Here is a 57,671-nt window from a genome sequence, read left to right as displayed (position 1 = left end):
GGCCAGCGCCAGCGCCCGCCGCAATTCGGCTTCCGCCTCGCTCGATCGGCCGGCCAGCAGGAGCACGTCGCCCCATTCCGCGCGGGCCCACAACGTGTCCGGGTGCGACTCGCCCAGCACGCGCGCCCGCGCGGCCGTCAGGCGGCGGAACCGCAGCTCGGCGGCCGCGTGTTCGCCCTGGCGTTTCTCGATGCTCGCGAGCGCGAACATCGCGCTCAGCGTGAACGGATGCTCCGGCCCGGAAACCTCCTCGCGGGTCGCCACCAATTCGCGCGCGCTCGCCGCCGCCTCGTCCAGCCGGCCTTGATCGCGCAGGATGATCGCGAGGTTCGTGAGCACCACGAGCGTGTCGGAGTGTTTCTCCCCGAACACCCGTCGCCGGATCTCCAGCACGCGCCCCAGGTAGGCCGCCGCCTCGTCGAGCCGACCGCGATCGCGCGCGATCGACGCCAGGCTGTTCAGGATCAACAGCACGCCCGGATGCTCCGGCCCGAGCACCCGCACGTCGGCCGCCAGCGCCTGCTGTCCCAGCGCTTCCGCCTCCGTCAGCTTGCCCTCGCGCGACAGCACGATCGTGAGGTCGTTCATCACTCGCAGCGTCTCGGGAAAATCCTCGCCGAGGTGCCGGCGATGCAGCTCCAGGCTCTCCTTGAACAAACGCTCTGCCGCCGCCAGCTCGCCGGTCTCCGTCAGCGCGCTGGCATAGTTGTTCATCGTGAGCAGCGCTTCGCGGTCGAGCGGGCGACCCAGTCGCCGCCGCGTTTCGAGCGCTTGCCGCAGCGTTTCCTTGGCTTCCGGCCACCGCCCGGCATTGCGCAACGCGTCGCCGTAGAGGCTCCACGTGTTCAACGTCGCCGGCGCCTCGGGGCCGAGCACCCGGCTCTGCCGCTCCCACGTCACGCGCGCCAACGCCGCGGCCTCCGGATAACGCCCGAGCCCGACCAGCACGGGAACCAGCTTCGCGTCGAGCGCGAGCACCGCCTCCGGCGCGCCGGCCGGGGCCGCCGCCCGCAACCGGCGCGCACGCAGCAACTCGCGCCGCGCCGTCTCGAAATCGCCGAGGGAGGAATACGTCTCGCCGAGCGTCGTGCGCAACGCCGCCTCGATCTCCGGCTCCGCCGCAAAGCGGCCCTCGATGGCGCGCCCCGCGCGATCGAGCACCGTGCGGAGTTTCAGATCGCGATCGGGTTGCCGCGCGGGCGACGCCTGGGCCAGCAGGTCGTTTTGCAGAAACTCGCTCACCGCGCGCGCCGTGGCCGCCGCCTCGCTCGCCGCATGCCGCTCCCGCTCGATCCGCACCGCCACCAGCGGACCGCCGATCGCGAGCGTCAGCAGCAACGTCGCCGCCAGCCCCGCGGAGATCGCCACCGCCGGCCGGCGCCGGCACCAGCGCGCGCCGCGCGCGAGCGGCCCCAGCGGACGCGCCGCGATGGTCTCGCCGCGCAGAAAACGCCGCAGGTCGTCGCGCAGCTCCGCCGCGCCCGCGTAGCGTTCCGCCGGCCGCTTGCTCAGGCATTTCAGGCAGATCGTCTCCAGATCGCGCGGCGCGCCCGGCTGCAACACGCGCGGCGACACGGGCTCCGCCGTGGCCACGAGGTGCAGCACGGCCGCCGTCGATTCCGCCACGAACGGCGCGCGCCCGGTCAGACACACATAGAGCAACGCGCCCAAACCGTAGACGTCCGCGAGCGGGGTCGCCGCGGCGTCGCTCAGGAGCTCCGGCGCGAGGAAGGCCGGCGTGCCCGCCACCTGCAACGTGCGGGTGAGATCGCCGCGCCCCTGCGACGGGCCCGCCAGCCCGAAGTCCGCGAGCTTCGGCTCGCCGGTCGGAGTGAGGAGGACGTTCGAAGGCTTCAGGTCGCGATGCAGGACGCCGGCGGCGTGCGCGTGCGCGACGGCGTCCGCGAGCTGGACCACGAGCATCGCCGCCGCGCGGGGCGCGAGCGGTTGCCGGGCGAGTTTTTCCGCGAGATTTCCGCCGGCCACGAAATCCATCGCGAGGAACGTCGTCGCGCCTTCGCCGCCGAGCGCGTGCACCGCGACGATGTGCGGATGCTGCAAGCTCGCGGCGACCTTGCCTTCGCGGAGCAGCCGCTCCGCCGCCAGCGGATCGCCGGAGAGCGAAATCACCTTGAGCGCGACGAGGCGGTCCAGCGCGCGCTCGCGCGCCAGCCACACGACGCCCATCGCCCCGCGCCCGAGTTCCCGCAGGCGTTCGTAGCCGGCGAGCGCATCGCGCGGCTCCTCGGTCGTTGGGCTCAGCGCCCGAGTCAGCGCGCAGGCCGCGCAAACCTCATCCGCCGAGGCCGTGGAGAATTCGCCGCCGCACAACACGCATCTCATCGGCGCAGGACGTCGACCAGTTGCCGCAGCTCCGTGTCCACGTCGGCGGGGTTCGCCAGCGTGCTCCGGACTTCCGCGCGGATCAGCTCCGTGTAGCGGCGCGACAGCCGGTGGAGCGCCACGGAGAGTTGGTTGCGCGTCTGTCCGAGCTCGGCCGCGAGCCGGTCGTAGTCCTCGGACGCCGGCGCGCGCACGAGGAACGGACGCAGCGCGGCGAACCGGCGCGCGTGCGCCGCGTCGGATTGCTCCGCGCCGAGCCGCTCCAGCGCCAGCCGGCGCACCGACAGCGCCCACATGCGGTCGTAGGCGAGCGCCGGATCGAGATCGGTGGCGGCGACTTGCTCCAGCTCGTCGCGATCGGCCGCGAGCTCGGCGAGGCGCACGGGGCCGCCGCCGCGTTTCGCCGCCGCCGCGACCCGGCGGCGATTGGCGAGGAAATGCCGGAGCAATGTGCGCAGGAAACCGCGGAAGCTGCCGCGCGCGACATCCGCGCGATCCAGCCACGCCCGCTCCAGGATGTGCGCGAAGAATTCCTGCGTGGCATCCTCGGCATCGTGCGCCGCCAGTCCTTCGCGGCGCGCGAAGACGTAGATCGGTCGCCAGTAGCGTTGGCACAGCAGGTTGAGCGCGGCGCCTTGGTCGGTGTTGCGCTGCGCCGAGACGATCAGGCTCCAGTTCGTCGAATCGAACCCGTCGGGCGTGGACTCCTGTGCGCGCGCGTCTGGCACGCGCCGAACCTACGAAGCGGAGCGCCGGCGCGTCAACGCGAGTCCGACCGCGCCCACCGCCGCGCCCATGTCTCCATGAAGCGGCAAGAGCCCGGCGCGAAAATCACGGCGCGGAGTAGACGATCTCGCCGCCAACGATCGTGTGCACGCAGCGCGTCTTCAGGATCTCCGGCTCGGGGATCCGCATGATGTCGGCGGAGAGCACGGTGAGGTCCGCCCACTTGCCGACGGCGAGGCTGCCGCGCTCCTCCTCTTCGAACGCGGCGTAGGCCGCGCCGAGCGTCAGCGCGTGCAGCGCCTGCTCGCGCGTGAGCCGCTCCTCGAGATGCCAGTCCGCATCGGCGAAGCCATCCAGCGAGCGCCGCGCCACGGCGGCGTAGAATTCGATCATCGGCTCGCCGCGCTCGACGGGCGCGTCGGACCCAGCCGCGAAGTGCGCACCGCTCCGGAGCAGCGACTGCCAGGCATAAGCTCCGGCGAGCCGCTCGCGCCCGAGTCGCTTCGGCGCAAAATAGAAATCGCCGATGGCATGGGACGGCTGCATCGACGCGATGACGCCCAGCGACGCGAAGCGCGGCAGGTCCGCCGGCGCGATGATCTGCGCGTGCTCGATGCGCCAGCGCGGCTCCTTGACCGCGCGCTCGGCCATCGGCACGGCCGCGAAGGCTTTTTCATACCAATCGAGCATGGTGCGATTGCCGCGGTCGCCGATGGCGTGCGTCTCGATTTGGATGCCACGGCGCAGCGCCGCCTGGAGCAACGGCATCAGCTTCGCCTCCTCCTGCATGAGCAATCCGCTCGAATGCGGGGAATCCGCATAGGGCGCGAGCAGTGCCGCGCCGCGCGAGCCGAGTGCGCCGTCGATGTAGAGTTTCACGCCGCGCCGCGTGAAGCGGCCGGCGCTTTCGGCGAGCACCGGGCCGGCCGCGAGGAGTTTTTCCCCGCTGCCGTCGGCGCCGCTGACGGCGTCGTAGACGCGCAACTTGATCCGGCCTTCGGCGACCAGCCTGCGCACGATCTCCGATTCCGCGTAGCTGTTGCCGGCGATCTGAATGCCGGTCCAGCCGAGGCGTGCCTCGCGCTCGGCGCCGACGACCAGCTGGCGCTCCACCTCGGCGGGTGTCGCGGGCGGCACGAGGCGCAGGACGAGCGCCATGGCGCGATCGACGAGCATGCCGGTGGGCTCGTCCGCGGCGTCGCGAAGGATCTCGCCGCCGGACGGATTGGGCGTGTCGCGCGTGACGCCGGCAAGCCGCAGCGCGACGGAGTTCGCGACGACGGCGTGACCGTCCGCGCGCTCGAGCACGACCGGGTGAGCGGGCGAAACCGCGTCGAGTTGCTGGCGCGTGGGAAAGGCCGCGGGTTGCCAGTGCGTCTCGATCCAGCCGCGTCCGACGATCCAGTGTTTCGCCTCGGTGGCGGCGACGCGTTCGGCGAGGCGGCGCTGGAGGTCGGGGATGCCGGTAGTGCCCTCGAGATTGAAGGAGAGCTCGCGCTCGCCGATGCCGGCGAGATGGAGATGCGCGTCGTTCAGGCCCGGGACGGCGGTGGCGCCATGGAGATCGAGCACGCGCCGGGCCGCGGCGCGGAATTTGTCGGCGCCCGCGTCGTCGCCGACAAAGACGATGCGGCCGTCGCGGACGGCCAGTGCGGTGGCGCGGGGCTGCGCGGGATCGAGCGTGTAGAGATTGCCGCGGACGATGAGCAGGTCGACCGGTTGGGCACCGGCGATCGCGACGAGGGCGAGGACGGCCAGGGGCAGGCGGAACATGCGCGCAGCACGGCGCAAGTTCCCGCGGTTGGCAAACCCCGAGCGACGATCAGGCGGCGGCGAGCGCGCGGACGCGTTCCTGGATGTTCTCGGCAGCGAGGCCGACGGCCATGATTTGCCGCGGCGTCTGGGCGGTGAGCATGCCGAGGTAGTTCAGCGCGTCGTCGAGGGCGACGAGTTCCTTGTTGGTCTCGTCGATCTTGTGGCGGAAATCGGCGAACATCGTCCGCAGGTTTTCCGCTTCGGCGATACGGGCCGCCTCGGTGAGACCGCGAACCTGCGCCATCTGGATGCTCATGGCGACCTTGCTCAACTGCTCGCGCGACTCGGCGAGCAGCGCGGACTCCGTCTGGAGTTCCGTAATGGAGCGCGCGGCGGCGCGGGTGCGGTCGACGAACGCCTCCTCGAGGTCGATGAGCATGCTGCTCTTGTCCTTCGCCGCGCCGGTGCCGAGCGCGAGCTCGGCCTGGTAGGCGAGGATCATTTCCATCTGGAGGCGTGCGATGGCGATGTCGGCGTTGATGCTCTCCGTGGCGGCGGAGGTGCGCGTGACGTGGCTGCGCAGCTCGTGGGTGCCGCGCCCGAGTTCCTGCGCGTAATGATCGAGGAACGTCGCAACCACGCCGACGGTGCGACCCTCGAGTCCGTGCCGCTGCGCCGTGATGTTCACGTTCAGCGCGTGCATGCGGAAATCGTCCGCGACGCCGAGGACCGAGCGGCCGGCGTTCTGCAACTGCTCGTGAAAGCGGATGAAGCGGTGCAGTTCCGCGAAGACCTCGGTGACCTGCCGGTAGACGCGCAGGCCGTCGTCGTAGAGCTGCGCCACGCTGGCGGAGATGCCCTGGCCGTGGATCGCCGAGGGGAAGAGCCCGAGCTTGGCGGCTTCGAGACGGGAATCGCGCTCGCACAGCTCGGCGTTGAGGGCGACGTGGGAAAAGAGATCGTAGCTGGCGAAGCCGAGCGCCCGGAGCTCCTCCCCGAGCTGGGCGCGGCTTTTTTCCATCGCCTCCTTCGGCGCGGCGCCGCCGGCGATGGCGACGCTCTCGGTGCGCGCGAGTTTCTCGTAGAGTCGCTCGACGACCGCGAAGGTGGGGCTCGTCGGTTTGAAGCGGATGGAGAGAAACCGGCCGCCGCTGATCGGCACGATGACGGCGAACACCCAGTAGTAGGCACCGTCCTTGGCCATGTTCTTCACGTAGCCGGCGAACGAGCGCCCGGCCTTGAGATTTTCCCAGACGAGCTGGAACGCCGCCCGCGGCATGTGCGGATGGCGGATGATGTTGTGCGCATGGCCGACCAGCTCCTCCGTCGTGAAGCCGCTGACGCGCGTGAAAACCTCGTTCCCGTTCACGATGACGCCGCGGGCGTCGGTCGTGGAGAAGAACATTTCGTTGAGTTTGAACTCCCGCGCGATTCCGAGCGGGGTGACAGGGCGCACATTCATAGGGGACCGGCGTGCGGCGTGGCACGTCGCCGCCTTTACTAACGGCACAAAAGGCCCGGGCTGAAGGATCGGGGCGTAAAATTCGCTCCCGGCGTCACGCCCCCACCGCGCGCGCGACCGCCGCGAGCAAGTCGCCGGCCGCAAACGGCTTCTTTAACAGCGGGGGAGTCTGGCCGATCGTGTTTTTCATCGCCGCCTGCACCGCATCGAGCTCCATCAGGCCGGACATGAAAATCACCGGCAAACCCGGCTCCAGCTGGCGGATGTCCGCCGCCGCGCGATCGCCCGTCAGCAACGGCATCATGATGTCCATCAACACAAGGGCGATGGCCCCGCGGCGTTCGGAAAAGATCACGAGCGCCTCGCGGCCGTTGCCCGCCTCGACGACCGCGAAGCCCGCGTGGCGCAGCACGACGCTCGCCACCTCGCGCACGCTCGGCTCATCGTCGCACACGAGCACCAAGCGTCCGCGCCCCGCAACAGTCACCGGTGCCATCGGCGCGGCGGAGTCGACCTTTTCCGGCGCGATCGCCGGCAGGTAGATGCGGAATTCCGAACCGGCGCCGGGTGCCGAGTCCACTTCCACGATGCCCCCGTGACTGCGGACGATGCCGAGCGCCGTCGGCAAACCGAGGCCCGTGCCCTTGCCGCGCGGCTTCGTGGTGAAGAACGGCTCGAAGATCCGCTCGCGCACCTCGGGCGGCATGCCCTGGCCGGTATCGCGCACGCCGAGCACCACGTAGTTGCCAGCCGGCAATTCGCCCATGAATCCCACGCGCCGCGCCGTCACGCGTTCGGCCTGCGCGCGCAGCGTCAGCGTGCCGCCCTGCGGCATCGCGTCGCGCGCGTTCACCGCGAGGTTAAGCAGCACCTGATGGAGCTGTGTCGCATCGCCGCGGACCATGGGTAAATCTTCCGCCACCTCGCGGAACACCTCGATATCCCGCGGGAAAGTCTCCTGTATAATCATCGCCAACTCGCGCAACAGGTCGCCCGGGCGCAGCGGGGCACGTTCGCCGTCGATGCCGCGCGCGAAAGTCAGCACCTGCCGCACGACGCCGCTGCCGCGCCGCGCGGCCGCATCGATCACCTCCAGCACGCGCTGATCAGCCGGGTCGCGGATGCGCAGACGCAGCAACTCGGTGCTGAGCAGGATCGGCGCGAGCACGTTGTTCAGATCGTGCGCGATGCCGCCGGCCAGCAGGCCGATGCCTTCCATCCGTTGCGCGCGGAGCAACTGCTGCTCCATCAGCTTGCGCTCGGTGATATCCTGCTTGATCGCGATGAAATGCGTGATGCCGTCGCCGCCGTGCGACACCGGCGCGATGATCATGTGCTCGTTGTATTCGCTGCCGTCCTTGCGTCGGTTCACGAGCTCGCCGTTCCACACCTTGCCGCCGCGGATGGTGCGCCACATCTGGGCATAGAACTCGTCCCCGTGCCGGCCCGACTTCAACACGCGCGGGTTGCCGCCGATCGCCTCCGCCGCCGCGTAGCCGGTCAGACGCGTGAAATGCTCGTTCACCCACTCGACGCGCCCCTGCTGGTCGGTGATCACGATGCCGGAGGGTATGGCTTGCAGCGCCGTTTCCAGGAGCGTGAGCCGCTGGCTGGCGCGGCGCACTTCCGTCATGTCGGCAAAGGTCCCGATCATGCGCCGCGCCTCGCCGGTGGGAGCCCGCTCGACGACCTTGCCGCGATTCAGCACCCAGCGATAGCTGCCGTCGCGGCAGCGGATGCGGTGCTCGTCGTGCAACAAGGCCGTGCGCCCAGCGAGACACTCGGCGAGCCGCGCGCGCGTGCACGGCAGATCGTCGGGGTGCACGTGCTCCTGCCACTCTTCGTAACGCCCGCTCAGCTCCTCCGGCGCGTAGCCGAACATCCGCGCGAGCTGGGGTGAGAAATAGGCGTCGCCGGTCGCGACATTCCAATCCCACACGCCGTCGCCGGCGCCTTCGAGGGCGAATTGCCAGCGCTGCTCGCTCGCGACCAGCGCCGCCGCCTGCTGCTCCGAATGCTGCCGCACCGCGATGACGTCCAGCCCGTGCGCGAGATCGGCGGCGAGTTGCTCGACGAGCAACACGACCTCGCGCGTGAAAAATCCCGGCTCCTCGGCGTAGATCGCCAGCGTCCCCCGCGCGCCGGTCGCCAGCCGGAGCGGCACCGCCATGGTCGAGCCGAGTCGGTGCTGTCGAGCGCGCCCCCGCCACGGTGCCATGGCCGGATCGCGCTCGATCTCCTGACACACGAAGCTGCTGCCGCGCCGCAGTGCCAGCCCCACCGGCCCCTGCGCTTCCGGCCGGGTCGGGTCCACCGAAACCACGATCCCGTCGACGTAACTCGCCGCGGGGCCGACAGCGACCTCCGTGACGATCCCCAGCGTCCGCTCGTCGACCCAGCCGATCCACGCCAGCCGCAGGCCGCCGCTCCCGATCAGTGTTTCGCCGATGGCCCGGCACAACGGCTCGCGCTCGGCGGCGGTGAGGGCGATCTCGTTGGCGCGGGTCAGCGCGGCATAGATGCGGTTGGCGCGCTGCGTCGCGCGGGCCTCCTCGAGCGCGCCGCGATGCCGCTCCAGTTCGGCCCCGCGCACGCGATGCTCCATCGCCCGGGCGAGGCGGTAGAGCACCAGGCTAGAGACCAGGACGAACAGGCCGCCCTTGCCCATGTTGATGGCAAACCCGTGCAACGTCTCCTGGCCGCGCAGCGCCACGATGGTGTCGGAAACGACGATCCATCCGCCTGCCAGAAGGGCGTAGGCGAGCGTCAACTGAATCGGAGCGGGCAGCTTGTCGCGAAACATGGGGGCAGCGGTCGAATGGCCCGTCGACCGCGCGAAGCTATGGCCTGCGTGCCGTCACACAACCTTTCTGTTCACGCCGGCGGGGGGATTTCACGCCGCAGGGCGCAGACATTTTCCCGCCCCATCGACCAGATGGTGGACGCTACTGGACTCGAACCAGTGACCCCGTGCGTGTGAAGCACGTGCTCTAACCAACTGAGCTAAGCGTCCGAAAAAACCGGACGGGCACGGTTGCGGACCGTTTTTCGGAAATCAAACTTTCTTTTCCGCTCCGCCCGGCACGGCGGCCCCATCCGCCGTGCGCAACGCCTGGAGCAGATCCTCCTCGCGGAACGGCTTCGGCAGAAACACCGCGACGCCCAGATCGGCCAGCGACAGCCCCTCGCCACCATCCGTCTTTTCGTCGGCATAGCCGGAGGCGCACACGATCTTCAGACTCGGTGCCAGCGCGCGCAGCTCCCGGATCAGCACGGTGCCGCGCATGCGCGGCATCACCAGATCGACGATTGCGAATTGGTAGGCGCTCGGATGCAAACGAAACACCTGCAACGCATCCACTCCGTCCGCCGCGGTCACGACCTCGAAGCCGCGCCGCCGCAGGAGTTGCTCGAGCACCATGCGGATCGGTTCCTCGTCATCGACGACGAGCACCCGGCAGCCCGCGCCGGACGGCGCGACGGCCGCAGCGGGCGCGGTCACGGCGCCGGCATCGGCAGGCACGGCGGGTAGCAGCACGCGGAACGTCGTGCCGCGCCCCAGCGCCGTGTCCACCTCGACCGCGCCGTCGTGGCTGCGCACGAGACCGTAGACGGTGGACAAGCCGAGACCGGTGCCCTTGCCGCGCGGCTTGGTGGAGAAGAACGGCTCGAACATGTGCTCCAGCACTTCGTCGGCGATGCCGGTGCCGGTGTCGGACACCGCCAGCTCCACGTAGGCGCCGGGCGCGATGCGGGCGAGCGCGGCCGCCCGCGTCGCGTCCACCTGTGTCACGCGCGCGCTGAACACGAGCCGCCCGCCCAGCGGCATCGCATCGCGCGCGTTCACCGCCAGGTTCAACAGCACCTGGTGCAGCTGCGTGACGTCGCCCCGGATCGCCGGCAAGTCGCGGCCGGTATCGACGGACACCTCGATGAGGCGCGGGAAGGTTTCCTGCGCGAGCTGCGCGATCTCCTTCAACAAATACCGCGGCTGCACGATCGTGCGTTCGCCCTCGACGCCGCGCGCGAAGGTCAGCACCTGCTTGACGATGTTGGCTCCGCGCTGCGCGGCCTGCGCGACGAGATTGAGGCGCGCGACCGCAGTCGCGGAAAGCTGCCGCTCGGCGCGCAGGAGTTCGACGGAAAGCACGATCGGCGTCAGCACGTTGTTCAAATCGTGCGCGATGCCGCTCGCGAGCATGCCCACGCTCTCCAATCGCTGCGAACGCGCCAGCTGCTGCTCGAGCCGGCGTTCGTGCGTGATGTCGTCCTTCACCGCCACGAAGTTCGTGATCGCACCCGCGCCGTTGCGCACCGGCGCGATGGTCATGTGCTCGAAGTAGGTGGCGCCGTCCTTGCGCCGGTTCTGCACCTCGCCCGACCACACCTCGCCGCGCAGGATCGTTTCCCACAGCCGACGATAAAAGGCGGCGTCATGCTGACTGGAGCGCAGGATGCGCGGATTCATTCCCTGTGCCTCCGCAAGCGAGTAACCCGTCAGGCGCGTGAACGCCGGGTTGACCCACTCGATCGCTCCGGCGGCATCGGTCACCATGATGCCCGCCGGCGTCGCCTGCAGTGCGGCATGGAGGAGCCGCAACTCGCGATTCGCCCGCTGGCGCTCCGTGATGTCGCGCGCCACCACGACGGCGGAGCGATGTCCGTCGTGCGTCAGGCCGCTAAACGTGATCTCGGTGTCGACGTGCGATCCGTCCGGTCGCTGCACCTGCCACTCGAACGCCGGCACGCGCTCGCGCCACACCCGCTCGAGGATGGCCTGCGCCTTGGGCCGCGATTCCGCGCCGTCCGGCTGTCGCGGTGGGAAGAACTCCGTCAGATGCCGTCCGATCAGATTTTCCTGCGGCGTCTGCAACAGCTCGGTCGCACGCGAGTTCGCGCTGGCGACGCAGAATTGCTCGTCCGTGGTGAAGATCGCGTCGTTCGCGCTCTGGAAAATGGCGCGGAACCGCTCCTCGCTCTCCTCGATCGCCTGCGCGACGCGCTGCCGGGCGGTCACATCGTGCGCCACCACGACGCGCGCCGGCCGGCCTTCCCAGCGGATCGTATGCTCGAGGATATCGACCCAGATGATCTCGCCGTTCGCACGCAAGTGCCGCCACGGCCCCGAGGCCCGGACGTTTTGAAAGGATTTCCCGAGATGATCCAGGAGCTGCGGCACATCTTCGGGCGGCCGCAGCGCGGCGATGTTCATCCCGACGAACTGCGCGCGCGGATAGCCGTAGTGCGCCACCGCGCAATCGTTCACCGCGAGGATGCATTTCGTCTCCGTATCGAAAATCCACATCGGATTCGGGCTCTGCTCGAACAGCGCCTGGTAACGCACGGCCTGCTCCGCCAATTGCTGTTTCAGTTCGGAGCGTGCCGTGATGTCATGGTGCGTGCCGATCATCCGCAACGGCCGCCCTTGCGCGTCGCGCTCCACCACCACTCCGCGATCGAGCACCCACGCATACGAATCGTCCTTCCGGCGGAGACGGTGCTCCGAGCGATAGAACGGTATCGCCCCGGCGAGGTGCCGCTCGAGCTGCTCGCGCACGGCCGGCAAATCGTCGGGGTGCACCCGCGCTTCCCACTCGGAAACATGCGAGCGAAACTCCCCCGGCGCATACCCGAGCATCCGCTCCAGGCACGGCGAGAAATACACCTCGGACGTCGGGAGACTCCAGTCCCACAAGCCGTCGCCCACGCCGTCGAGCGCCTGCCGCCACCGCGCCTCCTGCCGGATGTATTGCGCTTCCGCCGCGGCGAGCCGCGTGGTCAGGCGTTTCAACAGCAGAAAAAGCAGCCCCGTCGTCACGAGCACGAACGCGAGTCCCTTCACCATATCCCATCCGGAATGCCAGGCCGGCACGCCACTCCGCGCATCGAGCCACAAGTCCGACAGCACAATCCACCCCATCGCCAGCAGACCGTAGGCTGCAGCGTAGCGCCAAGGCACAATCGAAGACAGCCGATTCACCAGGCGGATACTCTACGTCATCGCCGGTCTCTCCGCCTGCGCAGCCTTTGCGCGACCGCGAGCGGCGATTGCGCGCGCTTGGGCAAGACCACGCCAAAAAATGCGCAGCAATTCCCTTACAGTCGCACGGTTGCCGCGACGATAGAGAGCGCGACGACACCCCCCGAGCCGTCGGAATCCCAAGTCATGTCGGTTTCGTTTACGATCTCCCGGCGGGTGAGCGCAGGCTTCGCCCTCCTTCTCGTCATCACGCTCCTGCTCGGAGCGTTCGCTGCCTGGTGGATGAATTCCGCCTCCAGCAATGCCCGCTTCCTCAGCCGGGCCATTGCCCCCGAAGCGGACGTCACCTCGCGGCTCGCCCAAGCCTCCGCGCAAACCCAACTCGCCGTCCGCACCTACGGTCTCACCGGCGACCCCGCGCAACTCGAGCTCGCGCAGAAAAATCTCGCCGAGGTCGACCGGGCGCTCGCCGCCTGCCGCCAGCTCTCCCAATCCGAGCCGACACTCAAAACCCTCGCCGAAGGCATCACGAAAACCGAAGCCACCCTCGCCGCTTACCGCGAAGGATTCGAGACGACCCGCGCCAACCTCGCCGAACTCGCCCGCATCCGCGACGAACTCGACGCCAGCGCCCGCGAATTCACCGCCAAGATCGAAGCCTACATCGACAGCCAGGGCAAACTCCTCGCCGACGAGATCGCCGGCGGTCTGTCAGCGGAGAAGCTCAACGAGCGGCGCCAGAAAATCGCCACCGCCAACGATATTGTCGACCTCGGCAACGCCGTCCGCATCGCGAACTTCAAATCGCAGGCCCTCCGCGAACCCGAACTGATCGAACAGGCCCTACCCGCGTTCGATCAAATCGACCGGCAAACGACCGACCTGCTCAAAACCACCCGACAGGAGGCGAACATCGCCCAGCTGCACACCGTCCAGTCCACCACCCGCGCCTACCGCGCCGGCGTCGAGCACATCGTCGCCAACTTCAAGGACGCGAAAACCATCATGGAACGCCGCGCGAAAGTCGCGGCCGAACTCGACGCCGTGGTCGGCGGCATCCTCGACCGCTCCATCCAACGCACCAGCGAGGAGGCCGATCTCGCCTCCACCACCCTCGGACACACCACCACGCTCGTCATTGCCGGCGTCCTCACCGCGCTCCTCGTCGGCCCGATCACCGCCTGGCTGATCGTGCGCGCGCTCAACCGCACGCTGCGCGACACCTCCATCGGCCTCACCCAAGGCGCCGTGCAGATCGCCTCCGCCTCGAGCCAGGTCTCCTCCACCAGTCAGAGCCTCGCCCAAGGCGCGAGCGAGCAGGCCGCTTCGCTCGAGGAAATCAGTTCCTCCCTCGAGGAACTTTCCAGCACCACCAAACACAACGCCGTCAACGCCGCCGCCGCCAAGACCGCCGCCGACGCCGCCCGCTCCACCGCCGAACACGGCGCCGAGGAAATGGAGAAAATGCAGCAGGCCATGGCCGGCATCCGTCAGTCCTCCGCCGACATTTCGAAGATCATCAAGACGATCGACGAGATCGCCTTTCAGACGAACATCCTCGCACTCAACGCCGCCGTCGAAGCCGCCCGCGCCGGCGAGGCCGGTGCCGGCTTCGCCGTCGTCGCCGACGAGGTCCGCACGCTCGCCCAGCGCTGCGCCGTCGCCGCCAAGGAGACCAACGAGAAGATCACCGACGCCACTCACCGCAGCGAACAGGGCGCCACTCTCTCCTCCAGCGTCACGCAAAGCCTCCAGGAAATCGTCACCAAGTCCCGCGAAGTCGACCGCCTCGTCGCCGAAGTCGCCACCGCCTCCCGCGAGCAGAGCGCCGGCCTCGAGCAGGTGAACACCGCCGTCACCCAGATGGACAAGGTCACCCAATCCAACGCCGCGAGCGCCGAGGAAGCCGCCAGCGCCGCCGAGGAGCTCAACGCCCAATCGCACGAACTCCGCCACGCCGCCGAAGGTCTCGCCGCGCTCGTCGGACTCGAGACCCGCGAGGACGAACCCGTGGCCCCTGCCCTCGCGGCCACGCGCCACGCCGTTCGCCCGACCGCGAAAGCCGCGCCGCGGAAATCCCCCGCCCTCGCGTCCGCACCGGAGCCCGCCGATCTTCATTTTCGCTGATCAGGGGTGTTCAGCGACTGCGCCGCCGGTGCCCGCGAGGGACCGGCGGCTGAAATTTTCTCCCTTCCGCGCCGGGCTCCGTTCGCGGATTGCGCGCGCTCCGTCCACCGCGCATGCTCAGACGAACCCGCCCTCGCCATGGGCATACCCAGCCCCACTGACACCGGCACGATCCTCGCCCTCTTCGGGCGCAGCGTTTCGTGGTCCGGCAAATCGTTCGATCTTCGCCGCCAGGCCGGGACCGCGCTCGCGCTCCATGTTTGGATTCCGAAAGCGCTCGCGGTCCTGGACCCGGAAATCGAACTCGCCCTCGACGACGCCCTCGCGCGCGGCGTCATTCGCAACAGCTACGCGAACGTGCTCCACAGCCGCATCGGCGGCCAGTTTATCCAGGACTACGTCCTGTTTCCCCTGACCGGTTTCCGCCCGCCGACCGTGCCCGACGGTTTTTCCCGCACCCGCCTCGTCGGCCTGCGCGCCATCGTCCACCACAACGCCGCAACCATCGCCGACAGCACCCGTCTGCTGCTGCTGCGGGACGGCGAAGACGAATCGCCGCTGTATCTCAGCGAGATCGTCGCCGACGAGAATTTCGCCCACCGCTCGTTCGACGCGCTCTGGTGCACCTGCCACTGTTGAGCCCGCCGCTTCACTTCCGCGTCCGCACCGGCCGCTTCCGCTCCGGGAAAAGCGTGCGGCAGATCTCGCACACCATGCCGTCGCAGCCGTGCGCCGTGCAGTGCTCGCGCCCGTAGTAGATGATCCGCAGGTGCAGCGGAGTCCACTGCTCGCGCGGAAACAGCTTCTTCAAATCGCGCTCCGTCTGCTCCACGTTCGCGCCACCCGTGAGTTTCCAGCGCTGCGCGAGCCGGTGGATGTGCGTGTCGACTGGAAACGCCGGCACGCCGAACGCCTGGCTCATCACCACCGACGCCGTCTTGTGTCCCACGCCGGGCAATTCCTCCAGCTCCTCGAACGTCCGCGGCACCGCGCCGCCGTGTCGCTCGATCAGCAACTGCGAGAGCCCGCTGATCGCCTTCGCCTTCTGCGGCGACAGCCCGCACGGCCGGATGATCTCCTGAATTTTCGCCACCGGCACCTGCCGCATCGCCTCCGGATTGTCGGCGAGCCGCCACAGGTGCGGCGTGACTTCGTTCACGCGCTTGTCGGTGCATTGCGCCGAGAGCAGCACCGCGACGAGCAGCGTGTAAGCGTCGCGATGTTCGAGCGGGATCGGCGGGTTCGGATAAAGCGCCGCCAGCCGCCGCGCCGCGAAATCGGCCCGCGCCTGCCTCGTGGAAAAATCCCGCCCGCTCGCGTGCGCCGCCGGTCCGCCGCTCATTTCGCCTCCGCCGGCGGCGTGAATTTGAACGGCAGCTCCGCCTTGCTCTCCACCGCGACGCCGGCCTTCACCGGCGGCAGGAAGCGCCACAGCCGCACCGCCGCGAGCGCGGACTCGCCGAATTCCGGCGCCGTCGCCGACGCGACCTCCGCGCTGAGCACCAGGCCCGTGCGCGTGACGCGGAAGCGCACGACCGCCTCGCCCTTGATCTTGCTCTTGAGGAAAGCGCGCGGGTATTCCGGCGCCGGTCCGATGAACGGCCGCAACGGCGCGTCGTTCACGCCTTCGAGGCGGCGGCGCACCATCCGGTCGAGCACCTGATCGCGGAACAGCGGCGGCTGCTCGGAGTGCAGCAGCTCGCCGCCCTCGGAAAACAGGTGCAGCTGGAAGCGCCCCTCGCCGAGCTTGAAGCTCACCGGCACGTAGACCCGCGCCTGTTTCGGCACGCGCGGCTCGAGCTCGCCGACCTCGTAATAGAAAATGTATTTTCCCGCCTCGAGCTGCAGCTCGAGCACGAAGAACACGTCCTTGAGATAGAACGGCGACTCGAACGTCGCGTGGAATTCGAACTGGTTGTTGATGTCGCCGCTGCCGTTGAGCGTGAGGTAGGTGCTCCGCGCCTCCATGTTGCGGACCGAGACGAAGAACGGCAGGAACTCCTTCGCGTCGACCAGTCCCGCCTTCGCCCCGCGGGAGACGGTGACGCGCTTGCCGTCGACGTCGACCTGCGGACTGCCGTCGTGCACCGCGCGCACGAGCGCAATCTGGCCCTTGTGCTCGACGCACAGAACCTGCTGCGCCGATGCCGGGCTGGCGGCCAGCACAGCCAATGCTCCGATCAATGCCGAGAAACTCGCCCTCATGCTCCACGCCCATAACGCCTCGTCTCTCGACGGGCAAGCTGCCGAAAAAAAGACCGGGAAGCTGACGCTTCCCGGTCCTGAGACTTTGACGAACTTGGTGGCGGCTTAGTCGCTGATCACGAGCGCACCGTTGCCGTTGATCACGAGCTTGTCGGCGATGACGCCGCCCGTGAGGACGGTGCCGCCGTTGATCGTGACCGTGCCCTTCGGCGCCGTGACGAACGCGTCGCACCGCACCGATCCGTTCAGCGTAAGGCTGCCGTTGGTGAGGTTGATCTCGAGCCACTCGGGGTGTCCGGCCGTGCCGATCGAGCCGTTGAGCGTAAGGTTGCCCGGCAGGTTGATGATGACCGGGCCGACGACGGTAACCTTCGAGTTTCCATTCAGCGTGAGCGACTGGAAGTTATAGACCGAGGGCGTCGTCGCGCCGGCGACGCCGAGCACGAGCGTGTTGTTGCCGTTGACGGTGAACGAGCCGTAGGTGCCGGCGGGCACGGCGAGCGCGGGGATGTTGCCGTTGATCGTCAGGTCGCGGAGCGTGGCAAAGTTGCCGACGGACTGCGACGCGTTGTTCAACGTCACGTTGCGCGTGGCGGTGGGCGCCGGCACGGCGGGCAGCGCGGGGAACGCCGGCGGATTCACGCGCGTGACGAGACGGTGCAGCGCGGAGCCGCCGTTGAGCGTGAGCGTGTAGCCGGACGGCGTGGCGGTGCCGGCCGAAACGGTGGTGCCACCGAAGGCCGGGTTGCCGTTGAGTCTCACGTTCGGCGTGCCCGGGACGAGGAGATCGCCCGAGATCCAGGCGCTGCCGTTGAGCGTGATGTTCTCGCCCAGCGTGACCTGGATGGAGCCATCGATCGCGCCGTTGAGCGACGAGAGCCGGCGCACGAGCGCGCCGATTTCGATCACCAGCTGGCCGGTCGCGGTGCCGGTGTAGCCGGCTTGGTCGATCGTGGCCTCGACGCTGTAGACGCCAGGCAAGGTCGGCGCGGTCTCGCTGCCGTTGTAGGTCAGCTTGACCGTGAGGTTGGCGGGCGTCGTGGTGGCGGTGGCGCTCTTCGGCGTGCCGTCGTAGGCCTGCGTCAGGTTGCCCAGCGTGACCGTGGCGCTGGCCGCGGTGACGGTGAGCGTGCCGGACGCCGAGCCAGTGTAGTTGGCTTCCTGCACGGTAGCGACGACGGCGTAGGTGCCGACCGCGGTCGGCGCGGCGGCGCTACCGTCGTAGGTGACGGCGACGTTGAGACCGGCGGGCGCGGTGGTGACGCTCGCGGCGCGCGGCGTGCCGTCGTAGGTCTGGCTCAAGTTGCCGAGCGTGACCGTGGCGGGAGCGCGCGCGATCGTGAGCGTGTCGCTCGCGGGAGTAGCCGTGTAGTTCGTGTCCGTGACGGTCGCGGCGACGGCATAGCTGCCGGCGTTCACGGGCGCGGCGGTGTTGCCGTCGTAGGTTACCGCCGTGGCGATACCCGCCGGCGCGGTCGTGACCGACGCGGTGTGCGCGCTGCCGTCATAGACATAGCTCAAGCCGCCGAGCGAGATCGTCGCGGTGGCTGGGGCGATGGTCAGCGTGCCGCTGGCGCTGCCGGTATAGTTCGCATCGTCGACGCTGGCCGCGACAGCGTAGCTGCCGGCATTGACCGGCGCAGCGGCGCTGCCGTCGTAGGTCAGCGAGACCGTGAGACCCGCGGGCGTGGTGGTGGCGGACGCGGCATGCGCCGAGCCGGTGTAGGTCGCGTTGAGGTCGCCGAGCACGACGTCGGCGCTGGCTTTGGCGATTACGAGCGTGCCCGTGACGGGCGCCGCGGTGTAGTTCGCGTCGGCGAGCGTGGCGACGACGGCATAGCTGCCGGCGTTGGTCGGAGCGGTCACGCTGCCATTGTAGGTGATGACCGTGGACAGACCGGCAGGCGAGGTCGTGACGCTGGCGGCGTGCGTCGCGCCGGAATAGGTCGCGGTGAGATCGCCGAGGGTGATCGATGCTGGCGCGGGATCGATCGTCAGGGTGCCCGACGCGGTGGCGGCGGTGAAGTTCGGATCGATCACCGTGGCGACGACCGCGTAGTGGCCGGCGTTGACCGGCAGCGCCGCGGCACCGTCGTAGGTGACGCTGACGGCGATGCCGCCCGGCGCGGTGGTGACGGTGGCCGACTTGCCGCCGCCGCTGTAGACGTGGGTCAGATCCCCGAGCGAGACGCTGGCCGCGGCGGGCGAGATGACGAGCGTGCCGCTCGCGGTGCCGGTGTAATTGGCGTCGTCGATCGTGGCGACGACGGCATAGCTGCCGGCGTTCACGGGCGCAGCGGCACTCCCGTCGTAGGTGAATGCGACGGTCAAACCGGCGGGCGCGGTCGTGGCGCTGGCGGCATGGGCGGCGCCGTTGAAGGTCTGCGCGAGATCGCCGAGGGTGACGCTCGCGGCGGCCTTGTTGACGGTGAGCGTCGCGGCGGCGCTGGTGGCGAAGCCGACGTCGTTGCTCACGACGACATCGTAGCTGCCGGCGGCGTCGGTGAGGACGCCGGAGAGCGTGAGCGTGCTCGCACTCGCACCGGCGATGGCGTTGCCGTTCTTGCGCCATTGATAGTGCAACGGGCCGGTGCCGTCGGCGAGAACGGAGAACGTGGCGCTGTCGCCAACCGTGACAGTCTGCGCGGCGGGCGAAGCGACGATCGTGGGCGCGACGGGCACGAGCAACGTGGCGACGGTGACCTTCAAGTCGTCGATGCGCCAGTTGGCCGTTCCGGCGCCGGGGCTGCCGGTGCCGCCGTAACCGTAGATCCGGAACGTGACCGGGGCGTTCGCCGCGCCCGTGACGGCGGTGAGCGCCGGCGATTGCAGGGTCCACGTGCTGTTATTGAGCAACGTGCCGCTGCCGATCGGCGCGGCGTAGCCGTCGACGCTGCTGTAGATCGCGTAGGCTTGCGGACCCGTGCTCGTGCTGCGGGTGCCGAAGCTGAGGGCGGTGACGAGCAGCTGCTTGCCGGCGTCGGGCGTGAAGGTGAACTCGAAGTAGGCCGAGCCGCCCGCGCCCTGGTTCAGCGCGCCGATGCGGGCGGCTGCGCCGGCGTTGAACGTGCCGGAGGCGCCGGTGTAACCGCTGGAGACGGACGTGGTGGTGAGCATCGTCGTCGTGCCGTTGTTGTTGTTCTGCGTCACAAGACCGCCGCTGACGTCGGCGGGCAGGCCGCTGGTCGGCGTGGCGGTCGTGAAGTCCCAGTAGACCGCGCCGGGAGCGACGGCCGTGACGGTGAGCGCGGCGACGTTGCTGGCGACGCTGCTCACGCTGTTGGTCACGACGACGTCGTAGTTGCCGGCGTCGCCGGGCTGGACGTTCGCGAGCGTGAGGATCGCGCTGGTGGCGGTCGGGTTGCCGGTGATCGGCGTGCCGTTCCTGCGCCACTGGTAAGTCAACGGCGAGCTGCCGCTGGCGGCGACGGTGAAGCTCGCGGTGTCGCCGACGGCGACGGTCTGCGCAACCGGCTGCGTGGTGATCGCGGGCGCGATCGGGAGCGACGTGCTGAACGAGGTCACATAGTTGGCCGCCGGGTGCAGTGTGCCGGAGGCGAGATCCGTCACTTGGTTGGCGTTGATCGTGACGGTGACGCTATCGCCGGCCGGGAAGCTGACGGGGGGCGTAAGCGTAAACGTGGTCGGTCCGCCGGTGACGGTCGCCGCGACGGTGCCGTTGGTGGCGCTCGCAATGGTGAACCAACCGCTGCCGACGCTGACCGGCTGGCTGAAGTTGACCGTGATCGAGGTGTTTTGGGCGACGCCGGTGGCGCCATCGGCGGGCACGGTCGAGACGACGGCCGGGGGCGTGGGCGCGGCGGTGACGAGGGCGGCGGCGACCTTGAGGTCGTCGATGCGCCAGTTGATGGTGCCGCTGCCGGGCGAGCCGGTGCCGTTGGAGCCGTAGAGGCGGAAGGTTACGGGCGTGTTCACGGCGCCGGTGACGGTGCCGATGGAGGCGGTCTGGTAGCTCCAGCTGCTGTTGTTGAGGATGGCGCCGGACGCCAGGGCGGAGGCGAAGCCGTTGACGCTGCTGTAGACCGAGTAGAGTTGCGCGCCGGTGCTGGTGCTGCGCGTGCCGAAGCTGAAGCCGGAGACGACGACCTGCTGGCCGACGCCGGGCGTGATGGTGAACTCGAAGTAGGCCGAGCCGCCGGCGGCGGTGTTGAGCGCGCCGGTGCGGGCGGCGGCGCCGGCGTTGAAGGTGCCGGAGGCGCCGGTGTAGCCGCTGGAGGCCGAGGTGCTCGAGATGGGGGCGCTGACGGTGCCGAGGTTGTTGTTCGAGGTCACCGGCGAGACGGTGGCGCCGGCGGGCACGCCGCTGGCGGGGCTGGCGTTGGCAGCGGAGGTGCCGAAGTTCCAGTAGATGTCGCTGGAGGTGTTGACCGTCAGGTGCGCCGGGTTGCTGGTGGCGGGCAGGCCGATGCCGTTGCTGACGACGACGTCGTAGTTGGCGTCGTCAGCGGCTTGCACGCCGGCGATGACGAGCGCGGCGGTGGTGGCGGTGGCGTTGGTGGTGATCGGGGTGCCGTCCTTGCGCCACTGGTAGCTGAGCGGCTCCGTGCCCTTGGCGGCGACAGTGAGCGTGGCGGTGCCGCCGAGGGTGGTGGTCTGCGCCACGGGTTGCGCGGTGATCGTCGGCGCGGCGGCGAACACGCCGAGGGTGGCGGTGGCGCTGGTGGCGGAGCTGACGCTGTTGGTCACGACGACGTCGTAGCTGGCAACGTCGGCGGCCTGGGCGTTGCTGATGGTGAGCGTGGTGGAGGTCGCGCCAGCGATGTTGCCGCCGTTGGCGAGAGCGCTGCCGTTCTTGCGCCATTGATAGGTGAGCGTTGGCGAACCGGTGGCGGCGACGGAGAAGGTGGCCGCGTCGCCGGCGGAGATGGTTTGCGAGCTGGGCGAGGCGCTGACGACAGGGGGCAGGCCGTTCACGATGAGTTGCGCGGAGCTGCTCGTGACGGAGCCGACGGCGTTGGTGACGGTGACCGTGTAAGAGCCGATGTCGGCGGCGGTGATGTCGGTCAGCACGAGGGTGTCGCTGGTCTCACCGTCGAGTGGCGCGTCGTCCTTGTTCCATTGATAGGTGACGGCGGTGGAGCTGTTGACGGTGACAGAGAAGGCCGCGCTGCCTCCGAGACCCGAGGTCTGGCTGGCGGGTTGAGTGACGATGACCGGCAGGCCGGCGCTGCTCTGGCCGTCGACCTTCACGCGGAGCGCCGCCGCGACGGCGGGGTCGAGGTTGGTGAAAAAGGTATAGCCGGTGTCCGCCTCGATCTGGGCGACGGAAGTGATGTAGTTTTGCCAAGGATCGTTGCGGACGCCCTGGACGTTGGGGATCTTGATGGCGATGACGCGGGTGTTGGCGTCGATGTGGCTCGGCGCCGTATCGGTGGCGGGGTTGCGGCCATTGAGCGGGACGACGACGACGATCTTCCAGACGTAGCCGGGAATCGAGACGCCGCTGGCGATGGTGGAGCCGCTGAAGCCGCTCGGACCGCAGGTGATGAGCAGTTCATTGCCTTGGCCGGCGATGCTGCGGCACTCGGTTTCGAAGCTGGCCCATACGCCCTGATTGTTGTCCGGCGCCTGCGGGACCATGTTCGACATGTAGAAAACGATCTGGTTGTCGGCCACGGTCACGGTGCGGTCCGCCGAGGGGCACATGTGCCCGCGATCGTAGCCGGACCCGGAGTAGTCGGTGGTCTGCACGATGGTGAAACCGGCGGGCAAATCGGGATCGATCGTGAAGCTCGAGCGACCGCTGCTGCCGACATCGCCGCTCGTCAGATCCCAGCTGACCCAGTTGGGCTCACGGCGGGTGTCGTTGTAGTCCATCGCGTATTGGTCGCGTTGGATGAGATAGTTGACGTGATTCGAGGTGGTCGCGGATGCGCTGCTGGGATTCCCCAGCTGCATCTGGTAAGCCGCGCCGATAACGGCGAAGCTCTGCACGACCACGGTGAAGAACAGCAGCACGCCGAGAAGCGCGCGGCCGAGGGGACGGATTCGGGTGGACATAAAGGGGACGATCCCACGTCAGCCGCGGTGACGCAAAGCGCCGCCACGCCGCGAGGGCAGGACAGGTTAGCAGAGGACAGGAATGCTGCGCAGGAGGCGCGCGCAGCGGCGGAGCAACTTCATGGAGAGCTCAAGTTTTCCTGAGCGTGCGGGACGGAAATAGCCGCCCGCAACCCGCCTGGGTGACGACGCGGCAACTTATGAGTGACGACGCAATGAAACGGCCCGTATTTCAACGCGGGGGATGTGTGCGAGGCCATACACGATGTCGCCGCGCTGCACATCAACACCGAAGTGACGGACATGGGTAGAAATTGACGAATGGCATAAGTTTTTGACCGCAGGAGATAATCGCGACCGGTAACTCGACGTAGTCCCAAATCTCAGTTGCGGGCCGCTCGGCGCGGGGCCTAGGTTCGCGCATGGCATTGTCCCGCGAATCCCTCGCCCCGCTCGACATCTTTGAACGCCGCCACACCGGCTCCCCCGCCGCCGAAGTCGCAGATATGCTGCGCACCGTCGGCTACGAGTCGGTCGACGCCCTGGTCGACGCCGCCGTCCCGGCCAAGATCCGCCTGAAGCGCCCACTGCGCCTGCCCGCCGCCGCCGGCGAGCGCGAAGCCCTGGCCGAGCTCCGCGCCCTCGCGGCCAAGAACAAGGTCTACCGCTCCTTCATCGGCCTCGGCTACTACGACACCGCCACGCCCGGCGTCATCCAGCGCAACATCCTCGAAAATCCCGCCTGGTATACCGCCTACACGCCGTATCAGGCCGAGATTTCCCAAGGTCGCCTCGAAGCGCTGCTCAATTACCAGACGCTCGTCACCGATCTCACCGGCCTCGAAATCGCCAACGCCTCCATGCTCGACGAAGGCACCGCCGCCGCCGAAGCCATGATGCTCGCGCACCGCGTGAAGCTCGGCGAAGCCGCCGCCGCCTCGACCTTCTTCGTCTCCGAGCGCTGCCACCCGCAGACGATCGATATCGTCCGCACCCGCGCCAAGCCGCTTAACGTCTCCGTCGTCGTCGGCAACCACGCCACGTTCGACTTCGCCGCCGGCAACGTCTTCGGCGTCCTCGTCCAATATCCCGACACGACGGGCAACATCGTCGACTTCACGGCCTTCTTCGAGAAGGCCCACGCCGCCGGTGCGCTCTGCGTCGTCGCCACCGATCTCCTCGCGCTCACGCTCCTCAAAGCCCCGGGCCAATTCGGCGCCGATGTCGCCGTCGGCTCCGCGCAGCGTTTCGGCGTGCCGATGGGCTTCGGCGGGCCGCATGCGGGCTTCCTCGCCACCAAGGACGCCTACAAGCGCCAGATGCCCGGCCGCCTCATCGGCATCTCGAAGGACGCCCAGGGCAACCCCGGCCTCCGCCTCGCCCTCGGCACACGCGAACAACACATCCGCCGCGACAAGGCCACGTCCAACATCTGCACCGCGCAGGTCCTCCTCGCCGTGATGGCGTCGATGTATGCCGTCTACCACGGCCCCGAGGGGCTGAAGAAGATCGCCCAACGCACGCGCTGCCTCACTCGCTTGCTCGCCGACGCGCTCAAGACCACGCACGCCATCATCAACAGCGAACCGGTTTTCGACACCCTCACGATTTCCGGCGTCAACGCCGCCGCGCTCCACGCCGCCGCCGACGCCGAGAAGATCAACCTCCGCCGCGTCGACGACACCACGGTCGGCATTTCCCTCGACGAGACCACCACGCTCGAAGACGTCGAGACGCTCGCCGGCCTCTTCGGCGCCACGCTCAACCTCGAGGTCGAACCCGTCGGCTACGCGCCCACCCTCGCCCGCACCACGCCGTTCCTCACCGCCAAGGTGTTCAACAGCTACCACACCGAGCACGAGATGCTCCGCTACATCAAGCGCCTCGAGCTGAAGGACCTCTCGCTCGTCCACTCGATGATCTCGCTCGGCTCGTGCACGATGAAGCTCAACGCCACCGCCGAGATGTTCCCGGTCACGTGGCCCGAGTTCGGTCGCCTCCATCCGTTCGCGCCCGCGGAGCAGACGAAGGGCTACGCGAAGCTGTTCAAGGACCTCGAGAAATGGCTCAGCGAGATCACCGGCTTCGCGCAGGTCTCGCTCCAGCCCAACGCCGGTTCGCAGGGCGAATACGCCGGCCTCCTCGTCATCCGCGCCTACCACGAGTCGCGCGGCGAAGGCCACCGCAACATCTGCCTCATCCCGACCAGCGCGCACGGCACCAATCCCGCCAGCGCCGCGATGAACGGCATGACCGTCGTTCCCGTCGCCTGCGACGCCAGCGGCAACATCGATGTCGCCGACCTCAAGGCCAAGGCCGAGCAGCACGCCGCGAATCTCGCCGCGCTGATGGTCACCTACCCCTCGACCCACGGCGTGTTCGAGACCGCGATCCGCGACATCTGCAAGATCGTCCACGCCGCCGGCGGCCAGGTTTACATGGACGGCGCGAACATGAACGCCCAGGTCGGCCTCACCTCGCCCGGCTACATCGGCGCCGACGTCTGCCACCTGAATCTCCACAAGACCTTCTGCATCCCGCATGGCGGCGGCGGCCCGGGCGTCGGCCCGATCGGCGTTGCCAAGCACCTCGCCCCCTTCCTTCCCGGCCATGCCGTGGCCGCGCCCACCATCGCGCAACCCACCGCCATCGGCGCCGTCAGCGCCGCGCCCTATGGCAGCGCCAGCATTCTCGTCATCTCGTGGATGTATATCCGCATGATGGGCGCCGACGGCCTCACGCGCGCGACGAAGTTCGCCATCCTCAACGCCAACTACGTCGCCAAGCGCCTCGAGCATTATTTCCCGACGCTCTACAAGGGCGGCAGCGGCCTCGTCGCGCACGAGTGCATCCTCGAATTCCGCCCGTGGAAAAAACACGGCCTCGAAGTCGAGGACGTCGCGAAGCGCCTGATGGATTACGGCTACCACGCGCCCACGATGTCGTTCCCCGTCCCCGGCACGCTCATGATCGAGCCCACCGAGAGCGAGACGAAGACCGAGCTCGACCGCTTCTGCGACGTGCTCATCTCGATCCACGGCGAAATGGCCGCGGTCGCCAGCGGCGAGAGCGACAAGCTCAACAACCCGCTCAAGCACGCCCCGCACACCGCGGCGGTGGTGACGGCGAGCGAGTGGCCGCACCCGTATTCGCGCGAGGTGGCCGCATTCCCCGACCAGTGGACGCGCGCCTCGAAATTCTGGCCCAGCGTCGGCCGCATCGACAACGTCTACGGCGACCGCAACCTCGTGTGCTCGTGCGTCGGCATGGAGGCCTATTCGCAGCAACCCGCCGCGCAGGCCTGAGGCAGAGCGAGCCCGCTGGGCCCGCCGAAAAACTGCCCTCGCACTTCAAAGCCCCGCTCACCCGCGGGGCTTTTTCATGCCCTGCCGTGCCACACCGCATCACTGCGCGCGGCGTGCATGATCGCCAAAACGACCACCCGTTCGCTCTCGACGCGATAGACGATTCGATACGGGAATCGCTTGGAAAAAATCCACCGCACCCCAAACCGGCGGTGACGCAAACGCGGCACCAGCGGAGCGCCAGCTAACGTAGAAATTGCTCGCGCCACTTCTCGCACCAACTCGCGTCCCAGCTCAGCACTGCGCGCCTCATACCAAGCCGCCGCCTCGTCGAGCTCCGCAAGCGCCTCCGGCCGCAGCTCGACCCGCCAACTCATAGTCCGTAACGGGCCTTGAGTTTAGCTTCCATTATCTCCCACGAGATCGCCGTCCCAGGATTGCGTTCGTGCTCGGCAATACGCGCTTCGATCAACGCCTTCTCCTCGGACGAAAGCTCATCGGCATCCATCCACTCTTCGCCCGCCAGCTCCGCCAGCCGAGCGCGCACCAAATCGCGCTCCTCCGGCGACAACTTCGGCAGCTCAGCGAGGACTTCCTGAAAGCTCATGCCCGCACCGTAGCCACCCGACTCCGGCCCGCAAGCCCGGAGCCGGATGAGCCGTCGACCGCATCGACAACGTCTACGGCGACCGCAACCTCGTGTGCTCGTGCGTCGGCATGGAGGCTTATTCGCAGCAACCCGCACCGCAGTCCCGGCGCACTCGACCTCTGTTCGGCGCTCTTTGGAAAGCATCAGAGCGATATCTCCGGTCACACGGCGCGGTTCGCTTCCGTCCAAGGGATTGATGACGCCGGCTTGCCTCCGATTCAACGGAGCGTGGATCGGCGTCTCGTCACGACCCGTCACGGGTTCAACTCAAGCAACAACATGAAAATCGTCCCGAAAGCCTGCGCGGTCCTGGGCCTGTCCGTCTTTGCCGGCGGCAGCTGGCTCTCCGCGCAAAGCAGTCCCACCACATCCCAAACCATGAATCCTCCCTCCGCCATGAAGTCCCAGAGCGACACCGACAAAATCATCGCCACCGTGCAGCAGGTGGCCACTGCCATGGAGCGGGGCGACCTCGCGGCCGCCTTGGCTACCTACGAGCCCAACGCGCACCTCGTGGTGCAGCCCGGCCAGACAGTTTCCGGTCCGGCTCTGGGCGAAGCGCTCAAGGGTTTCATCGCGATGAAGCCCAAGTTCACCATGAACAAACATGACGTCGTCATCTCCGGCGACATCGCGCTGCACATCTCGCCGTGGTCCATGGAAGCGACTGATCCCGCCAGCGGCGCCGCGATCAAAGGCGGTGGGCTTTCGCTGGCCGTGCTGCGCCACCAAGCCGATGGGCGATGGCTGATGGTCACGGACAATCCCTATGGGGGCGCGGTGCTGGCTCCGCCGGCCAACTAACCGTGATGCCGCCGCCGCGGGAGCCGGCAACATGCCCGGTTCCCGCGATTTTCTCCTTATCCCGCCGCACGCGCGCCCGGGTTCAACCGGTCTCCTCGCCCAGACGAGCGGCGCTCTGGTCCAGACCAGCGAGGATCGAATCGAGCGTGAGCGCGAAATCGGCGACCGGATCCGGCAAGGACTGGGCTCGGAACAACGCCACCGTGCGCTCGCCGCTTTGGAGCGCGCGGATGGCGTGCTCGACCTCCTCGAAAGGCCGGACGGCGGCGCGCGGCGTGGTGTGTTGCAGCTGCGCCGGATCGATGCGCCCGAGCGCCAACGCGGGAGCGACGCGGCGAGCGCAACGGCAGGCCGCGCCTGCGTTGACGAGACCGCAGGAACGCTGGGTGAACTCCCGCACGCGGGCTCGTGCCCGGGAAAGGCGCTTGCGGAACGTGGGCGCCGAGACCCCGAGCGCCCGCGCCGCCTCGAGGTGGTCGAACTCGAAAATCTCACCGACGACGTAGGCCGCGCGGTGCGGCCGATCGAGGCAGAGCAGCATGGCGAGCGAGCAACCCGTGCGGACTTCGTGCAACAGCCCGTTGTAGTCGGGTCGCTCGCGCAGTTCCTGCGTGGGTTCCTGCGCGCCGCGGTGCAGATCCTCGGCAAAAGCCTCGAAGGTGCTCACCGCCTTTTCCGCGCAACTGCGGCGGAAATCGATCAGGTGCCGGAGCGCCACGCGGTAAAGCCACGTCGAAAATCGGCTTTCGCCGCGGAAAGTGGAGAGGCGGGTGACCACGCGAACGAGGATTTCCTGGCACGCATCCTCGGCGTCCTGCCGCTGCCAGAGCATGCGCAGGCAGAGCGCGAAGAGCTGCGGCTGAATCGCCCGCACCAAGTCGGCGAGCGCGCTGCGATCACCGGATTGCGCGCGGGCCACGAGATCGACCGGCACGTCATTCATGCCGCCGCCTCCAGCAGGGATTTCAGCGCCGCCAGTTCATCACGAACGACACCGGAGAAGAACGTGATCATCTCCGTCAGTTTTTCAGGCGGCAGCGTCGGGGCGAAGAAAAATTGCAGGTTGGTCCGGCACTCCCCTTCGGCGATGGCGCGGGCATACGCACGCTCCACCGCACCGTCGGGAAGTCGCATGGTCCAATCGACGACACCCGAGTCCGCCCCAGCCGTCACCTCGAGTCCGCTGGCCACAACACCCTGCGGAGTCTCATACTCGGCACCCAAGGCGGTGACGGACCGGAGGGCCCTGGTCCAGCGCGGCAGCATGTAGCGGTCCGACACAAATCCGAAGACGTCCGCGCGTGAACGGGCGATGCTGACGGCTTCGAGCACGAAAGTTCTCTCCGACGAAGGTGTGGTTTGTCCCATATACCGACCTTGGACGGAAAGAGACGCCCGCGTGTGACCAAGAAAGCATCCGCTCCATGGAGATTGCCCGACGGGTGGACGCGCGCCTCGAAGTTCTGGCCGAGCGTCGGCCGCATCGACAACGTCTACGGCGACCGCAACCTCGTGTGCTCGTGCGTCGGCATGGAGGCCTATTCGCAGCAACCCGCGCAGGCCTGAGCCAACGCGAACATAACCCTTTCAAAGCCCCGCCGAGGTGCGGGGCTTTGGTTTTCCTACCGGACTACTCGGACGAACGCCATGCGCGTCGAATCTCTGGCAGAGGATCGGTAGCGCAGATTTCTTTCCAGCGGAGCAAAACGTCAGGTAACTCTTCCGCTCTCCGTTCAAACGCAGCACTGAGCCGACTGGCGAGTAAGCCGGCCCATGCTCGCGCGTGCAGTCCTTCGGCGACAGCAACTCTCGTTATCTCGCCGCGCAAATAACGACCTCGCAAATCGGTCGCGGCCGTCTCCTGCGCCAGCGGATCTAGCGCCAGCAAAAGACGCTTTTCCAAATCGCTCGGCAGTCGGTCAGCACCGATAAACTCAGTCAGACAACTCACCACGCTGTCAAAAGCCGGCATTTGTCGCAACGTGACTCGTGCAACCAATAGCCAGATCAGCGCTTCAGGAAGCGCGCCAGCTGCGTCAGCGGGTCCGAGCGCGTCCGCGCGGCGCGTTATGCCACCATCGTGGGATCGGCGGCGAAAGTAATCCGACGCCGAGATCACGAAACTGCCGTCGTCGCCGGACGTTCGCCAAAAAACGCCCCGCAATCGTGGAGTCGCGGGGCGGATGAGAGCGCTGCGGTAGATCGCGCGGTGTCTCGGCTCAATCGCGTCGCGCTCAGCCCGTGAGCACGCCGTCGGTGTTCGCGATGGCGACGCCGCCGAGTGCGTAGGGCGTGAGGTCGAAGCTCGCGGGCACGAAGCCGTAGCCGTTGTTGGCCTGACAGACCAGTTGCACCTGGACGTTCGTGCAGCCGGCGTAATTGCCGGGCGGAAGATAACCGGTGCGCGGGCCGGCGGCGAAGGCCGGCGCGCCGTTCACGAGCGGCGGCGCGTAGGGATTCACGACGGACACGACGCCGTCCACGACCGAGAGCGCGATGTCGCCGCGCGTCGTCAGATCAAAGGTGACCTGCGTCGTCGTGCCGTTGGACAGCGGCGCGGTGCACGAGAAGGTCACGGCGATGTCCTGACACGAGGCCGGATACGAGCCGGGCGGCAGGTAGCCTTCCCATGCATCGGTCACGATGACGCCGCCGCTGATCTGGAACCACGGATGGTCCGCCCACGCGGTCGACGCGTCGCCGGGTGAGTAGATGTTGTAGCACTGGCTCGAGATGAAGCGGTAGGTGTTGTTGCACGCGAGCGCGCCGGGCCAGGTGCCGTTGAAGCAGTAGTGCCACGGCTCGAAGGCACGGGAGCCGTCCTGGCTCGTGGTAACGGGGATCGGGTTGCCGTTGATGTCGAAGGGCGGGTGCGCGAACGACGGCTGCGGCCAAGCTTTGTGGGTGTTGGTGTGCCACGCATCGCCCCAGTAGCCGCTGCCACCGGTGAAGATCGCGCCGAACTGGAAGCCCGCGACGTAGTCGGCTTTGTCGTCGGTGAAGCCTTGGTCGTAGAGGTATTGGAAGAGATTCCAGCCGCCGTAGCGCGAGAGTCCGCCGGTGGGCGCGAAGATTTTCGCGAACTCCGATCCGAGCGGATAACGCCACGCGGTCAGCGCCGGCGGGAGATTCCACGCGTTGCCGATCAAGGTGCTGTTCTTGCTCAGCACGTCGGTGCCGGCGCTCCAGTTCCGCAGCTTGCCGGAGAAGTGCCCGAGCACGAGCAGGCCGCTCTGGGTCTCGTAATAGATCGTGCCGGGTGTCTGGTCGGAAACGCGCGGAATGAGTCCCGTCGCCATGTCGTCAGGGAGCGCGCCGAGCAGGCCGTGGAATCGATGGAAATACGGCCAGAACGTGGCGCGGAACAGATCGCGCTGCTGCACGAGATTCGGCGCGGAGCCATCGGCGCCGGAGCCGCCGATGAGCGTGGCGTTGTAGACGGCCGTAGCGGCGGGACTGACTGCCAGCGGAGTCGTCACGCTGGTGACGGTGGCGTTCGCCTGGTAATTGTGCGCCTGGATGACGAGCTGCACGCCCTGCGTCTGCAGCATCGAATAATAGTGAAACAGCCACTGCGCGGTGGCGAAGCAGTTGCCGTTGGAGAGAAAATTCTGGGCGGTGCCGTAGACCGCGTCGGGTCTCGTCATCGCAGTGGCAAGCGCCGCCGGCAGCGACGTGGCAAGCCCGGCGCCCATGATCGTGTCGTGGATCGTCTGCAACGACTGGACCACGCCGCCGTCAGGATTGAGCACCTCCGCGGCGAAAGCCGCGAGGGTGGCAGGCGCATTGCCGCCAGTCGCCGTGGTGGCGCCGGAGGCGATCTGGACCGACGACTGGATGTTGGAAACGGCCGTGACCATCGTCTCGGACACCAGGTTGACGTCGAGCTGATCGAGCTCGGCCAGGACCGCGGAGAGCTGCTGGATGATCGTGGCCTGATTGTTCACGATGGTCGTGAGCTGCTGGTCGATCTGCGCGAGCGCGGCGGAGACGGAACTCGAACCGGAGTTAAAAATCCACGAGCAGACGAGCGACATGAGCTGACTGCCCACGCCGGAAATCATGCCGCCGACGAGGTCCTTGGCGCCCCACGTGAGCAGGTCCGACGCGCTGGTGGAAAACGCGCTTTCGGTGACGCTTGCGGCGACGCCGTCGGTCGTCTCCGCCAGATCCTCCATGCTGTCGGCGAACGCGCCATCTTCGGCGCTGAGCACATCCATCCACGTCGTGTCGTCGGCGGACCATTTGGCGGATTGGGGAATCTCCGGCGGATCGTCCTCTGACAACGGCGCGGGCGACGAGCCGGCCGCGTGCGCAGGACGGCGCGGCGGCGGCGTGGCGAACAACGGCCGCACCGGCGGTCGCTGCGTGGCAAGGCTGGCGCCCCACGCGTGCCAGCCGCCGGCGGTCGCGACGGTCGCCTCGAGTTTCGGAAACGCGAGCACGTGCGGCGCGGCGATGTGCGCGAGGAAGCCCGCGGAGTAACCGGGCATGAACTTCGCGACCATCGCGCCGAAGAGGTGGCCCTTCACGTGCGCGTCGGCCTGCGTCGGCGTGAGCGCAGGACTCGCGGCCTGCAACGCGCGCGCGGCGGTCGAAGCGGCGTTCAGGTAGATGAGCGCGCCAGCGCGCGGTGCGACCGGCAATGCGGCTTCGTAGACGAGCCCGCTCGCGGAGCGCGAAATGGCCTCGGGCACCTGCGCGGCGGGGAGCGCGAGATTCGGGAAACCGTAGAGCGCCGCACCGGGCGGCACAGCGGCCGAGGTGAGCGCGAAACGGCCATTAGGCGCCGTGGCGACGGCAGCAAGGACGGAGCCATCCGGGGCGATGAGCGCGACGGTGCCGGGCACGCGGTGCGGTTGGGTGAGCAGGCCTTCGAGGAGCATGGGGGCGAGGGTGACGGACGTTTGCCGTGCGCAGCAGGCGGTGAACGAACGGCGGGACGGCTCTCGTTGGGGTAACCGCCGGACGGAGAGCGAGACGAACGGCAGTCCTCCCAAGGCGCGAAATGGCGCCGTTTGGTGCCACACACCTTGAAAATCGCCCGCGTATTATGCGCAGGCTTCGGCTTAGGCTGCTCGCCCGACGCGCCGAATCACTCCTCGCTCTCCATCTCCGGCGCGCGCACGGGCGCGAGGAGGCGGTCGAGCTCGGGTTGCGTGGCGTTGCGGATCGAGATGACGGTGAGGATCGACGGGCCGGCGGGGAGCTGCACTTGCGTCGGCGTGTTCGGCTTCAGTCCGAGCAGCACGGCGGCGAGCGGCGATGCGTGGGGGAGGCACTCGATGTTCGTCTCCGAATCGGTCGCGGTCTCGCCGTAGGTCGCGACGAGGAATTTGAAACTGTCCTTCCGTTTCGCTCCGACGTCCTGCTTCTCGATTTTGATGACGTGGCCGAGTTGGACAAAGTCGGTCGGCTTCGTCAGCCACGCGGCGGGGTCGATTTCGATGAATGTGTTACGGCGATAGAAACGGTCGAGGTCGTCCATTTTGCGGTCGACGGCGCGGATGGCGTCCTTCGCGGCCTTGAAGCCGAAGTTCTCGCGCAGGTCGCCCTGGCTGTGCGCCTCGACCTTGTCCTCCACGAGCGCGGCGCGTTTCACTTTCAGCGCCTCGAACTCCTCCGTCAGCACGCGCAGGAAACCGCGGCGCACGTAGATCGTCATCGGGGGCGGCGGGGCGAGGCGGAAGATGTTCTTGCGGCGCGGCGGAGCCATACGTTGCCGAGTGAGCAAGCCGCGAAACGAAAGGCAAGTCGCGCGCGGCGCGAAAAAGCCCCGCGGTTGCCCGCGGGGCTTTGGCCCTCGATCGCCGGCTCGCAGTCTGACACACACGGCGATCGAAAGGAATCGAGGGCGCCGACCGCCTACTGTCGGCGCGGCGCGGGGGCGGCGAGGCTCTTGACCTCGGTCGTCGGGGGCGGCGTGGACTGCGGCACGAGCACGGGCATGACGTTCGGCACCGCGTAGGGCGAACCGGCGCCGAGGACGTGGCTGAGCGCGACGAGGCGCGCGGGGAGTTTCGGCGGGTTGTTCTGGAAGTTATACGAGGTCGCGTTGTGGCAGAGGAAGCAGTTGAGCATCGTGTTGCCGCCGGTGGTCGGCACGGCGTTCGACGGTTGCACGGCGGGGACCTGGAAGAACGTCTCGGCGGTGGTGTTCGCGAGGTTCACGGAGCCGACGGCGTTGGTGTTGTTCAGCGTGAGCGCGTTCGGGTTCGAGGGCACGTAGGTGTTCGGGAGCATCCAGACGGTGCCGACGAGGAAGTAGCTGCCGAAGGCGTTCTGCGGCGCGGGCAGGCCGGCGTAGAAGGTCTTCGCGGATTTGTTGAGCGAAGCGATGTTGGACGGGCCTTGCGGGGAGTTGGTCTCGCTGCCGGTCTGGTTCGCGAGCACGACGTTGGTGCCGACCGAGGTGGAGCGCGTGGTGCCGGCGGTCGTGAAGTTCGGGCCGTTGACCGGCACGGTGACGGTCGTGAATTTCTGCGAGGCGAGGTCGAACTTCAGCAGGTAGGGCGCGGCTTGGTTGCCCTGGTTGTAGTTGATGTTCTGCCACGGCGTGTTCGCCTGGTAGAAGGTGTAGCCCTTCGGGTCGCTCGCGGTGGAGGTGGCGTCCCAGGTGTTGTCGGGGAACTTCGGCGTGTTGTCCTGATGCTCGAAGGTGGCCCAGAGGAACTCGGGGTGGTTCACGGTGTAGCCGACGACGTGCAAGCCGACGAGGGCGACGTTCACCGTGACGGTCTGGCCGCTCGGCGCGACGGTCATGGTGTTCTTCGTGCGGTAGACGGTGAGCACGGGCACCTCGGCTTGCGTGACGTAGGCGCCGGCGGGCGGCTGCTGGCCGGGATCGAGGCGGAGCCATGTGGCTTTGAAGACAGCGGCGCCGACGTCGAAGAAATCGTTCGCCGGCTGGCTGGTGTAGCCGCCGGTGGCGATGAGGTTGCGCTTCGCGGTGGCGAAATACGACGGGTTCATGTGCACCGAGGCGTAGACGGGATAGCCATTCGGTGAGACGAGCATGTTGCTGTCGGCCTCGACGATCGCGCCGGCGCTTTCGGTGAACGTGCCGTCGGCCTTTGCCTGCAGGGCGCGGTGGCCGAGCTTGAGCTTGCGCGGATGGATGTCGCCGGCGGATTTGGCGTCAGTGAACAGATCGGCGGGCGTCGGCAACATCATGAAGCGCGGCACGCCGTTGCTGTTGAGCGCGGTCGCCCAGACGAACGCTTCCCACGACCATTGGTGGAACGCGCAGTCGGGCGTCGGCATGTTCTTGGTGTCTTCGGTCGGGAACGGCGCGCCCGGCTTCAGGTAGGCGGGGAGCAGTTCCGGCCAGCCGATCATGGGGCAGTTGTCGAAGCCGGCCGGGGCCGGACCGGCCGCCGTGGCGGGCGCAGCGGCGGGAGCTTGGGCAAACGAGGCGGTGCCGGCGCAAAGCGCGGCGAGGAGGACGAGACGGCGCGCGAGCGGCGCGCGGGGCATGCGGTGGTCAGCGGTGGATTTCATGGGTGTGTTCGGGTGAGCCCGGCACGTCATGGCCCTGCCGCGCCGGGAAACTGGATCGACGGCTCGCCCCGAATCTCGCGCGTGGTGCGCGACGGTTTTCTCGGAGCGAAGCCGCAAGGGGTGCGTGGAAAGGAGCTGGCCCGCGCGCGAACGAAGGCCGCGCCCCGCCGCAAAGCAAGCGCGCGCTCTCCTCCCAAGATCTTTTCGCGCCGCTCGCGGCCCTCCCGCGCGTCACGGCGCATTGCGCCCTTGCAGTTGCCGGCGCGCCGGGAAAGATGCCGCCCTATCACGGGCCACCACCACGCCACTCCTCGCGAGTAGCACAACCCCGCCTGACGCCGACCCGCCCGCTCGCCTCGCTCGCACCTTGCCTGCCTGCGCCGCGCGCGGCCACGCGCCACCCGCTCCTCCCATGATCCTCCCCGGCAGCGCTTCGCTGGTCCTCTCCGCAGTCCAGCAGATCGTCAAACTCGGCGGCCGCCTCGACCGCCTCATGGCGCAGAAAACCGCCACGCAAGCCCAGCTCGTGCTCGGCATGCCCACCGTCCGCGTCGACAACCTCCCCGCCCAGTGCGCGCTCGCGCTCCAGCAACTCAACGCGACCGCCGGACAGGATCCCGATCCCTTCGGCGCCGACCGCGCGACCTTTCTCGCGGAGGCCAACAACCCGACCGCGGTCTTCGATCAGCTCTTCCTCAAATACTTCCCCGAGGAAGTCGCGAAAACCACCTTCAACCCCGACGCCGCCTACCTCGCGCAACTCCAGGCCGCGTTCCCCAACGTCGATTGGAACGACCTCAGCGTGCGCGTCGCCGCCTTCGCGCTGAGCGCCGGCCCGAGCAACGACCAGATCGGCTTCACCGGCCGCGTCGCCCTCGCTGTTGCGGACACCGTGCTGGAATTCGGCGCGGAGAACACCGCGCTCTTCGTGCGCGACGAAAAACTCCAGAGCGTCGTTCAGTCCGTGCTCGAACGCTTCGCCCAGCCCGAGTGGGACCAATTCGAAAGCTGGAATCCCCTCCTCCAGACCGCGCTGGGCATCACGCTGAACTCCGCCCTCGACGTCGCCCACGCGCTCCCGAGCGAGAATCCCTGGCTCGACGCCACGTTCGACGCCCTCGTGAAGGCGCGCGCCGCCTCACCCACGCCGGACAATTTTCTCCTCGGCCTCCTGCAGGGCAAAGGCGTGCCGCTCCTCCTTTCCCAAGGCTTGCTCGTCGCCGCCGACCGCCTCGACGCCTCGAGCGCCGCGTCGTTCAAGCTCGTCGCCGCCGACGTCCTCCGCGCCGCCGCGCCGATCATCCAAAATTCCGCCAATCCCACGCTCGGCCAATTTTTTGAGGATCACTGGGGCGACCTCCTCCGCGCCGGCCTCACTTCGCTCGAGAAACACGGCTCCACGCTGCTCGCGCCCGGCCAGCCGCTGCTCTCCGGCGTGCTCACCGCGATGGTCGGCCAGCTCGCGCAGACGCCGAACGCGCAGTTCCTCTCCAGCGACACGCTCTATCGCCTCGCCGACGCCGCGATCGACACCGTCGCCGCCAACCCCGCGCAGCTCGCCACGCTCACGAGCGCGCCGTGGCTCCAGCAGTTCCTCGCCGCCGCCGCCACGACCGCGCAGCAACTCACCGCGCGCAACCTCTTCACTCCCGCCGCGGCCGACGCGCTGCTCGCCGACGCGCTCGGCGTGCTCGCGAAAAATCCCAGCCTCGTCGTCGGCAACAACCCCGCGACGCTCACGCTCGCCTCGTCGATCTTCACCGCGCTCGCCGCCGTGCCGAACCTCACCACCGCCGGCACGCGCACGCTCGGCGAGACGGCCCTCCGCGCCGCGCTGACTTCCCTCGCGCAAAACCCCCAGCTCGTTTCCACGAAATTCTCGCCCGTCGTCACCGCCGTCGCCACGCAACTCGCCGGCTGGGTCGGCGCCGGCCAGATCACCTCCGCGCAAGCCGCCGCGTTCGCCTCCGCCGTCATCGACGCCATCTCGCGCAACCCGTCGCTCTACGCCGGCGCCACCAACGGCATCGCGCAAGCCGTGCTCTCCGCCGTGCAAGGCGCATTCTCGAACCACGCCGCATGGGCCCAGCGCCTGCTCGTCGACACCGCCAACCAGACGCTGCTCGCCTACGCCCGCACCGGCGCCTCGCCCGGCGCGCCGACCGTCGCCGCCCAAGTCCAGCAACTCCTCCTCCAAGTCCTCGGCTCCGGTCTCCAAGTCGCCCAGACGCAGCTCGGCCAATCCACCGATCTCGCCGGCATCCCGCCGATCCTCGGCGGCCTCGTCGCCCAAGCCCTCCGCGGCAATCTCACCGCGCTCGACCCGACCTCGCCGCCATTCCTCGCCGCCTTCCAATCCCTCGCTCCGCAAACCGCCTGAGTTTTTCCCGCCATGTCCCCGCTCCTTCTCCGCTCCTTCCGCCTGCTCGCCCTGCTCGTCGCGTTCGCACTCGGCGGCTGCGTCACGACCGATCAAGTCCGCGACATCGTCCGCAGCAGCAACTACGAGATGCTCGTCAGCGCCGACCCCGCGCTCGCCACCACCGTCCCCGCCGACGCCAACACCGGACCCAAGCCCTCGCCCGGCGCCGCCGAACGGCTCACGACGTTTCTCCAACAGCACCCCGACGATCCCGTCCTCGGCCCCGCGCTGAATCTCCGCCAAGCCCTCCTCTACCTCAACGAGCGCCAGTTCGCGCTCGCCCAAGCGTCCTTCGAAAAACTCAAGGGCGCGAAATTCACCACCGCGCGCGACGAAGCGCTCGCCGCCGCCTTTCCCACCATCAAGTGGTGGGCCGAGCAATCGCTCGCCGGTGGCGGTGTCTTCCGCGCCGAGCGCGCCAATGCCACCGCGCAAATGCAGGCACTCGCCACATCCGCCGCGAGCGGCGCGCTCAAGCCTTGCCCCGACGTCGCCGACTACTTTCTCGAGATGCGCGCGTGGATCGGTCTGAAAGCCGGCTTCGCCGTCGTGCTGCCCGCCGACGCCGCCTTCCAACAGCAAACGCTTCAAGACGCGATCAACGGCTGGACCGACACTTTCACCACCGCCCAGCTCGCCCTGCTCAACCAATCGGCATTCGGCCCGAACGACGCCCTCACGCTCTCCACGCGCCGCGTCCTCCGCCTGCGCACGTTGCTCACGACGCTCGCCACCGTTGCGAAATCCGGCGGTAGCCTCGTGCCGCCACCCACGCTGCAATTCCACTCGGCCGACGTGCAGCGCTACTACGAAGCCAAACTCGCCGCGCCCTGAGCGCCGGATTTTCCCGTGCCGCAAACGCACGTTGCGCGCACCCGCCATCGTCTGCTTGGCTCTCGGCTCTGAGCCCTAAGCCCTGAGCTGTTCTCCCATGAAACTCGTCCGCCACCTCACGCACGCCGGCCCCGCCCACGCCGCCCTGCAACCCGACGGCTCCGCGCGCGCCATCGACGGCGACCTCTTCGGCGAGTGGCGCGTCACCGACCGCGTCGTGACGCCCGGCAAGCTTCTCGCGCCCCTCGCGCCGGCCACGATCGTCTGCATCGGCCTCAACTACGCCAAACACGCCGCCGAGGGCAAACGCCCGCCGCCGGAGCGCCCGATGTGGTTCATGAAACTCCCCGGCGCCGTGCAGAATCCCGGCGACGCGATCCGCATTCCCACGATCCAGGCGAGCACGCGCGTCGACTACGAAGCCGAACTCGCGATCATCCTCAAAAAATCCGCGCGCAACGTCGCGCGCGCCGACGCCTTCGATTACGTGCTCGGCTACACCTGCGCCAACGACGTGAGCGCGCGCGATTGGCAGCGTGACTGGGGCGGCGGCCAGTGGAACCACGCAAAGAGCTTCGACACCTTCTGCCCACTCGGCCCGGTCCTCGTCACCCCCGACGAGTTGCCAAACCCGAACGCGCTCCGCATCCGCTCGCTTCTCAACGGCGCCGTCATGCAGGACTCGACGACCGCCGACATGATCTTCGACGTGCCGACGCTGATCGAATTTCTCACCGCCGACAAAACGCTCCCCGCCGGCACGCTCATCCTCACCGGCACGCCCGAAGGCGTGGGCTTCGCCCGCCAGCCGCCCGTGTGGCTCCAGCGCGGCGACACCATCGCAGTCGAGATCGAAGGCATCGGCACACTGAGCAATCCTGTCGCGTGAAGCCGTGACGCCGGCCTCCGGGACAGGGCCGTTGGTCCTTTCTTCATCTAGAGCGCTTTGTCCCTAGCAACGATAGGTAAGGTGCGTTGACCCGCTCATCCGCCGGCGTAGCCTCCCGCGCGTCACCTGATGAATCTCCTCAGCCGCCTCGTGCTGGTCACGCTGCTCGTGTGCGCCGGCTTCACCACGCTCTACTGGATCACGCTGCAACAGGGACGCGCCGAGATCGAGGGCCTGCTGCACGACCTCTCCGCCGAGCGTAACGAGCGCTTCGACACCGCCACTCGCCTCCAAGGCGCCGGCCTCGAATCGCTCGTCTCCAGCTACGCCTGGTGGGACGACATGGTGAAGTTCATGGACAAGCCCGACGAAACCTGGGCGTCCAACAACGTCGACAACATCGTCGGCATCCCCAACGGCGGCGACGCCGTCTGGGTGCTCAACGCCGACCTCGCGCTCCTTCACACCATCGACAAGGACTACCGGCGCCTCCCCGTGCCGTTTCCCAGCGTCGCCGCCCTGCGCCAGACGATCGCCGACCGCTACACCTTCCGCTATTTCACCCGCATCGACGGCGAGCTCTGGGAAATCTACGCCGCCGCGATCCAGGACGCGAAATTCTGGCGCCATCAGACGCCCGTGCGCGGCTACCTGCTGCTCGGGCGCCGTTGGGACGAGCAATGGGTGCACCAACTCAACACCCTCGTCGGCGCGCGCATCGCCGTGCATCCCGCCGACGCCGTCCTGCCGCCCGTCGCCTTGCTGCACGACTTCCGCCGCGTCCTCAAAGGCCCCGACGGCCAGCCGCTCGCGCAACTCGATCTGCGCTTCAACTTCGACCTGCTCGAGGCCGCGCGCCAGGCCTTCATCAGCCGCGTGATCCTGCTGCTCGTCGGCGCACTCGCGACCCTCGCCCTGCTCGTCAGCGTCGTCGCGTTCCTCGTGCTGCGTCCGCTCGGCCAGATCACACGCTCGCTCGAAAGCCGTGTGCCCTCGCATCTCGCCGGCCTGCTCAACTCCCGCACCGAGTTCGGCGAGATCGCCCGCCTCGTCGCCGGCCAGCTCCGCTGGGGCCGCATGCTCGAGGAAGAGATGCGCCGCCAACTCGAAAGATCGAACCCCGACACCTCGCGCCGCGACGTCGAGGCCAACGAAGCCCTCCGCATTCGCCTCGCCGGCAACATCCACGACGGCCCCATCCAGTCCATCTACGCCGCCGGCCTCCAGCTCGCCGCCGTCCAGACCGGCGCCGAACAGGGCCTCGCCCCGCGCCCGGAACAAATCGCCGCCATCAACCGGATGCTCCAGCAAGCTTCCTCCGACCTGCGCAACCTCATCCTCGATCTCGAACCCGAGGAGCTGCGCGAACGCGACCTCGAGACCGCGCTTAGCCGGCTCGAGCGACACATCCAGCAAAGCGCCCGCTGCGCCTTCGACCTCAAGATCGCCGACGGCGCGCTCGACGGCCTCTCGCGCGAGGCGCAGACGCAGCTCTACTTCATGTGCCGCGAGCTGGCGAGCAACGCCCTCCGCCACGCCCGCCCCTCCGAGGCGTCCCTGAGTTTCTCCTCCGCCAAGGGCTTCCTGCATCTCGAGTGGATCAACAACGGCACGCTGCCCCAGTCGCCCGCCCCCGGCCAGGGCAACGGCCTCCGCAACCTCGAACGCCGCGTCACCGAACTCGGCGGCAAGATCACTCACGGTCCCGGCGCGGGCGACCGCTGGCGCGTGCACGCCGAGATTCCCTTCTCGAGCCTCACCCTCGGCGGCGGCACCACGACGATCGTCTGACCCCCGGCCTCGCCCGGGAAGTCGCCGCGCCCGCCGCGCGGCCGGCGCTCATCGTCATCCCGCCGCACCGCCCGATTCTCCACGCGTCCGGCTGCACGCTTGCCCGCCACTCGCCCGCTCGCGCATGCTCGCCGCACATCTCTTCCACGCATGCTCAAGGTCAACCTGCGCGACGTCCCCGAACTCGAACAGCGCTCGCCCACCGGAAAGTTCCATTCCTTCGCGAAGAACGTCTCCCTCGCCCTCGGCGGCATCCGCAACGCCGGCGTCTGGGGCGGCGGGCATCCGTTCGACTTCCAAATCCGCCGCGTCCCGCCCGGCGCCGCCGTGTGCCCGCTCCACGCCCACATCGTGCAATGGGAGCTCTTCGTCGTCCGCCGCGGCACCGGCACCGTCCGACTGGAGAACGAACGCCGCGAAGTCCGCGCCGGCGACTGCTTCCTCCATCTGCCGGGCGAGGCGCACCAGTTGATCAACACCGGCGGCGAGGACCTCGAAATCTTTATCATCGCCGACAACCCGCCGCTCGACGGCTTCTGGTATCCCGACTCGCAGAAGTGGGGCCTCCGCACGCCGAGCGTCTTCTTCAAGATGACCCCAGTCGACTACTTCGACGGCGAGGACACCGTCGACCCCGCTCCGACCGCCGCCGCGGATGTTCGTAATGCAAACATTGACGTCCCGGCGCTGCCGCAACCCGCGACGCCCTTCTCCGCGCGCTGCAAGAATCTCGACGCCATCGCGTGGGAGGACTGGTCGTCGCCGAAGGGGAAATTCCGCGGCGCGTTTCGCGGCGTCTCGCTCGCCTTCGGCGCGCAGCACCGCACGCCGCTCCACGCGGGCGGCCATCCCTTCGATCTCGAGTTCGGCAAAGTCCCCGTCGGCGCGACGCTGCTCCCGTTCCACTGGCACGCCCTCCAGTGGGAATTCTACGTTTTCCTCGAAGGCCGCGGCGAATTCCGCCTCGGCGACGCGACGTTCGCCGTGGAACCCGGCGACTGCGTGATGGCCGCACCGCAAGTCGGACACGGTTTCCGCAACACCGGCGACACGGAACTGCACTACCTCGTCATCGCCGACGATCCGCCCAACGAATTCTGGTGCTACGCCGACACCGGCAAATTCGGCATCCCCAAACCGCGAAAGATCTTCCGCGCCACCGACGCCGACTACTTCGACGGCGAGGAGTGAATCGCCGGCGCGCTCAATCGCGCGCCGCGAACTCGTCCGCGCGCGGTCGTGGCGGCCGCGCATACTCGCGGTCCGTGAGCGTCTTCAGGAACGCCACCAGCGCCGCCTGATCGTCGGCGTTGAGCGCGAGGCCGGCCTTGGGATGCTTCGCGAGGTTCGGATCGAGGTTCGCCGCGCGCTGCACCCCGTGGTCGTAGTGCGCGACGACTTCCTCGAGCGTCTGAAACCGGCCGTCGTGCATGTAGGGCGCGGTCAGCTCCACGTTGCGCAGCGACGGCGTCTTGAAGCGTCCACGGTCGTCCGCGCGCCCCGTCGCGTTCTGCGCGCCCGCGTCGGCCGCGACGAGATCGAGACCGTTGTTTTTCGCCGCGAAATCGCTGAAGAGCACGCCGCCGTGGCAGTGGAAGCAGTCCGCGCCGGTCCGGCCGCGCGCGGGATCGTATTCGGTGACGAACAGCTCGAAGCCGCGCTGCTCTTGCGGCGTGAATTTCGCCCGGCCCGCAAGCGTCGCGTCGAACTTCGAGCGATTCGACACGAGCGTCAGGAGGAACTGTTCGAGCGCCTTGCCCAGCCGCTCACCGGACACTTCCGCGCTGCCGAACGCAGCCGCGAAATCCTCGCGCACGCGCGGATCGTCGCCGAGCTCGGCCACGACGTCCGCCATGCGCGCGTTCATCTCGATCGGGTTGGTCATCGCCGCGAGCGCCTGCTCGCGGATCGTGCGCTTGGTGCCGTCCCACGCGTAGGCGGGATGCCACGCGAGGTTGAAGAGCGGCATCGCGTTGCGCCGGCCGAGGTCGCCCTCGCTGCCGCGACTGAGCGCGACGCGGTCGCTGAACGCCGCGCGCGGATCGTGACAGCTCGCGCACGACTGCTCGCCGTTGCGGGACAATCGCCGGTCGAAGAACAGACGTCGTCCCAGCTCCACGCCCTCCTCTGTCAACGGATTGTCCGCCGGCAGCGCCGGCTGCGGAAATCCCGCCGGGACGGTGAACGCGAACGGCGTGCCCGCGCGCACCGTCGCGTCGGCCAGGTGGGCGCCGACTTCCCCGGCAGCGCCATGCGCGCGCGATGCCGTCTCCGCGGCGGCCTCGAGCCAGAAGAACGCGCGCTCCGTGCTGCGCGCCAGCGCATTCGCGAGCGCGTCGTGGTCGGCCGAGTGTGTGGAGTCGGTCCCGTCGCTCGCCGCGATCCGGCGATCCCGGAAGAGCGGCGCGACGTTCAGCGCGAGATCGATGCGAGTCGCGGCGGCGACGGTGAACTCCGAGAGGAAGCGCACGGTCATCAGTTGCGGCTCCTTCGCGAGATGATACGAGAAGCCGGCCGCGTCGGCCGCGTCGGCGTTTCGCCAGTAGCCCTCGAGGGCGAGAAAGACGTAACCGCCCGACCAGCTCCAGTGTAGCCCGTTTGTGGTTGGATTCAGAGCATGGCCGGGCGGCCAAATTCCAGGATCGGCGTGATTCACCGTTTCAGGCACGCCGACGCGCACTTGCAAGCCGCGGTAGTCGCCGGCGGGCACGTTCGACAGCGCGACCTCCAGTCGGCCGCTCGCCGCGTCGATGAAGCCGTATTGGCCCTCGAGGCGCACCACGGAGCCGTCAGGCCGGAGCAGTTGGAAATCCGACAACAGCGCCGCGAGGCGCGTCACGCGCACGAGTTGGCCGCTCGGCGTCGCGATCTCCGCGGACGGCACCGGCAGGGCGCGTTCGCCCCAACGCGGCTCGATGCGCACGCGCAATTCGGCCGCCGCCAGATCGGCGGCGAGGAGGAGAACGATGAGGGCGAGCCGGAGCATGCCGCCCATCCTCGCGCGGCGCGGTTAAGTGCGTGTGCGCGCGGCGGGGCGAAATTGTTAAGCCCGGGTAAAGGTTGCGGCGCCGCGCGCGGCGGCCACCATGCTGCCGCCATGGACTCACCCGCGTCGGGCCGCACGCGCCTGCTGATGATCGACGACGATCGGAAACTCTGCCGTCTCGTCGCGAGCTATCTCGAGCCGCTCGCCTTCGACGTCGTCGCCGTGCACGACGGCCGGCTCGGACTCGAGCGCGCGACCGATCCCGCGGAAAAATGGCACGCCGTGATCCTCGACGTGATGTTGCCGGGCCTGGACGGCTTCGACGTGCTGCGCGGCATCCGGGCCAAGACCTCCGTGCCCGTGCTCATGCTCACGGCGCGCGGCGACGAGATGGATCGCATCGTCGGCCTCGAAGTGGGCGCAGACGATTATCTGCCGAAAACCTTTTCGACGCGCGAACTGCTGGCGCGGCTCCGCGCCGTGCTGCGACGGGCGGCCACCGTCGCCGTGGCGGAAGGCGCCGCGCCGATGCAGGAGGTCGTTGTCGGCGACCTGCGCGTGAATCTCGATGCGCGCAGCGCCGCGATGGGCGCGGATGCGCTCGTGTTGACGCCGGTCGAGTTCGACCTGCTCGCCTCGCTCGCGAAAGCGCGCGGCCGCGTGAAGACGCGCGAGGCGCTCCTCGACGAATGTCGCGACCGCAACTACGACGTCTTCGACCGCTCGATCGACGTGCACATCTCGGCCTTGCGGCGGAAGCTCGGGGACGATGCGAAGCAACCGCGTTTCATCCGCACCGTGCGGTCCGCCGGCTACATGCTCGTGGACCCGCGCGCGGAGTGAGGATTTCCCCACCGTAGGCCGCGAGCTCGCTCGCGCTCAGGGAGAGGTCGCCGACTGAGGGGCGCGGCAGGCACGCGGCCTACGCGGAGCGGAGCAGGTCATTTCCTTTTCGCCGGACTGGCGAAGGCACGGCCGATCGCGAGCGCGGCGGCAACGAGCGCAAACCAGTCGCTCGGCGCGCCGCCGCCTCCGCCGCCGGCGGAGGACGTTGAGCCACTGGAGGTGGTGCCGGTCGTGGTCGTCGTGGTGGTCGGAGTGGTTGTGGTCGTCGTTCCGCCCGTGGACGCGGTGTCGTTGGTCGCTCCGGTGGTCGTGCTGCCGGTGCCGGTGTAGTGCAGCGTCGCGGTCGTGCCGACTGGCACGCCGGTCGTGCCGGCGGTGTCGTAGGTCGCGATGGCGGTCAGCGTGACGCGGAAGTAGCTCGCCGTCGCGGCCGCGGTGTAGGTCGTGCCGATGCCGCCGCTCGTGACGGCGGAGCTCAGCGTGGTGAACGCGGCGTTGTCGGACGAGGACTCGACCTTGTAGGTGGCGCCATCGGCGGAGTTCCACTTGAGCGCGACGCCGGTGCCGGAGGCGGTGCCGGTGAGCGTCAATGCCGCCGCCGGGCCGCCGCGGACGTATTCGGTGACGGTTTCGCTGATCGAGGTGACGGTGCCCTGAGTGGAAGCGGGGGTGCCGAAGAATTCCTGATTGATAACGTCGGGGAAGACGGAGTTGCCGGAGGCGTCGATGCAGGTGAAGTAGGCGTAGGTGCCGCTCGGAAACTCCGGCGTGACGCAGAAGCGAACGTTCTGGCGGTTGAGGTCGAAGTCGACGCCCTGCGTTTTGCCGAGGTCGCCGAGGTATTCGTAGTCCTCGGCGAAGGTGCCGATCGCCGTCGTCGCGGTGCCCGGGCCGTATTGGTTGGAGGCGAGCGTCTGGCTGCGGTTTTGGACGCTGGCGGCCCAGACCGGCAGCGTGGTGCGGCCGGTGAGCGCGAGGTTCGTGGTGCCGTTGGTGCCGTCGCGTTTGACGAAGCCGGAGGTCATGCGGCGCACGCCGCTGGCGGCGTTGCTGGCGGTGGAGTAACCGTAGGGGCCGTAGATGGGCAGGCCGTCGTTGGCCCAGCCGATGATCGGAGAGTGCTTCGTGGGCGTGGCCTCGCTGTAGGTCTGGGTGGTGGCGTCGAACGTGACTGCGTCGCCGAGCTGGTAGCGAAGCGCGCGCGGGTTGATGTGGTTGTGATATTGGCCGTCCTGCGGCTGGTGGGCGTTGGCGGCGTCGAAGGTCGGTCCCTCGGTGGGGCCGGCGAGGCGGTTCCAGATGCCCTGTCCGTTGAAGGAGACGGTGCCGGTCGACGTGGAATAGGACTGCGCGTCGCCGTTGTTCCAGAGGAAGACGCCGTTCACGAGCACGCCGCCGACGCCGCGCGTGAGGGACTTCGTGGTCGGGATCGCGGGATTGCGCGGGATCTGGTGAATGGCGGCGCGGTTCTTCGGCCACATGCCGAACAGCGTCGTGCCGTCGACATCATACCATGGCCCCATGGTGTAGCTGGCGAGGCCGGTGGTTTGGACGTAGACGTAGTTGGCCGAGTAGGCGACGCGCTGGACGTCGGTGTAGGTCGCAGTGGAGACGGAGCCGGTGCCGCGATTGAGCAGGCCGGCGCGCGGCCAGGTCGTCGAGGTGGTGCCGGCGGACTTGTCGGCGTTGGTCTGGTAGACGCGCGCGTAGCTGCCGGAGGCTTCGGTGAGCCACGAGGTGAGGCGCGGGTCCGTCGACTGGGCGGCGAGCGGTGCGGCGAGAGCGACAAACAGAAGGAAGCGCGGGGCGCGGGATCGGTTCATGGGCGTGGAGCGTTGACCGAAGTGAACCGCGCCGCGGTTAAGCGCGGATGTGGGGCCGCCGGGCTTTTTGTTAAGGCCGGGTAAATGGTCGGGATTTTTCCGCTGCGCCCGCTAGTGTAGGCGCGCTTTGAAAATCCCGCTGCCGCTCTGGATCAAGGTCTGGCTCCTGCTCGCGCTGAACTTCGCGCTCGTGGCGGCGCTGGGCACCGCATGGTTCTTCGCGCGCAGCGAGCGCGGCTGGGAAAAGATCGCGCTCGGGCCGCTCGGCGATCGCGTCGCCGCGCTGGCCGACGAGATCTCGGACGAGCTGCTGACGGCCGACGAGGGCGAGACGGCGGCGATCGTCGCCCGCCGCGCCGCCGCGCACGGCGTCGAGTTTCTCTGGCTGCGCAACGACGGGCTCGTGCTCGCCGGGCCCTCGCTGCCGCTGCCCGAGGCGGTGCGGCGCGAACTGGGCCGCAGCAGGCCGCGACCGGGTCGTGGCGACCGACTGCCGCCGGGGGAAGACCCGGGGCCGGACGAAATGGGTCCGCCCCCCGGCGCGCGCGGCGGCGTGGGACGTTTCCTCCTCCACCCGGACAGCGGCGACTACTGGTTCGGGCTGCGCATCCATCCTTCGCCGGCACTGCTGGAACGTGACGAGCCGCCTCCACGCACGACGCTCATCATCCATACGCAGTCGGCGTTCCGGCTCGCGCTCCTCCTCGGCTTGCACTGGTGGGCGGGTGTCGCGGGGCTCGCGCTCGGCGTGTCGGTGGTGTTCTGGATGCCCTTCGTGCGCTCCATCACGCGGCGCCTCGACACCCTCACAGTCGCGACCGACCGGATCGCCGAGGGAAAATTCGAGACCCGCGCGCCGGTGTCCGGCGCCGACGAGATCGGACGACTCGGCGGCGCCATCAATGACATGGCGCGGCGGCTGGAGTCGCACGCGGAGACGCAAAAGCGCTTCCTCGGCGACGTGGCGCACGAACTCGGCTCGCCGGTCGGCCGTTTGCAGGTCGCCGTGGAACTCCTCGAGCAGCGCGCGCCCACTCCGCTTCAATCCACCGTCCGCGATGTGCGTGAGGAAGTGCAGCAAATGGCGGAGCTGGTCGGCGAGCTTCTGGCCTTCACGCGCGCGGGGCTGAAGCCGCGTGAGACGGCCCGGGAACCCGTCGCGCTCGAGCCGTTGCTGCGCGAGACCGTCCTGCGCGAGAACGGGGCCGACCAGGTCGCGATCGACGCTCCTTCGGCTCTGCTCGTGCTCGGCGACCGTGCCTTGCTGTCGCGCGCCATCGGCAATCTCGTGCGCAACGCCCGGCGTTACGGGGGCGGCGGCCCGGTCCGCCTCACTGCGACGCGGCACGGCGCCGATGTGCGGGTGTGCATCGACGACGACGGACCGGGCGTGCCGGCCGATGCGCTCGCACGCCTCGGCGAGCCCTTTTTCCGGCCCGAAGGCGCACGCGCCCGCGAGACTGGCGGCGTCGGCCTTGGGTTGACGATTGTGCGCTCGAGCGTGGCCGCGTGCGGCGGCGAGATCACCTTCGCCAACCGGGAGCCGCGCGGCTTCCGCGCAGAGATCCGGCTCGCGGCAGGTTGAGCGGGGAACTTACGCGAGCTTAACGAAAATCCCGGTTCGGCTTCATACGGCGGCAACACGCACACGGTTTAATGGCGCCATGCTCCCGATCGCCAACACCCCCGCTTCCGCGTCGCAAGAACCTGTCCTCGCCGTCGCTGTGACGACGGTGCCGCAGATCAACGCCTTCAACTGGCTCCTCGTGCTCGGTTTCCCGCCCGAAATCGCCGCCGCCGCCGCGCATCCGGAGACGTTCGCGCGCTGAACGCTCGTCCCCGAACACGGATGCGACTTCAGCGTTTCGGCGTGAGCACCTTTTCGCGGGCCACGAGGTAGAGGAACACGCAGAGCAGTGCGAACGGGATCATCGCGAGCGCGTCGGCGTTCGCGCCGCCGTAGAACGGATTGTGCGCCAGCGACCATTCCGTGATCGACGCGTCGAAATCACTCGTGACACCGGCGAAGAACGCGATGGCGATGCCCGCGATCGCGCCGCCGGCGATGTAGCCGGAAGCGAGCAGCACGCCGGGACTCTTGTCGCTCTCGGCGGCGAACTGCTCCTCGCTCAAGTTCGCGTAGGCCGGCTTTTGCCGCACGCGACGATCGACCAGCCAGCGGATGAATCCGCCGACGAGGATCGGGGACGACGCCGAGAGCGGCAAATACACGCCGACCGCGAACGCCAGCGCCGGCACGAAGCTCATCTGCAGCACGACCGCGATCATCACGCCGAGCAGCACGAGCGCCCACGGGAGCTGCTGATCGAGGATGCCCTTGATGATGTAGGAAACGAGCCGCGCCTGCGGTGCGGCGAACTTCTGCACCGTCGTGCCGTCCGGCCGCTCGCTGTAGGCGCCGTTGATGCCGGGATCGACGAACCACACGGCGTCGCCGCGCTCGTTGACGAGGTATTTGCCTGTCGGACCGCCGGCGGCGTCGGTCTTTTGCCAGACGAGATAACTCGCGCCATCGGTGCGCGCCTGCGGGCCGACGAGCGATTCGTGACGCGCGCCAACGAGCGTGGCTGGTTCAACGTGCACGCCGGCCGGCGCGACTTTCGCGACGGGAACGTAGACGGTCGCCGAGTCGTTCAGGCGGAGCAGAATCGGCCCGAGCAACACGGCCGACGAAAACGCGCCGACGAGAATCGCGAGCTGTTGCAGGCGCGGCGTGCCGCCGAGCAGGAACCCGGTTTTCAAATCCTGCGACGTCGTGCCGCCGTTCGACGAGGCGATGCACACGATCGCACCGATCGAGAGCGCTGTGACGTAATACGTGCCGCCGTTCCAGCCGATGAGCAGGAAGATCAGGCACACGAACAGCAGCGTCGCCACTGTCATGCCCGAGATGGGATTGGACGAGGAACCGATCTCGCCAGTCAGGCGCGACGAGACGGTGACGAAGAGAAAGCCGAACACCACTATCAGCAGCGCGCCGAGCAGGTTCATTTGCAGCGGACGCGCGAGCACGATGAGCGCGAGCAACACCACGATGCCGATACCGATGAACTTCGGCGAGAGATCGAGGTCCGTGCGCGGCACCTTTTCACCCGCAGCGCGGTCGCCGCGCGCGAGGCCGACATCGCGCAGGCCCGCCACGAAGCTGTGCCAGATCGTCGGCAGCGCCTGGATGAGGCTGATGATGCCGCCGGCCGTCACCGCGCCCGCACCGATGTAGAGGATGTAGGCGCGGCGGATCGCGTAGGGATCCATTTCCGCAATCGGCACCGTGCCGGGCGCGATCGGCGTGGGCACGCCATCGCCGAAGAAGCGGATCAGCGGAATCAGCACGAGGAACGACAGCGCGCCGCCGCCGCACATGATCGCCGCGATGCGCGGACCGATCACGTAGCCGACGCCGACGAGCTCCGGCGAAATCTCCGCGCCCACCGAGCCGCCTTTCAGCGGCGCGCCGAAAACTTTTTCCGGGATATCTTTCCAGCCCTTAAACGCCGCCATCACGGTCTTGTAGAGCAGGCCGATCGCAAAACCGCCGAAGACGACCTTCGCGCCGGGCGACTTGCCGAGACCGGCCGCTTCGGCTGCGGCCATTTCGGCTTTGGCCGAGGGAGAAGCGGCGGCGCGCGAGACGTCGTCGATGCCCGCTTTCAACACCGCCGCGCACGCCGTGCCTTCGGGGTATTTGAGAATGCCGTGCTCCTTCACGATCAGCGCGCGGCGCAGCGGAATCATCATGAGGATGCCGAGCAGGCCGCCGAGGATCGCGACGAGCATCACGCGCGTGAGCTCGAGGTCGAAACCGAGGATCATGATCGCCGGCATGGTCGCACCGACGCCGAACGCGAGCGATTCGCCCGCCGAGCCGGCCGTCTGCGTGATGTTGTGCTCGAGGATCGTCGCGTCGCGCACGCCGAGCTTCGAGAGACCGCGGAAGAGCGTCAGCGAAATCACCGCGACCGGGATCGACGCACTCACGGTGAGGCCCACCTTGAGGACGAGGTAGAGCGACGAGGCGCCGAAGACGACGCCGAGCACGGCGCCGGTCAGCACGGCGCGCCAGGTGAATTCCGGCAGTTGAACGGACGCGGGGATGAACGGCTCGAACTTCGGCGAGTTGTTTTGCGACATGGAGGGAAAAAACGGCCGCGAGCGTGCGCACGGCCCGGCGCGCGCGCAACCGCGGAGTTCCGCCTTCGCCCCGGCGGTTCCACGCGTCCCACCGGGGCGCAAAAAGGCGCCGCCCGAGGGCAGCGCCTATGTTCCGATTGCGCGAGGAGCGCGCTTACCAGATCGTCACGCGCGCGTCGCCGGAGCGGCGCATCGGCGCGCCTTCGGGGACGGCGAACGCGGTCCAGAATTCCTCGAGGTTCGAGAGCGGGCCGTTCACGCGCCAGACGCCCGGCGAGTGCGGGTCGACGTTCACGCGGCGGCGTTGCTCCTCGGGGCGCTGCAGGTCGCGCCAGATGTTGGCGTAGCTGAGGAAGAATCGCTGCTCCGGCGTCCAGCCGTCGATCTTCGCATGCGGCTGGCCTTCGAGCGCCTTTTGCAGCGCGGCGTAGGCGACCTTGATGCCGCCGAGGTCGGCGATGTTTTCACCCTGTGTGAGCTCGCCCTTCAGGTGGAGTGTGCCGTCGAGGACGGTGTAGCCGTTGAACTGCGCGACGACCTTCGCGGCGCGTTTGTTGAATTCCTCGCCGGATTCCTTCGACCACCAGTCGACCAGATTGCCGGCAAAGTCGTAGCGACGGCCGGAGTCGTCGAAGCCGTGTGTCATCTCATGGCCGATGACGGTGCCGATGCCGCCGTAGTTGGAGGCGTCGTCGGCTTTCGGATCGAAGAACGGCGGCTGGAGGATGCCGGCGGGGAACGTGATCGAGTTCGCCTGCGGGCTGTAGGAAGCGTTCACGGTCGGCGGCGTCATGCCCCACTCCGTCTTGTCGGTCGGCTGGCCGAGGCGCGCGATGTTTCGCTTGTGCTCGTATTGGGCGATGCGGAGCTGGTTGAGCACGTAGGAGCTGCGGTCGAGCCGCAGCGCGCTGTAGTCCTGCCACTTGTCGGGATAACCCATCTTGACGGAGAACGCGGCGAGTTTGCCCAGCGCCTTTTCCTTCGTCGCGGCGTCCATCCACTCGAGCGCGCGGATGCGGTCGCCGAGCGCGGCGCGGAGATCCTCGACGAGCTTCAGCACGCGGGTCTTCGCCTCGGGCGGGAAATACTCGGCGACGTAGAGCTGGCCGAGCGCCTCGCCGAGCGCGTTGTCGGTCGCGCTGACGATACGGCGCCAGCGCGGCTTGCGCTCCTTCACGCCGGCGATGACGCCGCTGTAGAAATTGAAATTCTCCTCCTCGAACGCGGTGCCGAGCGAGGTCGCAAAGCTCGAGAGCACGCGCCAGCGCAGGTAGGCCTGCCAGTCGGCGGCGGGCGCCTCCTGCACGAGTTTCGCGAAGCCGGCGAAGAACTTCGGGTGCGCGAGGTTCAGCTCCTTGAACTCGCCGAGGCCGAGCGTCGTGAAGTAACCGGACCAGTCGAGGCCCGGCGCCTTGGTCGCGAGGTCGGCGACGGCGATCTTGTTGTAGCTCGCATACGGGTTGCGCAGCGCGGCGCGCGGGAGCGAGACCTCGGCGAGCGCGGTCTCGATGCGCAAGACGCCGGCGGCGCCGGCTTGGGCGGCGGCGGCGTCCCAACCGGAGAGCTCGAGCATCTTCGCGATGTGCGCGACGTATTGCTCGCGGACCTTCTTCGAGCGTTCGTCGGTGTTGAAATAGTAGTCGCGATCGGCGTCGCGGCCGGTGCCGGGCAGACCGAGGCCGCCCTGGCGCATCTGGAAGATCTGCGTGTTGCTGTCCTTGGCGTCAGCGCCGACGCCCGCCACGAAGCCCACGCGTGGGCCCTGCGCGTGCAGGTAGCCGATCGTCGCGAAGATCTCGGTCGGCGTGTGCGCGGTCGCGATGCGGTCGAGGAGCGGTTGCAGCGGCTGGATGCCGGCGGCGTTGATGGCCGCCTCGTCCATGCCGCTGGCGTAGTAGTCGCCCACGAGCTGCTCGATGGCGGTGCCGGACTGGCCCTTGGCGGCGGCGCGCTCGGCGAGCTGGTGCAGCGCCTCCATGTTGCGCTCGGCCAGGATCGTGAAGGTGTGCCAGCGCGCCTGGTCGGCGGGGATGGCGGTGTTCTTCAACCACGTGCCGTTCACGAAGCGGTAGAAATCATCCTGCGGCTTCACGGACTGGTCGAAGTTGGCGGGGGTGATCTCCGCGCGCGCGACGAGCCCGAGCGCGCAGACGGAGACGAGCGAGAGAGCTTTCAGGGAACGCATGGCGGCAACTTCGCCCGACCCGCCGGGCGGCGCAACGCGGAATCGACCAACGCGGCGGCGGGAGCGCCGAGGCGGCTGACGCCGTCCCGCTTCGCAGGCGCGGCGGATTTCCCGGCGCCGCTGCGGCCCGCCCGGTCCGTGGACCTCAGCGCTTCTTCTTCGCCGGCTTGCGCGTGGCGAGGCGATGGCGGATCAGCCAGTAGAGCATCTCCATGCGCGGCACGGCGGTGCCGACGGATTTCGCGCGGCGCACGGGTTCGCCCCAGATTTCCTCGAGTTCGAGATCCTTGCCGCTCTCGAAATCGCTGAGGCTCGACGGCCGGTAGCCGCCCATCTTCGCGGTGCGCTCGAATTGCAGATCGACGAACGAACGCGGGATCTCGTGGCCGAACTTCGCCGCCGCGTCCACGACCTCCTCCATCACGCGGCGCGCGAGCGTGCGCAGCCCGTCGTCGGTCAGGATCACGTCGGTGGTCACGCCGCCAGCCGCGATCGCGATGCCGTTGAAGGGCACGTTCCAGACCAACCGGCGCCAGCGCATCTCCTCGAGATTGTCCTGCGCCTCGCATTTCACGCCGGCCCGGCTGAAAAGCGTGGCCACGGCGTGCGTGCGCTCGCCGGCGGGTTTGCCGAACTTGCCGATCGTCATCACGCCCGGGAAACGGCACTCCACCACGCCCGGCGCGGTGCGCTCGGCGGCGATGTAGCACAGCGCGCCGATCACGCGGTCGGGGCCGACGACCTCCGCCACCGGTTCCTCGACGCCGAGTCCGTTTTGGAGCGTGAGCACGAGTGTCGTCGGCCCGAGCAGCGGCGGAAGCAGTTTTTTCAACGCGTCGTTCGAGGTCGCCTTGAGCGCGACGACCACGAGGTCGCAGGCGCCGATTTCCTCGGTCGAGCCGTAGACCTGAACCTTCTTGAGGTGGAACTTCTCGGTCGGTGTCTTGACGCGCATGCCGCGCGCGAGCACGGCGGCGCGGCCGGTGCGGGCCAGGAAATGCACGTCGTGTCCCGCGCGCGCGAGGAAGGCGCCGTAGTAGGTGCCGAGGGCACCGCTGCCTACGATGGCGACGCGAGGTTTCGAGGGAAAGGGGGCGTTCACGCGGTCAAAACACACAGGCTGGGCGGAAAAATTCAACACCGCTCTCCGGCCGGCTCGGCGCGGGTCTTCACGAATTTCTCACAACCGGAATCGGGCCCGGGCATAACCCAGCGAAAGGCCCGCCCTCGGGAAATCTCGGAGCGGCTGTCGCGTCAAATACCCGGGACTATTGCCCGGGCGACCGCCGCGCCCATCCCGATCACACGCATCGGGTGAATCTGGGCTCATGCTTCCGCCTCAGGTGGTTACCGAATCCGCGAAGTGCGCCCGTCCCATCACTCACCGCCGGCCGATCTCGCGGCTTCGCCCGAGCGACGCCGCTGGGGCAAGTCATCGGGTCGCTCGCTCGCACGCGGCAATTTGCCGGTCTGCCGACAAGTTATTCACAGGCGCCGCGCGGCGCCGTTTCAGAGCGGCATGTTGTCCGTCAGGCGGACTTCATCGACCCAGAACGCCACCGACATCAGCGAGATGCCGGGCACGACTTCGCGCATCGGGTCCATCGTTTCGCGATTCACGACCGCGATGTAGATGACGCGCAGGCGGCGCTTCGCGGCCATGATGTGCGTGGCCTCGGCGACGACACGGTCCGCGCTGCGCACGCCGGAATCGACCATCTCCTTCGCGCGCTTCAGCGCCTGGAAAACGGCGAGCGCCTCGTCGCGCTGGGTCGGCGTCAGGTAGCCGTTGCGCGCGCTCACCGCTAGGCCGTCGGCGTCGCGCACGGTCGGCGCCGTGATCACTTCGACCGGCAGCGCGAGATCCGCGAGCGCCTTGCGCACCACGGCGACCTGCTGGGAATCCTTTTCGCCCATCACGAGCGCATCGGGCTGCACGACGTTGAGCAATTTCAGCCAGCACGTGAGCACGCCGCGGAACAGCGCGGGGCGAGAGATGCCGCACAGCGGCTTGCTGACGCGCTCCTCCGTGACCGCGATCGAGAAATTTTTCGGAAACATCTCCTCGACCGCCGGCGCGAAGACGACGTCCACGCCCTCGCGCTCGCACAGCGCCGCGTCGGCGGCGGGATTGCGCGGATATTTCGCGAGATCCTCGTTCGCGCCGAACTGCAGCGGGTTCACGAACACGGACACGACGACCGCGCAACCGCGCTCGCGCGCGAGCCGGATGAGACTGACGTGTCCGGCGTGCAACGCGCCGAGCGTGGGAATGAGCGCAAGCCGGCGCCCCGAGGCGCGCAACTCCGCGGCGCTGGCCCGCATCGCCGTGAGAGAGTCGATTTTTTGCATGACCGGGAAGGGACTTGAACTAACCCGGGCGCGCGCGCTTTATCAAGCCTCCTCGCCTCGGTCGCACCGCCGGCGAACCCGCCGGAGCGCTCTGCGCAAAGGCAGCCCTGTCCGAGATTCATCCGCGCTTTACGCATGTCCCCCACGCCCGATTTCGCCGCCCTCCGCACGCAGACCGAACAGCTCTTCGCCGCCGGCCCCGCCGCCGACAAGGCCGCCGCCCGCGCGCTCTGGTCCGAAGTCCGCTCCGCGCTGAACGCCGGCCTCATCCGCTCCGCCGAGCCCGACGCCGCCTCGCCGACCGGCTGGAAGGTCAACACCTGGGTGAAGCAGGCCATCCTCCTCGGCCTGCGCCACGGCGACATGGCCGACGTGAGCGGCGCGTTCCCCTTCTACGACAAGGACACCCTGCCCGTCCGCCGCCCCGGCCTCGCCGCCGGCGTGCGCATCGTCCCGGGCGGCTCCGCGATCCGCGAAGGCGCCTACCTCGCCAAGGGCGTCATCTGCATGCCGCCGATGTATATCAACCTCGGCGCCTACGTCGACGAGGGCACCATGGTCGACTCCCACGCGCTCGTCGGCTCGTGCGCGCAGATCGGCAAGCGCGCGCATCTCTCCGCCGCCGCGCAGATCGGCGGCGTCATCGAGCCCGTCGGCGCGCTGCCGGTCATCATCGAGGACGACGTCCTCGTCGGGGGCAACACGGGCATCTACGAAGGCGCCATCGTGAAGACCCGCGCCGTCATCGGCGCCGGCGTCGTGCTCACCGGCTCCACGCCGATCTACGACCTCGTCAACCAAACCATCATCGCGCCCACCGCCGGCTCGCCGGTCGTCGTCCCCGCCGGAGCCGTCGTCGTCCCCGGCGCGCGCACCGTGAAACGCGCGCCCGGACCCGAGTGGGGCCTCTCCGTCGCCACGCCGGTCATCGTCAAATACCGCGACGAGAAGACCGACACCCGCACCGAACTCGAAAGCTGGATCCGATGAGCACCGCGACCCAATCCTCCGCCACCTTCGACGCCGTCGCGTTCGCGCGCGGCCTGATGGACATCGATTCCACCACGGGCAAGGAAGCCGCCGTCGGCCGCAAGCTCGCCGCCGATCTCCGCGCGCTCGGCTGGCGCGTGCAGGAACAACCGGTCTCCGGCGAACGCTTCAACATCCTCGCCACCGTCGGCGAGCCGAAGGTCACGTTCTCGACCCACTTCGATTGCGTGCCGCCGTATTTCCCGAGCCGCGTCGAAGGCGACAAACTCATGGGCCGCGGCGCGTGCGACGCCAAAGGCATCCTCGCCGCGCAAGTCGCCGCCGCCGAGCGCCTGCGCGCGGCGGGCGAGACGCGCGTCGCCCTGCTCTTCGTCGTCGGCGAGGAACGCGGCAGCGACGGCGCCAAGCGCGCCAACACGCTCCCGAACCAATCCAAGTTCCTCATCAACGGCGAACCCACCGACCTGCGCCTCGGCACCGCCACGCGCGGCGGCGTGCGTTTCCGCCTCCATGCCGACGGCCGCGCCGCGCACTCCGGTTACCCGGAGCTCGGCGAATCCGCGACTGAGAAGCTCCTCGACTGCCTCGAAATCCTGCGCCGCGCCGAGTGGCCCGACGATCCGGTGCTCGGCCGCACGCATTTCAACATCGGCCTCCTCAGCGGCGGGGTCGCGCCGAACGTCATCCCGCCGCACGCGCACGCGGAGCTGTTCTTCCGCACGGTCGGCGACGCCGACATCATCCGCCGTCGCGTGCAGGAACTGGTCGGCGCGCGTCTGCGCGTCGAGGAAACCGCCTTCGTGCCGCTCGTGCGCCTGCATACCGTCGCCGGTTTCGAGCAGGCCGTGTTCTCCTACGCGACCGACGTGCCGTTCCTCGACAACTGGGGCACGCCGCTGCTCTTCGGCCCCGGCTCGATCCACGTCGCGCACACCGACCACGAGTTCCTCTCGATCGCCGAACTCCACGCCGCCATCGACGGCAACGTGCGCATCGCGACCGAGCTGCTCGCCACCGCGTAAGCGCGAGAGCGCCGCCGCAGTGGCGGCAAGATTTCCGTCGTAATCGCCCACGAGGCCGTCTGACTGTCGACCGCGTTTTGCAGCGGGCCAACGCGAAGTGCACCTCGATTATGAAACTCGTGTCTTTTCTCCCGCTGCTCGTCAGCATGACCACGCTCGCGGCCCGTTCCGCCCCTGATCCGGTCCCAGCAAAATTCTTCGTCAACGCGCCTTTCGGTGCGGCCTGCGAAACCGCCGCCGCCGAACACAAGATCGTCTTCATCGACTTCTACACCACCTGGTGCGGTCCCTGCAAAATGCTCGACGAGTCCACTTGGACCGATCCGACCGTCGTCGCGCTCCTGACCGAAAAAACCGTCGCACTGAAGATCGATGCAGAGAAAGAGCGCGCACTCGCCAAACGCTACAAAGTCGATTCCTACCCGACGTTGCTTCTGCTCAAGCCCGACGGCACCGAGATCGATCGCCTCGTCGGCTATCGGGAGGCGGCAAAGTTCATCGA

39 protein-coding genes and 1 tRNA gene (2 of these 40 only partly in view) are annotated in these 57,671 nt (G+C 68.3%); 16 read left to right on the top strand and 24 right to left on the bottom strand.

All coding sequences use genetic code 11. From position 1 onward, the window contains the following. The 7 genes from KF715_14800 to KF715_14770 form a co-directional block, all read right to left on the bottom strand. Positions 1-2,343 carry the 5' portion of a serine/threonine protein kinase gene (locus tag KF715_14800; protein ID MBX3737962.1) on the bottom strand. Its footprint begins 219 nt before the window's first position, so only the first 2,343 of its 2,562 coding nucleotides appear in the window; the start codon lies at positions 2,341-2,343; its stop codon lies beyond the left edge, outside the window. Beyond that, on the bottom strand, positions 2,340-3,071 hold the full coding sequence (locus KF715_14795; GenBank protein ID MBX3737961.1) for a sigma-70 family RNA polymerase sigma factor: 732 nt from the start codon (positions 3,069-3,071) through the stop codon (positions 2,340-2,342). Before KF715_14795 ends, KF715_14800 begins: the two co-directional genes overlap by 4 nt. A gap of 103 nt (positions 3,072-3,174) precedes the next feature. Further along, positions 3,175-4,842, bottom strand: a complete 1,668-nt coding sequence (locus KF715_14790) for an amidohydrolase (GenBank protein MBX3737960.1) — start codon at positions 4,840-4,842, stop codon at positions 3,175-3,177. A 49-nt stretch (positions 4,843-4,891) separates the two neighbouring features. Further along, positions 4,892-6,286 carry a PAS domain-containing protein gene (locus KF715_14785; protein MBX3737959.1) on the bottom strand — a complete coding sequence of 465 codons (1,395 nt, stop codon included), beginning with the start codon at positions 6,284-6,286 and terminating at the stop codon, positions 4,892-4,894. A gap of 94 nt (positions 6,287-6,380) precedes the next feature. Continuing rightward, positions 6,381-8,999 (bottom strand): PAS domain S-box protein, encoded by a 2,619-nt coding sequence (locus KF715_14780; GenBank protein ID MBX3737958.1) that lies wholly within the window; start codon positions 8,997-8,999, stop codon positions 6,381-6,383. Positions 9,000-9,222: 223 nt separating this feature from the next. Next, positions 9,223-9,299 (bottom strand) — tRNA-Val (locus tag KF715_14775). Between the two features lie 42 nt (positions 9,300-9,341). Further along, the gene (locus KF715_14770; protein ID MBX3737957.1) at positions 9,342-12,266 is read right to left on the bottom strand and encodes a PAS domain S-box protein; all 2,925 of its coding nucleotides are present in this window, start codon (positions 12,264-12,266) and stop codon (positions 9,342-9,344) included. A gap of 1,005 nt (positions 12,267-13,271) precedes the next feature. Between KF715_14770 and KF715_14765 the strand changes: the two genes are divergently transcribed. Continuing rightward, a complete protein-coding gene (locus KF715_14765; protein ID MBX3737956.1) occupies positions 13,272-14,393 on the top strand; it encodes a hypothetical protein in 1,122 nt (373 codons plus the stop codon). Between the two features lie 138 nt (positions 14,394-14,531). Beyond that, complete coding sequence (locus tag KF715_14760) at positions 14,532-15,032, top strand: hypothetical protein (protein MBX3737955.1); 501 nt, start codon at positions 14,532-14,534, stop codon at positions 15,030-15,032. A gap of 10 nt (positions 15,033-15,042) precedes the next feature. On the opposite strand, the gene nth is transcribed toward KF715_14760, so the two are convergent. From nth to KF715_14745, 3 genes are all read right to left on the bottom strand, one after another. Then, complete coding sequence (nth, locus tag KF715_14755; GenBank protein ID MBX3737954.1) at positions 15,043-15,735, bottom strand: endonuclease III; 693 nt, start codon at positions 15,733-15,735, stop codon at positions 15,043-15,045. Further along, a complete protein-coding gene (locus KF715_14750; protein ID MBX3737953.1) occupies positions 15,732-16,565 on the bottom strand; it encodes an energy transducer TonB in 834 nt (277 codons plus the stop codon). The genes nth and KF715_14750 overlap by 4 nt, the downstream gene beginning before the upstream one ends. A 138-nt stretch (positions 16,566-16,703) precedes the next feature. Continuing rightward, positions 16,704-22,619: an immunoglobulin domain-containing protein gene (locus KF715_14745; protein ID MBX3737952.1), complete on the bottom strand. Its 5,916-nt coding sequence runs from the start codon at positions 22,617-22,619 to the stop codon at positions 16,704-16,706. 422 nt (positions 22,620-23,041) lie between these two features. Here KF715_14745 and gcvP point away from each other — a divergent pair, with 422 nt between their 5' ends. After that, entirely contained in the window at positions 23,042-25,924 is a 2,883-nt protein-coding gene (gene gcvP, locus KF715_14740; protein MBX3737951.1) for an aminomethyl-transferring glycine dehydrogenase, read from the top strand. 74 nt (positions 25,925-25,998) lie between these two features. On the opposite strand, the gene KF715_14735 is transcribed toward gcvP, so the two are convergent. Together KF715_14735 and KF715_14730 are read right to left on the bottom strand one after the other, a co-directional pair. Next, positions 25,999-26,301 (bottom strand): type II toxin-antitoxin system RelE/ParE family toxin, encoded by a 303-nt coding sequence (locus KF715_14735; GenBank protein ID MBX3737950.1) that lies wholly within the window; start codon positions 26,299-26,301, stop codon positions 25,999-26,001. Next, positions 26,298-26,531 carry a hypothetical protein gene (locus KF715_14730; GenBank protein ID MBX3737949.1) on the bottom strand — a complete coding sequence of 78 codons (234 nt, stop codon included), beginning with the start codon at positions 26,529-26,531 and terminating at the stop codon, positions 26,298-26,300. The genes KF715_14735 and KF715_14730 overlap by 4 nt, the downstream gene beginning before the upstream one ends. A 321-nt stretch (positions 26,532-26,852) precedes the next feature. Here KF715_14730 and KF715_14725 point away from each other — a divergent pair, with 321 nt between their 5' ends. Next, complete coding sequence (locus KF715_14725) at positions 26,853-27,377, top strand: DUF4440 domain-containing protein (protein MBX3737948.1); 525 nt, start codon at positions 26,853-26,855, stop codon at positions 27,375-27,377. Between the two features lie 82 nt (positions 27,378-27,459). Here the strand turns inward: KF715_14725 and KF715_14720 are convergent, their stop codons facing one another. Continuing rightward, on the bottom strand, positions 27,460-28,320 hold the full coding sequence (locus KF715_14720) for an RNA polymerase sigma factor (protein MBX3737947.1): 861 nt from the start codon (positions 28,318-28,320) through the stop codon (positions 27,460-27,462). Beyond that, positions 28,317-28,709, bottom strand: coding sequence for a hypothetical protein (locus tag KF715_14715; GenBank protein MBX3737946.1), 393 nt, complete (start codon positions 28,707-28,709; stop codon positions 28,317-28,319). The genes KF715_14720 and KF715_14715 overlap by 4 nt, the downstream gene beginning before the upstream one ends. A gap of 69 nt (positions 28,710-28,778) precedes the next feature. On the opposite strand from KF715_14715, the gene KF715_14710 reads away from it, so the two are divergent. Then, positions 28,779-28,943 (top strand): hypothetical protein, encoded by a 165-nt coding sequence (locus tag KF715_14710; protein ID MBX3737945.1) that lies wholly within the window; start codon positions 28,779-28,781, stop codon positions 28,941-28,943. 64 nt (positions 28,944-29,007) lie between these two features. On the opposite strand, the gene KF715_14705 is transcribed toward KF715_14710, so the two are convergent. The 4 genes from KF715_14705 to KF715_14690 all read right to left on the bottom strand — a co-directional run bounded on the left by KF715_14705 (position 29,008) and on the right by KF715_14690 (position 34,877). Next, positions 29,008-29,496, bottom strand: a complete 489-nt coding sequence (locus KF715_14705) for a hypothetical protein (protein ID MBX3737944.1) — start codon at positions 29,494-29,496, stop codon at positions 29,008-29,010. A 115-nt stretch (positions 29,497-29,611) separates the two neighbouring features. Next, entirely contained in the window at positions 29,612-32,263 is a 2,652-nt protein-coding gene (locus KF715_14700; GenBank protein MBX3737943.1) for a hypothetical protein, read from the bottom strand. A gap of 209 nt (positions 32,264-32,472) precedes the next feature. Then, on the bottom strand, positions 32,473-33,093 hold the full coding sequence (locus KF715_14695; protein MBX3737942.1) for a hypothetical protein: 621 nt from the start codon (positions 33,091-33,093) through the stop codon (positions 32,473-32,475). A 149-nt stretch (positions 33,094-33,242) separates the two neighbouring features. Next, positions 33,243-34,877: a hypothetical protein gene (locus KF715_14690; protein MBX3737941.1), complete on the bottom strand. Its 1,635-nt coding sequence runs from the start codon at positions 34,875-34,877 to the stop codon at positions 33,243-33,245. A 412-nt stretch (positions 34,878-35,289) separates the two neighbouring features. Between KF715_14690 and KF715_14685 the strand changes: the two genes are divergently transcribed. From KF715_14685 to KF715_14665, 5 genes are all read left to right on the top strand, one after another. Beyond that, positions 35,290-37,257: a hypothetical protein gene (locus tag KF715_14685; protein MBX3737940.1), complete on the top strand. Its 1,968-nt coding sequence runs from the start codon at positions 35,290-35,292 to the stop codon at positions 37,255-37,257. Positions 37,258-37,269: 12 nt separating this feature from the next. Continuing rightward, a complete protein-coding gene (locus tag KF715_14680) occupies positions 37,270-38,133 on the top strand; it encodes a hypothetical protein (GenBank protein MBX3737939.1) in 864 nt (287 codons plus the stop codon). A gap of 97 nt (positions 38,134-38,230) precedes the next feature. After that, positions 38,231-39,022, top strand: coding sequence for a fumarylacetoacetate hydrolase family protein (locus tag KF715_14675; GenBank protein ID MBX3737938.1), 792 nt, complete (start codon positions 38,231-38,233; stop codon positions 39,020-39,022). Positions 39,023-39,151: 129 nt separating this feature from the next. Next, positions 39,152-40,813 (top strand): hypothetical protein, encoded by a 1,662-nt coding sequence (locus KF715_14670; GenBank protein MBX3737937.1) that lies wholly within the window; start codon positions 39,152-39,154, stop codon positions 40,811-40,813. Between the two features lie 150 nt (positions 40,814-40,963). Next, positions 40,964-42,004 carry a cupin domain-containing protein gene (locus tag KF715_14665; GenBank protein MBX3737936.1) on the top strand — a complete coding sequence of 347 codons (1,041 nt, stop codon included), beginning with the start codon at positions 40,964-40,966 and terminating at the stop codon, positions 42,002-42,004. Positions 42,005-42,017: 13 nt separating this feature from the next. Here KF715_14665 and KF715_14660 read toward each other — a convergent pair whose 3' ends face one another. Next, positions 42,018-43,799, bottom strand: coding sequence for a hypothetical protein (locus KF715_14660; protein ID MBX3737935.1), 1,782 nt, complete (start codon positions 43,797-43,799; stop codon positions 42,018-42,020). Between the two features lie 111 nt (positions 43,800-43,910). On the opposite strand from KF715_14660, the gene KF715_14655 reads away from it, so the two are divergent. Continuing rightward, positions 43,911-44,642: a response regulator transcription factor gene (locus KF715_14655; GenBank protein MBX3737934.1), complete on the top strand. Its 732-nt coding sequence runs from the start codon at positions 43,911-43,913 to the stop codon at positions 44,640-44,642. 98 nt (positions 44,643-44,740) lie between these two features. Here the strand turns inward: KF715_14655 and KF715_14650 are convergent, their stop codons facing one another. Beyond that, positions 44,741-46,468: a YHYH protein gene (locus tag KF715_14650; protein ID MBX3737933.1), complete on the bottom strand. Its 1,728-nt coding sequence runs from the start codon at positions 46,466-46,468 to the stop codon at positions 44,741-44,743. 127 nt (positions 46,469-46,595) lie between these two features. On the opposite strand from KF715_14650, the gene KF715_14645 reads away from it, so the two are divergent. Then, positions 46,596-48,053 carry a HAMP domain-containing histidine kinase gene (locus KF715_14645; GenBank protein MBX3737932.1) on the top strand — a complete coding sequence of 486 codons (1,458 nt, stop codon included), beginning with the start codon at positions 46,596-46,598 and terminating at the stop codon, positions 48,051-48,053. Positions 48,054-48,132: 79 nt separating this feature from the next. After that, positions 48,133-48,297 (top strand): hypothetical protein, encoded by a 165-nt coding sequence (locus KF715_14640; protein ID MBX3737931.1) that lies wholly within the window; start codon positions 48,133-48,135, stop codon positions 48,295-48,297. A 28-nt stretch (positions 48,298-48,325) separates the two neighbouring features. On the opposite strand, the gene KF715_14635 is transcribed toward KF715_14640, so the two are convergent. The 4 genes from KF715_14635 to panC form a co-directional block, all read right to left on the bottom strand. Further along, entirely contained in the window at positions 48,326-50,620 is a 2,295-nt protein-coding gene (locus KF715_14635; GenBank protein MBX3737930.1) for an oligopeptide transporter, OPT family, read from the bottom strand. Positions 50,621-50,774: 154 nt separating this feature from the next. Then, on the bottom strand, positions 50,775-52,805 hold the full coding sequence (locus KF715_14630) for a M13 family metallopeptidase (protein ID MBX3737929.1): 2,031 nt from the start codon (positions 52,803-52,805) through the stop codon (positions 50,775-50,777). 145 nt (positions 52,806-52,950) lie between these two features. Further along, positions 52,951-53,907 (bottom strand): 2-dehydropantoate 2-reductase, encoded by a 957-nt coding sequence (locus tag KF715_14625; GenBank protein ID MBX3737928.1) that lies wholly within the window; start codon positions 53,905-53,907, stop codon positions 52,951-52,953. 407 nt (positions 53,908-54,314) lie between these two features. Next, a complete protein-coding gene (gene panC / locus KF715_14620; GenBank protein ID MBX3737927.1) occupies positions 54,315-55,157 on the bottom strand; it encodes a pantoate--beta-alanine ligase in 843 nt (280 codons plus the stop codon). Positions 55,158-55,292: 135 nt separating this feature from the next. Between panC and KF715_14615 the strand changes: the two genes are divergently transcribed. From KF715_14615 to KF715_14605, 3 genes are all read left to right on the top strand, one after another. Next, positions 55,293-56,147 carry a 2,3,4,5-tetrahydropyridine-2,6-dicarboxylate N-succinyltransferase gene (locus KF715_14615; GenBank protein ID MBX3737926.1) on the top strand — a complete coding sequence of 285 codons (855 nt, stop codon included), beginning with the start codon at positions 55,293-55,295 and terminating at the stop codon, positions 56,145-56,147. After that, positions 56,144-57,169 carry a M20/M25/M40 family metallo-hydrolase gene (locus KF715_14610; GenBank protein ID MBX3737925.1) on the top strand — a complete coding sequence of 342 codons (1,026 nt, stop codon included), beginning with the start codon at positions 56,144-56,146 and terminating at the stop codon, positions 57,167-57,169. Before KF715_14615 ends, KF715_14610 begins: the two co-directional genes overlap by 4 nt. A 110-nt stretch (positions 57,170-57,279) precedes the next feature. Further along, positions 57,280-57,671, top strand: partial view of a thioredoxin family protein gene (locus KF715_14605; protein MBX3737924.1) — the 5' end (the start) only. The gene runs 763 nt beyond the window's last position; the window shows 392 of its 1,155 coding nt (coding positions 1-392); it begins with the start codon at positions 57,280-57,282; the stop codon falls past the right edge of the window.

The organism is Candidatus Didemnitutus sp. (assembly GCA_019634575.1).
Taxonomy (GTDB): domain Bacteria; phylum Verrucomicrobiota; class Verrucomicrobiia; order Opitutales; family Opitutaceae; genus Didemnitutus.
Note: the sequence above shows the minus strand (reverse complement) of the source record. Positions and strands in the feature narration are given on the sequence as shown.

Coding starts and splice junctions, on each gene's coding strand:
- gcvP (MBX3737951.1), top strand. CDS start 23,042: ATGGCATTGTCCCGCGAATCCCTCGCCCCGCTCGACATCTTTGAACGC.
- KF715_14675 (MBX3737938.1), top strand. CDS start 38,231: ATGAAACTCGTCCGCCACCTCACGCACGCCGGCCCCGCCCACGCCGCC.
- panC (MBX3737927.1), bottom strand. CDS start 55,157: ATGCAAAAAATCGACTCTCTCACGGCGATGCGGGCCAGCGCCGCGGAG.
- KF715_14790 (MBX3737960.1), bottom strand. CDS start 4,842: ATGTTCCGCCTGCCCCTGGCCGTCCTCGCCCTCGTCGCGATCGCCGGT.
- KF715_14735 (MBX3737950.1), bottom strand. CDS start 26,301: ATGAGTTGGCGGGTCGAGCTGCGGCCGGAGGCGCTTGCGGAGCTCGAC.
- KF715_14730 (MBX3737949.1), bottom strand. CDS start 26,531: ATGAGCTTTCAGGAAGTCCTCGCTGAGCTGCCGAAGTTGTCGCCGGAG.
- KF715_14655 (MBX3737934.1), top strand. CDS start 43,911: ATGGACTCACCCGCGTCGGGCCGCACGCGCCTGCTGATGATCGACGAC.
- KF715_14725 (MBX3737948.1), top strand. CDS start 26,853: ATGAAAATCGTCCCGAAAGCCTGCGCGGTCCTGGGCCTGTCCGTCTTT.
- KF715_14660 (MBX3737935.1), bottom strand. CDS start 43,799: ATGCTCCGGCTCGCCCTCATCGTTCTCCTCCTCGCCGCCGATCTGGCG.
- KF715_14640 (MBX3737931.1), top strand. CDS start 48,133: ATGCTCCCGATCGCCAACACCCCCGCTTCCGCGTCGCAAGAACCTGTC.
- KF715_14690 (MBX3737941.1), bottom strand. CDS start 34,877: ATGAAATCCACCGCTGACCACCGCATGCCCCGCGCGCCGCTCGCGCGC.
- KF715_14665 (MBX3737936.1), top strand. CDS start 40,964: ATGCTCAAGGTCAACCTGCGCGACGTCCCCGAACTCGAACAGCGCTCG.
- KF715_14650 (MBX3737933.1), bottom strand. CDS start 46,468: ATGAACCGATCCCGCGCCCCGCGCTTCCTTCTGTTTGTCGCTCTCGCC.
- KF715_14695 (MBX3737942.1), bottom strand. CDS start 33,093: ATGGCTCCGCCGCGCCGCAAGAACATCTTCCGCCTCGCCCCGCCGCCC.
- KF715_14635 (MBX3737930.1), bottom strand. CDS start 50,620: ATGTCGCAAAACAACTCGCCGAAGTTCGAGCCGTTCATCCCCGCGTCC.
- KF715_14680 (MBX3737939.1), top strand. CDS start 37,270: ATGTCCCCGCTCCTTCTCCGCTCCTTCCGCCTGCTCGCCCTGCTCGTC.
- KF715_14785 (MBX3737959.1), bottom strand. CDS start 6,286: ATGAATGTGCGCCCTGTCACCCCGCTCGGAATCGCGCGGGAGTTCAAA.
- nth (MBX3737954.1), bottom strand. CDS start 15,735: ATGAGCGGCGGACCGGCGGCGCACGCGAGCGGGCGGGATTTTTCCACG.
- KF715_14765 (MBX3737956.1), top strand. CDS start 13,272: ATGGAACGCCGCGCGAAAGTCGCGGCCGAACTCGACGCCGTGGTCGGC.
- KF715_14615 (MBX3737926.1), top strand. CDS start 55,293: ATGTCCCCCACGCCCGATTTCGCCGCCCTCCGCACGCAGACCGAACAG.
- KF715_14745 (MBX3737952.1), bottom strand. CDS start 22,619: ATGTCCACCCGAATCCGTCCCCTCGGCCGCGCGCTTCTCGGCGTGCTG.
- KF715_14760 (MBX3737955.1), top strand. CDS start 14,532: ATGGGCATACCCAGCCCCACTGACACCGGCACGATCCTCGCCCTCTTC.
- KF715_14630 (MBX3737929.1), bottom strand. CDS start 52,805: ATGCGTTCCCTGAAAGCTCTCTCGCTCGTCTCCGTCTGCGCGCTCGGG.
- KF715_14720 (MBX3737947.1), bottom strand. CDS start 28,320: ATGAATGACGTGCCGGTCGATCTCGTGGCCCGCGCGCAATCCGGTGAT.
- KF715_14700 (MBX3737943.1), bottom strand. CDS start 32,263: ATGCTCCTCGAAGGCCTGCTCACCCAACCGCACCGCGTGCCCGGCACC.
- KF715_14670 (MBX3737937.1), top strand. CDS start 39,152: ATGAATCTCCTCAGCCGCCTCGTGCTGGTCACGCTGCTCGTGTGCGCC.
- KF715_14685 (MBX3737940.1), top strand. CDS start 35,290: ATGATCCTCCCCGGCAGCGCTTCGCTGGTCCTCTCCGCAGTCCAGCAG.
- KF715_14610 (MBX3737925.1), top strand. CDS start 56,144: ATGAGCACCGCGACCCAATCCTCCGCCACCTTCGACGCCGTCGCGTTC.